The 57,671-nt window shown below is 61.5% G+C and carries 48 protein-coding genes (2 of these 48 cut by a window edge); 31 read left to right on the forward strand and 17 right to left on the reverse strand.

Going from position 1 to position 57,671, the window contains the following annotated elements:
* The 3 genes in view from DNK59_RS15645 to DNK59_RS15655 are tightly spaced (at most 32 nt apart) and all read left to right on the forward strand, a layout consistent with a single transcriptional unit that may run on beyond the window.
* Positions 1–283: the 3' portion of an MFS transporter gene (locus DNK59_RS15645; RefSeq protein WP_110723770.1), read on the forward strand. Its footprint begins 212 nt before the window's first position; the window shows 283 of its 495 coding nt (coding positions 213–495); its start codon lies beyond the left edge, outside the window; its stop codon occupies positions 281–283.
* Positions 284–315: 32 nt separating this feature from the next.
* Complete coding sequence (locus DNK59_RS15650) at positions 316–1,092, forward strand: class II glutamine amidotransferase (RefSeq protein ID WP_092320441.1); 777 nt, start codon at positions 316–318, stop codon at positions 1,090–1,092.
* Positions 1,093–1,102: 10 nt separating this feature from the next.
* Positions 1,103–1,645 (forward strand): DUF2937 family protein, encoded by a 543-nt coding sequence (locus DNK59_RS15655; RefSeq protein WP_110723771.1) that lies wholly within the window; start codon positions 1,103–1,105, stop codon positions 1,643–1,645.
* Positions 1,646–1,749: 104 nt separating this feature from the next.
* On the opposite strand, the gene DNK59_RS15660 is transcribed toward DNK59_RS15655, so the two are convergent.
* Positions 1,750–2,670, reverse strand: a complete 921-nt coding sequence (locus DNK59_RS15660) for a LysR family transcriptional regulator (protein WP_110723772.1) — start codon at positions 2,668–2,670, stop codon at positions 1,750–1,752.
* Positions 2,671–2,807: 137 nt separating this feature from the next.
* Between DNK59_RS15660 and DNK59_RS15665 the strand changes: the two genes are divergently transcribed.
* The 4 genes from DNK59_RS15665 (at position 2,808) to DNK59_RS15680 (ending at position 6,531) form a co-directional block, all read left to right on the forward strand.
* Positions 2,808–4,091, forward strand: coding sequence for an MFS transporter (locus DNK59_RS15665; protein WP_110723773.1), 1,284 nt, complete (start codon positions 2,808–2,810; stop codon positions 4,089–4,091).
* A gap of 72 nt (positions 4,092–4,163) precedes the next feature.
* Positions 4,164–4,916 (forward strand): 5-oxoprolinase subunit PxpA, encoded by a 753-nt coding sequence (locus tag DNK59_RS15670; RefSeq protein ID WP_092320445.1) that lies wholly within the window; start codon positions 4,164–4,166, stop codon positions 4,914–4,916.
* Positions 4,913–5,617: a 5-oxoprolinase subunit PxpB gene (pxpB, locus tag DNK59_RS15675; RefSeq protein ID WP_110723774.1), complete on the forward strand. Its 705-nt coding sequence runs from the start codon at positions 4,913–4,915 to the stop codon at positions 5,615–5,617. Before DNK59_RS15670 ends, pxpB begins: the two co-directional genes overlap by 4 nt.
* Positions 5,614–6,531 carry a biotin-dependent carboxyltransferase family protein gene (locus tag DNK59_RS15680; RefSeq protein ID WP_110723775.1) on the forward strand — a complete coding sequence of 306 codons (918 nt, stop codon included), beginning with the start codon at positions 5,614–5,616 and terminating at the stop codon, positions 6,529–6,531. The genes pxpB and DNK59_RS15680 overlap by 4 nt, the downstream gene beginning before the upstream one ends.
* A 72-nt stretch (positions 6,532–6,603) precedes the next feature.
* On the opposite strand, the gene DNK59_RS15685 is transcribed toward DNK59_RS15680, so the two are convergent.
* A complete protein-coding gene (locus DNK59_RS15685) occupies positions 6,604–7,782 on the reverse strand; it encodes a VWA domain-containing protein (protein WP_092320448.1) in 1,179 nt (392 codons plus the stop codon).
* 12 nt (positions 7,783–7,794) lie between these two features.
* Positions 7,795–8,640, reverse strand: a complete 846-nt coding sequence (locus tag DNK59_RS15690; RefSeq protein WP_047284378.1) for a MoxR family ATPase — start codon at positions 8,638–8,640, stop codon at positions 7,795–7,797.
* 263 nt (positions 8,641–8,903) lie between these two features.
* Between DNK59_RS15690 and cysK the strand changes: the two genes are divergently transcribed.
* The 4 genes from cysK to DNK59_RS15710 all read left to right on the forward strand — a co-directional run bounded on the left by cysK (position 8,904) and on the right by DNK59_RS15710 (position 12,961).
* Positions 8,904–9,878, forward strand: a complete 975-nt coding sequence (gene cysK, locus DNK59_RS15695) for a cysteine synthase A (RefSeq protein ID WP_110723776.1) — start codon at positions 8,904–8,906, stop codon at positions 9,876–9,878.
* A gap of 216 nt (positions 9,879–10,094) precedes the next feature.
* Entirely contained in the window at positions 10,095–11,033 is a 939-nt protein-coding gene (locus tag DNK59_RS15700) for an aspartyl/asparaginyl beta-hydroxylase domain-containing protein (protein ID WP_060838044.1), read from the forward strand.
* Positions 11,034–11,383: 350 nt separating this feature from the next.
* Entirely contained in the window at positions 11,384–12,247 is an 864-nt protein-coding gene (locus tag DNK59_RS15705; protein WP_110723777.1) for a DMT family transporter, read from the forward strand.
* 342 nt (positions 12,248–12,589) lie between these two features.
* Entirely contained in the window at positions 12,590–12,961 is a 372-nt protein-coding gene (locus DNK59_RS15710; protein WP_092320451.1) for a hypothetical protein, read from the forward strand.
* A 71-nt stretch (positions 12,962–13,032) separates the two neighbouring features.
* On the opposite strand, the gene DNK59_RS15715 is transcribed toward DNK59_RS15710, so the two are convergent.
* Both DNK59_RS15715 and DNK59_RS15720 read right to left on the reverse strand, forming a co-directional pair.
* Positions 13,033–13,926, reverse strand: a complete 894-nt coding sequence (locus DNK59_RS15715; RefSeq protein ID WP_092320452.1) for a DMT family transporter — start codon at positions 13,924–13,926, stop codon at positions 13,033–13,035.
* A 71-nt stretch (positions 13,927–13,997) separates the two neighbouring features.
* The gene (locus tag DNK59_RS15720) at positions 13,998–15,719 is read right to left on the reverse strand and encodes a methyl-accepting chemotaxis protein (protein WP_371920290.1); all 1,722 of its coding nucleotides are present in this window, start codon (positions 15,717–15,719) and stop codon (positions 13,998–14,000) included.
* A 320-nt stretch (positions 15,720–16,039) separates the two neighbouring features.
* Between DNK59_RS15720 and aceK the strand changes: the two genes are divergently transcribed.
* The 5 genes from aceK to DNK59_RS15745 all read left to right on the forward strand — a co-directional run bounded on the left by aceK (position 16,040) and on the right by DNK59_RS15745 (position 24,048).
* The gene (gene aceK, locus DNK59_RS15725) at positions 16,040–17,761 is read left to right on the forward strand and encodes a bifunctional isocitrate dehydrogenase kinase/phosphatase (RefSeq protein WP_092320454.1); all 1,722 of its coding nucleotides are present in this window, start codon (positions 16,040–16,042) and stop codon (positions 17,759–17,761) included.
* Positions 17,762–17,857: 96 nt separating this feature from the next.
* Positions 17,858–21,769, forward strand: a complete 3,912-nt coding sequence (gene hrpA, locus DNK59_RS15730) for an ATP-dependent RNA helicase HrpA (RefSeq protein ID WP_110723779.1) — start codon at positions 17,858–17,860, stop codon at positions 21,767–21,769.
* A gap of 235 nt (positions 21,770–22,004) precedes the next feature.
* The gene (locus tag DNK59_RS15735) at positions 22,005–23,126 is read left to right on the forward strand and encodes a beta-ketoacyl-ACP synthase III (RefSeq protein ID WP_092320456.1); all 1,122 of its coding nucleotides are present in this window, start codon (positions 22,005–22,007) and stop codon (positions 23,124–23,126) included.
* An 80-nt stretch (positions 23,127–23,206) separates the two neighbouring features.
* Positions 23,207–23,821: an RNA polymerase sigma factor gene (locus tag DNK59_RS15740; RefSeq protein WP_110723780.1), complete on the forward strand. Its 615-nt coding sequence runs from the start codon at positions 23,207–23,209 to the stop codon at positions 23,819–23,821.
* On the forward strand, positions 23,815–24,048 hold the full coding sequence (locus tag DNK59_RS15745) for an anti-sigma factor (RefSeq protein WP_060838053.1): 234 nt from the start codon (positions 23,815–23,817) through the stop codon (positions 24,046–24,048). The genes DNK59_RS15740 and DNK59_RS15745 overlap by 7 nt, the downstream gene beginning before the upstream one ends.
* A 127-nt stretch (positions 24,049–24,175) precedes the next feature.
* Here the strand turns inward: DNK59_RS15745 and DNK59_RS15750 are convergent, their stop codons facing one another.
* The 3 genes from DNK59_RS15750 to DNK59_RS15760 all read right to left on the reverse strand — a co-directional run bounded on the left by DNK59_RS15750 (position 24,176) and on the right by DNK59_RS15760 (position 27,579).
* Positions 24,176–25,498 (reverse strand): putative porin, encoded by a 1,323-nt coding sequence (locus DNK59_RS15750; RefSeq protein WP_110723781.1) that lies wholly within the window; start codon positions 25,496–25,498, stop codon positions 24,176–24,178.
* A gap of 331 nt (positions 25,499–25,829) precedes the next feature.
* Positions 25,830–26,231, reverse strand: a complete 402-nt coding sequence (locus tag DNK59_RS15755; RefSeq protein WP_177431256.1) for a DUF4440 domain-containing protein — start codon at positions 26,229–26,231, stop codon at positions 25,830–25,832.
* Complete coding sequence (locus tag DNK59_RS15760) at positions 26,212–27,579, reverse strand: MFS transporter (protein WP_110723782.1); 1,368 nt, start codon at positions 27,577–27,579, stop codon at positions 26,212–26,214. Before DNK59_RS15760 ends, DNK59_RS15755 begins: the two co-directional genes overlap by 20 nt.
* Positions 27,580–27,663: 84 nt before the next feature.
* On the opposite strand from DNK59_RS15760, the gene DNK59_RS15765 reads away from it, so the two are divergent.
* Both DNK59_RS15765 and DNK59_RS15770 read left to right on the forward strand, forming a co-directional pair.
* A complete protein-coding gene (locus DNK59_RS15765) occupies positions 27,664–28,569 on the forward strand; it encodes a LysR family transcriptional regulator (protein WP_092320459.1) in 906 nt (301 codons plus the stop codon).
* An 86-nt stretch (positions 28,570–28,655) separates the two neighbouring features.
* Positions 28,656–29,780 carry a GNAT family N-acetyltransferase gene (locus tag DNK59_RS15770; RefSeq protein WP_110723783.1) on the forward strand — a complete coding sequence of 375 codons (1,125 nt, stop codon included), beginning with the start codon at positions 28,656–28,658 and terminating at the stop codon, positions 29,778–29,780.
* Between the two features lie 16 nt (positions 29,781–29,796).
* On the opposite strand, the gene aqpZ is transcribed toward DNK59_RS15770, so the two are convergent.
* The 5 genes from aqpZ to DNK59_RS15795 all read right to left on the reverse strand — a co-directional run bounded on the left by aqpZ (position 29,797) and on the right by DNK59_RS15795 (position 34,936).
* The gene (aqpZ, locus tag DNK59_RS15775) at positions 29,797–30,495 is read right to left on the reverse strand and encodes an aquaporin Z (RefSeq protein WP_110723784.1); all 699 of its coding nucleotides are present in this window, start codon (positions 30,493–30,495) and stop codon (positions 29,797–29,799) included.
* A 192-nt stretch (positions 30,496–30,687) separates the two neighbouring features.
* Positions 30,688–32,520 carry an ABC transporter ATP-binding protein gene (locus DNK59_RS15780; RefSeq protein WP_110723785.1) on the reverse strand — a complete coding sequence of 611 codons (1,833 nt, stop codon included), beginning with the start codon at positions 32,518–32,520 and terminating at the stop codon, positions 30,688–30,690.
* 91 nt (positions 32,521–32,611) lie between these two features.
* A complete protein-coding gene (locus DNK59_RS15785) occupies positions 32,612–33,175 on the reverse strand; it encodes a peptidylprolyl isomerase (RefSeq protein ID WP_016967472.1) in 564 nt (187 codons plus the stop codon).
* A gap of 3 nt (positions 33,176–33,178) precedes the next feature.
* Positions 33,179–33,982: an alpha/beta fold hydrolase gene (locus DNK59_RS15790; RefSeq protein WP_092320463.1), complete on the reverse strand. Its 804-nt coding sequence runs from the start codon at positions 33,980–33,982 to the stop codon at positions 33,179–33,181.
* Between the two features lie 30 nt (positions 33,983–34,012).
* A complete protein-coding gene (locus tag DNK59_RS15795) occupies positions 34,013–34,936 on the reverse strand; it encodes a LysR family transcriptional regulator (RefSeq protein ID WP_092320464.1) in 924 nt (307 codons plus the stop codon).
* 49 nt (positions 34,937–34,985) lie between these two features.
* Between DNK59_RS15795 and DNK59_RS15800 the strand changes: the two genes are divergently transcribed.
* From DNK59_RS15800 to DNK59_RS15810, 3 genes are all read left to right on the forward strand, one after another.
* Positions 34,986–35,300, forward strand: coding sequence for a 3-phosphoglycerate kinase (locus DNK59_RS15800; protein ID WP_110723786.1), 315 nt, complete (start codon positions 34,986–34,988; stop codon positions 35,298–35,300).
* A 157-nt stretch (positions 35,301–35,457) separates the two neighbouring features.
* Positions 35,458–36,057 carry an FMN-dependent NADH-azoreductase gene (locus tag DNK59_RS15805; protein WP_092320466.1) on the forward strand — a complete coding sequence of 200 codons (600 nt, stop codon included), beginning with the start codon at positions 35,458–35,460 and terminating at the stop codon, positions 36,055–36,057.
* Between the two features lie 258 nt (positions 36,058–36,315).
* Positions 36,316–37,161, forward strand: a complete 846-nt coding sequence (locus DNK59_RS15810; protein WP_110723787.1) for a carboxylate/amino acid/amine transporter — start codon at positions 36,316–36,318, stop codon at positions 37,159–37,161.
* 162 nt (positions 37,162–37,323) lie between these two features.
* Here DNK59_RS15810 and DNK59_RS15815 read toward each other — a convergent pair whose 3' ends face one another.
* Positions 37,324–38,622, reverse strand: a complete 1,299-nt coding sequence (locus DNK59_RS15815) for a mechanosensitive ion channel family protein (protein ID WP_110723788.1) — start codon at positions 38,620–38,622, stop codon at positions 37,324–37,326.
* A 193-nt stretch (positions 38,623–38,815) separates the two neighbouring features.
* On the opposite strand from DNK59_RS15815, the gene DNK59_RS15820 reads away from it, so the two are divergent.
* The 9 genes from DNK59_RS15820 to DNK59_RS15840 all read left to right on the forward strand — a co-directional run bounded on the left by DNK59_RS15820 (position 38,816) and on the right by DNK59_RS15840 (position 54,775).
* Positions 38,816–40,156: a DEAD/DEAH box helicase gene (locus DNK59_RS15820; protein ID WP_110723789.1), complete on the forward strand. Its 1,341-nt coding sequence runs from the start codon at positions 38,816–38,818 to the stop codon at positions 40,154–40,156.
* A 407-nt stretch (positions 40,157–40,563) separates the two neighbouring features.
* Positions 40,564–42,306: a ShlB/FhaC/HecB family hemolysin secretion/activation protein gene (locus DNK59_RS15825; RefSeq protein ID WP_110723790.1), complete on the forward strand. Its 1,743-nt coding sequence runs from the start codon at positions 40,564–40,566 to the stop codon at positions 42,304–42,306.
* A gap of 27 nt (positions 42,307–42,333) precedes the next feature.
* Positions 42,334–51,084 (forward strand): hemagglutinin repeat-containing protein, encoded by an 8,751-nt coding sequence (locus DNK59_RS15830; protein WP_256596394.1) that lies wholly within the window; start codon positions 42,334–42,336, stop codon positions 51,082–51,084.
* A complete protein-coding gene (locus DNK59_RS15835) occupies positions 51,085–51,360 on the forward strand; it encodes a hypothetical protein (RefSeq protein ID WP_110723791.1) in 276 nt (91 codons plus the stop codon).
* A gap of 264 nt (positions 51,361–51,624) precedes the next feature.
* Complete coding sequence (locus DNK59_RS31655) at positions 51,625–51,999, forward strand: hypothetical protein (RefSeq protein WP_146249904.1); 375 nt, start codon at positions 51,625–51,627, stop codon at positions 51,997–51,999.
* Positions 52,000–52,496: 497 nt separating this feature from the next.
* Positions 52,497–52,946 (forward strand): hypothetical protein, encoded by a 450-nt coding sequence (locus DNK59_RS31660; RefSeq protein ID WP_146249905.1) that lies wholly within the window; start codon positions 52,497–52,499, stop codon positions 52,944–52,946.
* Between the two features lie 175 nt (positions 52,947–53,121).
* On the forward strand, positions 53,122–53,490 hold the full coding sequence (locus tag DNK59_RS31665) for a hypothetical protein (RefSeq protein WP_146249906.1): 369 nt from the start codon (positions 53,122–53,124) through the stop codon (positions 53,488–53,490).
* Positions 53,487–53,873: a hypothetical protein gene (locus tag DNK59_RS31670; protein ID WP_146249907.1), complete on the forward strand. Its 387-nt coding sequence runs from the start codon at positions 53,487–53,489 to the stop codon at positions 53,871–53,873. Before DNK59_RS31665 ends, DNK59_RS31670 begins: the two co-directional genes overlap by 4 nt.
* Positions 53,874–54,367: 494 nt before the next feature.
* Entirely contained in the window at positions 54,368–54,775 is a 408-nt protein-coding gene (locus DNK59_RS15840; protein ID WP_256596395.1) for a hypothetical protein, read from the forward strand.
* Between the two features lie 160 nt (positions 54,776–54,935).
* Here the strand turns inward: DNK59_RS15840 and DNK59_RS15845 are convergent, their stop codons facing one another.
* Positions 54,936–55,208 carry a hypothetical protein gene (locus DNK59_RS15845; RefSeq protein WP_110723793.1) on the reverse strand — a complete coding sequence of 91 codons (273 nt, stop codon included), beginning with the start codon at positions 55,206–55,208 and terminating at the stop codon, positions 54,936–54,938.
* Positions 55,209–55,651: 443 nt separating this feature from the next.
* Between DNK59_RS15845 and DNK59_RS15850 the strand changes: the two genes are divergently transcribed.
* Entirely contained in the window at positions 55,652–56,233 is a 582-nt protein-coding gene (locus tag DNK59_RS15850; protein ID WP_110723794.1) for a hypothetical protein, read from the forward strand.
* A 142-nt stretch (positions 56,234–56,375) separates the two neighbouring features.
* Here the strand turns inward: DNK59_RS15850 and DNK59_RS15855 are convergent, their stop codons facing one another.
* Complete coding sequence (locus DNK59_RS15855) at positions 56,376–57,323, reverse strand: GyrI-like domain-containing protein (RefSeq protein WP_110723795.1); 948 nt, start codon at positions 57,321–57,323, stop codon at positions 56,376–56,378.
* Positions 57,324–57,441: 118 nt separating this feature from the next.
* Positions 57,442–57,671 carry the final stretch of a thioredoxin family protein gene (locus tag DNK59_RS15860; RefSeq protein ID WP_110723796.1) on the reverse strand. It continues 514 nt past the right edge of the window, so 230 of the gene's 744 nt are visible here — the last part of the coding sequence; its start codon lies off the right edge, out of view — the gene reads right to left on this strand; it ends in the stop codon at positions 57,442–57,444.

Below are 57,671 nucleotides of genomic sequence, written 5' to 3' on the forward strand. Positions count from 1 at the left end.
CCTGGACATCGCCTTCAAGGTGGGCAACAACGCCTGGCGCGCGGTATCCGACCTGTTCATGTACGGCATGATCGCCTTTGGCGTGTACCTGCTGTTCGTGCTGATCCGCTGGCCCATCGAGCGCGCCGCCAGGGAGCGCCGCGAGCGTAACGAAGCGGCGAAAGCCGCGGCCAAGGCCGCCGAAATCGAGGATGACCAGCCCTTTGGCGCTGCCGGCAACGACCGTTATGGTCGGCCTGCCGCGGGCACTCCCCTGAATACGCGGGTCGAGCCGCGTCTGTAACCTGGCCCCGGCATTCAAGCGAGAGTCCGAGCATGTGTGAGTTATTGGGCATGAGCGCCAATGTACCGACCGATATCGTCTTCAGCTTTACCGGGCTGATGCAGCGCGGTGGCCGCACCGGCCCCCACCGCGACGGTTGGGGCATCGCCTTCTACGAAGGCCGTGGCCTGCGCCTGTTCCAGGACCCGGCGGCCAGCTGCGAGTCGGAAGTGGCCAATCTGGTGCAGCGCTACCCGATCAAGAGCGAAGTGGTGATCGGTCACATTCGCCAGGCCAACGTCGGCAAGGTCTGCCTGGCCAATACCCATCCCTTTGTCCGCGAACTCTGGGGCCGCAACTGGTGCTTTGCCCATAACGGCCAGTTGGCGGACTTCCAGCCCCAGGCCAGCTTCTATCGCCCGGTGGGGGACACCGACAGCGAGGCGGCGTTCTGCGACTTGCTCAACCGGGTACGCGAAGCCTTTCCCGAGCCGGTGGAGATCGAGCAACTGCTGCCGATCCTGATCCGGGCCTGCAGCGAATACCGCAGCAAAGGCGTGTTCAACGGGCTGCTCAGTGACGGTGACTGGCTGTTCTGCTTCTGCTCCACCAAGCTGGCGCAGATCACCCGGCGCGCGCCGTTCGGCCCGGCCCGGCTCAAGGATGTCGATGTGATCGTCGACTTCCAGGCCGAAACCACGCCCAACGACGTAGTGACGGTAATCGCCACCGAACCGCTGACCGAAAATGAAACCTGGACCCGCTATCAGCCGGGCCAATGGAGCCTGTGGCGGCGCGGTGAATGCGTCAGCCACGGCCAGACCGAATAAGGACATCTCTATGTTGCTCAGTTATCTGCGGCTGGTGTTGTTCGCCGCCGGCCTGCTGGTCGGTGTGCAAGTGCCGGGTTTCATCAGCGACTACGCCAAACGCGTGGAAGCCCACTTGATTGAGTCGCAGAACAGCTTGCGGGGCTTCCAGGGCACCGCGCAGCAGTTCTTCAAGGGCGACCTGAATGCACTGGTGGCTCACTACCGGGCCAGCGAAGACCCGGTGTTCCGCAGCGATGCCGATAGCCTGAGCGGCTTGCTGCAGCGCCAGCTGGCCCTGGACAAGCAATACCAGGCCATGCAAGGCCCCTGGTACATCCGCCTGCTGCAAGTGGCCCTGGCGGCCGATCCGCAGATCCGCAAGGAAACCTGGGACGGCTACAGCTACCAGATCCTGTTGACCCCGGAAGCGATGATCTGGGGCATGAGCGGCGCCATGCTGCTGTCCTTTGGCCTTGAGTGCCTGTACCGCCTGATCGATTGGGTGGTCCTGGGTGGCCGGCGCTTGCGCCAGAGCCGGCCCATCGAAGAACGCGATCTCAAGGGCCTCTGACCCCTGCAGGAGCCGGCTTGCCGGCGAAGGCGCCCGCAGGTCCTGCGCCTGGCTGCAGATCGCTTTCGCTGGCAAGCCAGCTCCTACGAGGGGGAGGGCGATGTTTACTGGGGGGCGATCAGCACCAGGTAATCCTCGCCGACCTTCTGCCCATAGCGCTGCACCACGCGCTGGCACAGCTGCACGATGTCCTCCACCAATTCCACGCCGACCCGCCACGACACCACCACCTGCAGGTTGGGCGGGCGCTGGTCGATGGCCAGCAGGGTCAGTTCGCCGCGGGCCAGTTCCTCGCGCACCAGCACCGGCGGCAAAGCGCCAATGCCGAAGCCGTCGCGCAGCAGGCGGGTGATGGCCGATACCGAGTTCACGCAATTGAGCCGTGGCGCCAGCACCCCGTTGGCCTGCATCAGGCTCAGCACTTGCTGGTGGGGCAGGGAGTTCTTCGAGTAGGTGATGATCCGCTCCTGGGCGAGTTCCGCAAGGCTGGCGTAGTCACGGTTGTAGATCGAATTGCTGGCGGCGATCCAGCCCACCGGGTGGCTGGCCACTTCCAGGCTGCGGATGCTTTCCTGGCGCAGCAGGTCGGTCTGCAGCACCAGGTCGAGAAAGCCTTTTTGCAGCTGGTCGCACAGATTCAGCGAGGTGTCGGCCACCAGCTCGATTTCCACTTGCGGGTAGTGGTCCATCATTTCCGTCACCAGGGGGCTGAGCCAGGTGTGGATCACCGTGTCCATGACCCCGATGCGAATTCGTCCGACCTTGCTCGACGGCGCCTCGATGGACTGTTTCAGCAGGTGCAGGGTGTCGAGCATCTGCTCGGCGTGCTCCAGCACCTTGAGCCCTTGCGGGGTCAGGCTGACGCCCCGCGAGTCCCGCAGGAACAGCTTGACCCCCAGTTCGCCTTCCAGCACCGCGATGCGGCTGGAGATCGCTGCCTGGGTGGTGAAGAGTTTTTCCGCGGTGAGGCTGAAGCTCTTGAGCCGCGCCACCCAGACGAAGGTTTCGAGAAATTTGAGATTCATGGGATCAACTTTTCTTATGCCTTGGGGCGGTTTTTATTAGTTGGACGCGCCGGGCGTCCGAGTCGAAGAATGCGCCAACCCACGATATGCGTCGTCTGGGCCCAGAACAACACCAATAAATCACCCTGGAGATCGCCATGAGTGCGCCCGAAACCCTGGCCGCCAAGGCCCCGCGCCGCGCCGGTCCGTTTGACTGGTACCGCGACATCAACCAGCAGGAGCGCCGCACCTTCTGGAGTTGCAAGATCGGTTATGGCCTGGATGGCATGGACACCCAGATGCTCAGTTTCGTGATCCCGACCCTGATCGCGTTGTGGGGCATTACTTCCGCCGAGGCCGGCCTGATCCATACCAGTACCTTGCTGGCCTCCGCCCTGGGAGGCTGGATCGCCGGGATTCTGTCCGACCGCATCGGCCGGGTCCGCACCCTGCAATTGACCGTGCTGTGGTTCGCATTCTTTACCTTTCTGTGTGGCCTTGCGCAGAACTACGAACAATTGCTGATTGCCCGGACCCTGATGGGCTTCGGTTTCGGCGGCGAGTGGACCGCCGGGGCGGTCCTGATTGGTGAGGTGATCCGCGCCAAGAACCGTGGCAAGGCGGTGGGCATGGTGCAATCCGGCTGGGCCCTGGGCTGGGGACTGACGGCGCTGCTGTATGCGCTGCTGTTCTCCCTGCTGCCGCCGGAAGATGCCTGGCGTGGCCTGTTTATGCTGGGCATCCTGCCGGCGATCTTCGTGATTTTCGTCCGTCGCCTGGTCAAGGATCCCGAGGTCTACCGGGAAACCCGCGCCCGTGAAGTGCCAAGCAATCCGGCGCGGTTCTACGAGATCTTCGCCCCGGGGATTCTCAGCACCACCCTGCGTGCGTCCTTGCTGGCGGCAGGGGCCCAGGGCGGCTACTACGCCATCACCTTCTGGCTGCCGACCTTCCTCAAGACCGAGCGCGGCCTGAGCGTGTTGAGCACCGGCGGCTACCTGGCCATGGTGATTGCCGGCTCCTATGTGGGTTATGTGATCAGCGCCTACCTGACCGACATTCTCGGGCGCAAGAAGAACTTCGTGCTGTTCGCCGCAGGGTCTTTCACCATCGTCCTGCTTTATACACAGATGCCGGTGAGCAATGCCGTGATGCTCTGGTTGGGCTTTCCCCTGGGTTTCTTCGCCTCGGGGATCTTCAGCGGCATGGGGGCGTTCCTCACCGAGCTGTTTCCCACGCGCATCCGCGGTTCCGGCCAGGGCTTCTGCTACAACAGCGGCCGGGCGCTGGCGGCACTGTTTCCGCTGCTGATCGGCCTGCTCAGCCAGCATGTGCCTCTGAGCCTGGCCATTGGCAGCTTTGCCGCGGTGTCCTACGGCGTGGTGGTGCTGGCGGCCCTGAGCCTGCCGGAAACCCGCGGCAAGGAACTTGAGGCGCGCTAACTGATAATCTGCGCGGGCATTGTGCGACAGCCCTGCAGCTGATCTACAACAAGAACCACAGGAGCACTGACCATGAGCCGCCTGTTATTGAATTGCGACATCGGCGAAAGCTTTGGCAACTGGACCTTGGGCCTGGATGCCGAGGTGATGCCCTTTATCGACTGCGCCAACATTGCCTGCGGCTTCCATGCCGGCGATCCGGGCATCATGCGCAAGACCGTGGCCCTGGCCCTGGCCAATGGCGTGCGAATCGGCGCCCATCCGGCCTATCAGGACCTGGCCGGTTTCGGCCGCCGCTCCATGAGCTATTCGCCCGAGGAAATCCGCGACCTGCTGCACTATCAGATCGGCGCGCTGGACGGCATCTGCCGGGCCCAGGGCGCGCGGGTCAGCTATGTCAAACCCCATGGCGCGATGTACAACGACATGATGGCCAAGCCGGCCCAGTTGCGCGCGGTGATCCAGGCGGTGGCGGCTTACGATCCGCAATTGCCATTGATGCTCATGGCCACCCGCGACAACAGCGCGGCCCGGGCCCTGGGCGACGAATACGGCGTGACCCTGTGGTTCGAGGCCTTTGCCGATCGCGCCTACGACAACGCCGGGCACCTGGTGTCGCGGCAACTGCCGGGGGCGGTGCACCACGACTCGGCCACCATCATCGACCAGGCCCTGACCATCGCCCGGGGCGAGCCCCTGACCGCCAGCGACGGCAGCGCCTTGCTGTTGCAGGCCGACACCCTGTGCGTGCACGGCGACAACGCCAGTTCGGTGGCCGCGGTGCAGCGCATTCGCCAGGCCCTGAACCAGCAGTCCGGCCTATGAAGCCACAGGTTGAAGTAGTCGCCATCGATTGCCTGATGGTGCGGCTGTTCGAGGTGATCGCCGAGGACAACATGCCCTGGATGCTGGCCGCCGCCGAAGGGTTGCGGCAGGCCTTTGGCGAATCTCTGGTCGATCTGGTGCCGTCCTATACCACGCTGATGGTGCACTACGACCTGCTGGCCCTGAGCCCGTCCGAGGCCCGGCAGCGGATCGAGGTCGCCTTGACCGATCTCAAGCCCGGCGCCACCCAGGCCGGGCGCGAGCATGTGCTGCCGGTGTGGTACGACCTCAGTGTCGGGCCGGAACTGGCGCTGTTGTCCCGCCGCAGCGGGTTGTCGGTGGCCGAGGTGATCCAGCGTCACAGCCAGCGTGAATATCAGGTGTTTGCCCTGGGTTTCGCGCCCGGATTCGCCTTCATGGGGCTGGTGGAAGAGGTGCTGGCGGCGCCGCGGCTGAACACCCCGCGCAAGCGCGTGGCGGCGGGCAGTGTGGGGATTGCCGAGCGGCAGACCGCGGCCTATCCAGTGGTATCGCCGGGTGGCTGGAACCTGATCGGGCGCACTCCGAGCCGGCTGTTCGACCGCGAGCGCGACGGCTACAGCCTGATGCAACCGGGGGACCGGGTGCGCTTTGCCGCGGTGGACCGCAGCGAGTTCCTGCGCCTGGGAGGCGATGACACGCCGTTGGAGGAGCCGGCATGAGCCGTTTGACGATCGAGGCCAGCACCCCGCTGTGCCTGCTGCAGGATACCGGGCGTTTTGGCGTGCGCCATTTGGGCGTGACCCAGGGCGGGGCGCTGGATTGGGTGTCGATGTCCTGGGCCAACTGGCTGCTGGGCAATGCCCTGGATGCGCCGGTGGTGGAAATCACCCTGGGCGGCTTTACCCTGCTGGCCGAGGACTATTGCCTGCTGGCCCTGGCCGGTGCTGATCTTGGGGCTTATGTCGATGAACGTCCCTTGAGCCCGGGGCGCAGTTTCATCCTGCAAAAGGGCCAGCGCCTGCGCTTTACCCAGCCCTTCCTTGGTGCCCGGGCCTATCTGGCGGCGCCGGGCGGTTTTGACGCGCCCAAGGTCCTGGGCAGTTGCGCCAGTGTGCAGCGCGAGGCCCTGGGCGGGCTCGACGGTTACGGTCGGGCGCTGAGCGAGGGTGGGGTGCTGGGCTATTCGGGCACCGGCGGGGCGCTCAAGAGTCTGTCGGCTGCGCAGTTGCCGGATTGGCAATCCGTTGCGCCGCTGGAGGTGATCCTCGGCGCGCAGATCGGCCAGTTCAGCGGCCTGAGCCTGTTTGATGCCTTCAACAGCACCTGGACCCTGGACAGCCGTGCCGATCGCATGGGCGCGCGCCTGCTCGGGCCGTCGTTGCAGTATCAGGGCCGGCCGATGATTTCCGAGGGTATTCCCCTGGGGGCGATCCAGGTGCCACCGGATGGTCAGCCGATCATCCTGCTCAATGACCGGCAGACCATTGGTGGCTATCCGCGATTGGGGGCGTTGACGCCCTTGTCCCTGGCACGGCTGGCGCAGTGTCTGCCGGGCAGCGAGGTGCGCCTTGCTCCGGTGGTGCAGGAGACTGCACATCGGCAGCAGGTGGCGTTCCTGCGCAGGTATGGGTGAGTGTCTGAAGGGCTTCGCCAGCAAGCTGGCTCCTACAGCGTCTTGTAGGAGCCGGCTTGCCGGCGAACCGGCTTACTTGGACAGAAAGCGCATGCCTTCTTCCAGGCCGCGCAGGGTCAGCGGGTACATCTGGTCTTCGATCAGCTCGCGAACGATGTTGGTCGAGGCGGTGTAGCCCCAGGTGTCCTTCGGGTAGGGGTTGATCCAGATGAGCTTCTTGTACTTTTCCATGAAGCGCTGCATCCACACATAACCGGCTTCTTCGTTCCAGTGTTCGACGCTGCCGCCGGCCTGGGTGATTTCGTACGGGGCCATGGCGGCATCACCGACGAAGATCACCTTGTAGTCGGCGCCGTACTTGTGCAGCAGGTCCTGGGTCGAGGTGCGTTCCGAGCCGCGGCGCAGGTTGTTCTTCCACACCGACTCATAGATGAAGTTGTGGAAGTAGTAGTACTCCAGGTGCTTGAACTCGGTCTTGCAGGCCGAGAACAGTTCCTCGCAGATCTTCACGTGGGCATCCATGGAGCCGCCGATGTCGAACAGCAACAGCAGCTTGATGTTGTTGCGCCGTTCCGGGCGCATCTGGATGTTCAGCAGGCCAGCGTCGCGGGCGGTGTGGTCGATGGTGCCGTCGATGTCCAGCTCGTCCGCGGCGCCCTGGCGGGCGAACTTGCGCAGCCGGCGCAGGGCCACCTTGATGTTGCGGGTGCCCAGTTCCACCGAATCGTCGAGGTTCTTGTACTCGCGCTGGTCCCAGACTTTCACCGCCTTGCCCTGGCGCTTGCCGGCGTCGCCGACACGGATGCCTTCCGGGTTGAAGCCGCCGGAGCCGAAGGGGCTGGTGCCGCCGGTGCCGATCCATTTGTTGCCGCCGGCGTGGCGTTCCTTCTGTTCTTCCAGGCGCTTCTTGAACTCTTCGATGAGCTTGTCCAGGCCGCCCAGGGACTGGATCTGCGCCCGTTCCTCATCCGTCAGCGAGCGCTCGAACTCCTTGCGCAGCCAATCCTCGGGGATCAGCGCCTGCAAGTGCTCGTCGAGCTTTTCCAGGCCGTTGAAGTAGGCGCCGAAGGCTCGGTCGAACTTGTCGAAATGCCGTTCGTCCTTCACCAGGATCGCCCGGGCGAGGTAGTAGAACTCGTCCATGTCGGCGAAGGTCACGCGCTGCTTGAGCGCGTTGATCAGGTCCAGCAGTTCGCGCACCGACACCGGGACCTTGGCCGCGCGCATTTCATTGAACAGGTTGAGCAGCATGGCATCAGCCTCTTAACGACTACCGCGACGGCTCATGAACGCCAGGCGTTCCAGCAACTGCACATCCTGCTCGTTCTTCACCAGGGCGCCGGCCAGGGGCGGAATGGCCTTGGTCGGGTCGCGCTCGCGCAGCACCGCTTCGCCGATGTTGTCGGCCATCAGCAGCTTGAGCCAGTCCACCAGTTCCGAGGTCGAAGGCTTCTTCTTCAGGCCCGGCACCTTGCGCACGTCGAAGAACACGTCCAGGGCCTCGCTGACCAGGTCCTTCTTGATGTCCGGGTAATGCACGTCGACGATCTTCTGCAGGGTGGCGCGGTCGGGGAAGGCGATGTAGTGGAAGAAGCAGCGACGCAGGAAGGCGTCCGGCAGTTCCTTCTCGTTGTTGGAGGTAATGATGATGATCGGCCGCTGCTTGGCCTTGATGGTTTCGTCGATCTCGTAGACGTAGAACTCCATCTTGTCGAGCTCTTGCAAGAGGTCGTTGGGGAACTCGATGTCGGCCTTGTCGATCTCGTCGATCAGCAGGATCACCCGCTCCTCGGATTCGAAGGCCTCCCAGAGCTTGCCCTTCTTCAGGTAGTTGCGGATGTCGTGGACCTTGTCCACCCCCAGCTGCGAGTCGCGCAGGCGGCTGACCGCGTCGTACTCGTACAGGCCCTGGTGGGCCTTGGTGGTGGACTTGATGTGCCAGGTGATCAGCTTGGCGCCGAAGGATTCGGCCAGTTGCTCGGCGAGCATGGTCTTGCCGGTGCCGGGTTCGCCCTTGACCAGCAGCGGACGCTCCAGGGTGATGGCGGCGTTGACTGCCAGCTTCAGGTCATCGGTGGCGACGTATGCGCTGGTGCCTTCGAACTTCATCTGCAATTCCTCGAACGGTGACGGCGAGCTGCCCGGGGCAGGTCGATTGAATGGGGAGTGATGGCGCGACTATAACGCGCAGTCCGGTCGACTGTGAACGTAGACGCCCCATTCAGTCTCTGAATGGAGCGTCACCGGGTGACTTGGTCAGTCTGTGCCGGTGCCGCTCGCGGGTGGCCTGCAGCTCCTGCGGCGCGACTGGACGCTCAAGGGCGCCAGGCATACCCTTGAGCACTTCTTCACTGCTGCATAAGGACCCAGCCATGAGCCGAATTTTTGCTGACAACGCCCATTCCATCGGTAATACCCCCTTGGTGCAGATCAACCGCATCGCCCCGCGCGGGGTGACCATCCTGGCCAAGATCGAAGGGCGCAACCCGGGCTACTCGGTGAAGTGCCGGATCGGCGCCAACATGATCTGGGACGCCGAAAGCAGCGGCAAGCTCAAGCCGGGCATGACCATCGTCGAGCCCACCTCGGGCAACACTGGGATCGGCCTGGCCTTCGTTGCAGCGGCTCGTGGCTACAAACTGATGTTGACCATGCCGGCGTCCATGAGCATCGAGCGGCGCAAGGTGCTCAAGGCCCTGGGCGCGGAGCTGGTGCTGACCGAGCCGGCCAAGGGCATGAAGGGAGCGATTGAAAAGGCCGCCGAAATCCTGGCCAGCGATCCGTCCAAGTACTTCATGCCACAGCAGTTCGATAACCCGGCCAACCCGGCGATCCACGAGAAAACCACCGGTCCGGAAATCTGGAACGACACCGACGGCGCCGTGGACGTGCTGGTGGCCGGGGTCGGCACCGGCGGCACCATCAGCGGCGTGTCGCGCTACATCAAGAAGACCCAGGGCAAACCGATCCTGTCGGTGGCGGTGGAGCCGGCGACGTCGCCGGTGATCAGCCAGCAGCTCGCCGGTGCCGAGATCAAGCCCAGCCCCCACAAGATCCAGGGCATCGGCGCCGGTTTCGTGCCGAAGAACCTCGACCTGGCCATGGTCGACCGGGTGGAACTGGTGACCGATGAGGAGTCCAAGGCCATGGCCCTGCGCCTGATGCAGGAAGAGGGGATTCTCTGCGGGATTTCCTGCGGTGCGGCCATGGCGGTGGCGGTACGCCTGGCCCAAACCCCGGAAATGCAGGGCAAGACCATCGTGGTGATCCTGCCGGACTCCGGCGAGCGCTATCTGTCGAGCATGCTGTTCAGCGACCTGTTCACCGAGCAGGAAAACCAGCAGTAACGCCCCCCAGGCATTCGCCGGCGAGCCTGCGAATGCTGATCCACATCAGGCAAGGGCCTGGCCGCTTGTGCTACTTAAGCGCCTTTGTTGCACGACCGTTAACACTGAATGTTGAGTCGTGCGGGTTTTTCCAGGGTTCAGGAGTGTTTATCATTGCCGGCTGCCAGGTCGGGTGAACACTCCCCCCACAGGTGCCTATTTCCAAGGAGTCGTTGCATGAGCTTTTCCTTTGCCGCCAAGTTCGCGGTGTTGTCGCTGTTCGTCGGCAGCATCCTTTACGTGCATCTGCGCGGCAAGGCGCGTCTGCCGGTACTGCGCCAGTTCGTCAACCATTCGGCGCTGTTCGCCCCCTATAACGCCCTGATGTACCTGTTCTCCGGGGTGCCTTCCAAGCCTTACCTGGACCGCAGCAAGTTCCCCGAGCTGGATATCCTGCGGGACAACTGGCAAGTGATCCGCGAAGAGGCCATGCACTTGTTCGACGAGGGCTATATCCGGGCGGCGGAGAAGAACAACGATGCCGGCTTCGGCTCCTTCTTCAAGAAAGGCTGGAAGCGCTTCTACCTCAAGTGGTACGACAAGCCACTGCCTTCGGCCGCCGCTCTGTGCCCCAAGACCGTGGAGCTGGTGAGCGCGATTCCCAACGTCAAGGGCGCGATGTTCGCCCTGCTGCCCGGTGGCAGCCACCTCAACCCGCACCGTGATCCCTTTGCCGGTTCCCTGCGCTATCACCTGGGCCTGTCGACCCCCAACTCCGATGCCTGCCGGATTTTCGTCGATGGCGAGGAATACGCCTGGCGCGACGGTGAAGACGTGATGTTCGATGAAACCTATGTGCACTGGGTGAAGAACGAAACCGAAACCACCCGGGTGATCCTGTTCTGCGACATCGAACGGCCGTTGAGCAGCCCGCTGATGACCCGCATCAACCGTTGGGTCAGCGCCCAGTTGGGACGTGCCACCGCGCCGCAGAACCTCGATGACGAGCGCGTCGGCGGGATCAACCAGGCCTATGCCTGGAGCAAGCGTTTCAGCGACAGCTTCAGTGGCGTGGTCAAGCAGTGGAAGCGCCGCAACCCCAAGCTCTACCGCATTCTGCGTCCGGTGCTGGCGGTGCTGGTGCTGGTGCTGCTGTGGAAGTGGCTGTTCGGATAAATCTTGCAACCCATCTCGGGCGCTGGTTATAGTCAGCGCCCTGTGAGTCCTGCTACTCACGTTCTTCCTCTTCGAGAACCATCGGCACATGGCTTTTTCCCCTCTCAACGCGGTAGTGCTTTCAGCGGTCAACGCTGGCGTCGTGCCGTGCGGGAATCAGCAGCCTGTGCAGATCGGTCAATACCCCCCACCTGTCAGTAGCACGCCGGTGTACGCAGTCGTATCACCGCCGGGCGTTGGCTTTTCGGGCTGATCGGCATCGCTGCTGTTCCCTGTGCCCGCCTGAACCAAACACTACTGAACTTCAGCCTCGGCTGAATTGGCTTCTTGCCTGATTACAGGTGGTATTCATGTTGCTCATTTCCAAAAAGTCCGCGCTTGCGGCGGCTTCCACGAGCCTGTTCGTCCTGCTCTGGAGCAGTGGCGCGATCTTCTCCAAATGGGGGCTGGCCCACGCGTCGCCCTTTGCCTTCCTGCTGTTGCGTTTTGTCCTCGCCCTGATCGGCCTGGTGCTGCTCATGCCCCTGCTCAAGCTGCGGCTGCCTCGGGGCCGCCGGGCCATGGGCTTTGCCATGGCCACCGGGCTGGTGCTGCTGGGGGCCTACCAGATCTTCTACATCCTGGCCCTGGACCTGAAGGTCACCCCCGGCGTCATGGCCACCATCATGGGGGTGCAGCCGATCCTGACGGTGGTGCTGATGGAGCGCCAGCGTTCCTGGAGCCGCTTGTTCGGCCTCGGCCTGGGGCTCGCCGGGTTGGTCATGGTGGTGTACCAGGGCATTGGGCTGGCGGGGATTTCTGTTTCCGGCATGCTCTGCGGCCTGTTGGCTCTGGTGAGCATGACGGCCGGTTCGATCATGCAGAAGCGCATCACCGACAACCCCTTGGGCACCCTGCCGGTGCAATACCTGGCGGGGCTGTTGCTGTGCGCCCTGTTCGTGCCGTTCCAGCCGTTTCACTTCGAGCACAGCGTCGGTTTCGTGATTCCGCTGCTGTGGATGGGGCTGGTGGTGTCGGTGTTGGCCACGTTGCTGCTGTACCGGTTGATTGCTCAGGGCAACCTGGTGAATGTCACCAGCCTGTTCTATCTGGTGCCGGCGGTGACCGCATTGATGGACTTCGTGTTTTTCGGCAACCGTCTGGCCTGGCTGAGCCTGATGGGCATGGGCCTGATCATTGTCGGCCTGGTCTTCGTGTTCCGTAAGAGCGCCTGACAGTTGCGGGCAACGATCTCCTCGGTGGTTGCCCTGACCCGCGGCCGAGCGCAATGCTCGGTCGCTTTTGCGCATTATTGATTCAATTAATGATCGACTATAAGTACGAATAGTGGCTAGATGCCACTATCGTCGTGGAGTTCTTTGCCGGTCAATAAAGGTCTGATTTCAAACCTTGCATGTGCACGTAATGAGCGACTGAAGCGAACCCTCAAGGTTCTTTTGATAACCAGATGCTTGGACTTTTTTGTTGGTATTCCAAATTCGTCCATCAGACAAACCTTAAAAACTAAAGCCGGTGCCTAGACTGACGACACAGTCCTTAAACAAAGGAGAGTCAGTATGAACGTAACGTTCGCTTCAACCGCTTTCGGTTTGCTTTTGGGACTGTCGAGCAGTTGCTTCGCCGCTGCTCCCGTGGCGCAAGGAGTCATCCGCTTTACCGGCAGTATTGTCGAGTCCAATTGCGCGTCCAGCGCTGCCAGCACCGGCTTGAGTCTGCGCCAGTGCCCTCAGGGTTCACGGGGAGGGGCGATTGATGTGACCCGCGTCGGGGCCAGTGTCAGCGCGGTGGATCGTTCGGCGGTCAAGCTCAAGCTCCTGGCCGACAGTGGCTCCCAGGGCCGTTACTACGATCAGCAGTACGCGTTCGTCGATCAGTCCGGCAAGGCGGTAACCTCCGGCACCTACCTGATTACCCTGAGCGTTCCATAAGGCCGCCGCCAGCGTTGCGACTCGGAGCTCCGGCACACCGAGTCGCAGGCTGATCAGAACCAGGCGCTGCTTCAGGTCACCGATTTTACCGAGGGCCGCAGCACCAGCCACAGCGCCACGCCAATCAGCGCACCGCCATACAGGTGCGCCATGGACAGTGGCTCATCCAGCAGCAAGGCTCCCCACAACACGCCGAACGGCGGAATCATGAAGGTCACGGTCATCGACCGCACCGGGCCGATGGCGCTGAGCAGGCGGAAATACAGCACATAGGCAAAAGCCGTGCAGCCCAGCCCCAACCCCAGCAACGACAGCCACACGCTCCAGCCACCCCAGCTGGCGGGCGGCTGGCTGATGGCGTTGTAGGCGAACAGCGGCAACAGCAACAGGCTGGCGCCGAGCATGCTGCCCAGGGCCGAGAGGCGGCTGTCCAGGCCGCCAGCCTGATCCAGCCAGCGCCGGGCGAGGAACCCGGCAAAGCCGTAGCAGGTGGTGGCCATCAGGCAGGACAGGGCACCCAGCAGCAGGTCATGGTCGAAGGCCACGGGCCCGGCGCGGGTCAGGATGCCGACGCCGAATAGGCCCAGGCAGACGCCGGCGATCTTGCTCAGGCTCAGCCGCTCATGAAAGAACAGCCCGCCGATCAACACCCCCATCAAGGGCGTGGTGGCATTGAAGATCGCCGAGTAGCCGGCGGGCAGCACCTGGGCGGCCACCGAATACATGGTTGCCGGTATGCCGGAGTTGATGACCCCGAGCAGCAGCACGGTCTTGAGCTTGCCGCGAAAATTCCAGTCGACCCGCATCAGCGCCAGCATGACCAAGAGCCCGAGCGCGGCGATCGACACGCGTAAGAACGCCGTGGGCACGCTGCCCAGCACCGGGGCGATGATGCGCATGAACAAGAAGCTCGCGCCCCAGATGGCGGCCAGGGACAACAGGCGCAAGAGGTCGACAAGTCTCACGGCAATTTCCTTTATCGAAGGGCGGCGATCTTGCCCAGAGCCTGAGAGCATGGCAAACCCTATCGCACCCGCTACAGGATAAATCGTGTCACCAATCCATTAAGGTCCACTGCCAGGCGCGACAATTCCTGACTGGCGGCGGAGGTCTGGGTGGCGCCCGCAGCTGTCTGGGTCGACAGATCGCGGATGTTCACCAGGCTGCGGTCCACATCCCGGGCCACCAGGGCCTGTTGCTCCGCGGCACTGGCGATCACCAGGTTGCGCTGGCTGATCTGTGAAATCGCCCCGGTGATCTTCTCCAACGCGCTGCCGGCGCCGTTGGCTTGCTGCAGGGTTTGCCCGGCCTGTTCGGCGCTGCTTTGCAGGGCGCTGACGGTGGCGTCGGTACCGTGCTGGATGCGGCTGATCATCTGTTCGATTTCTTCGGTGGAGTCCTGGGTACGTTGGGCCAAGGAGCGCACTTCGTCGGCCACCACGGCGAAACCACGGCCGGCCTCGCCAGCTCGGGCTGCCTCGATCGCGGCATTCAGCGCCAGCAGGTTGGTCTGGCCGGCAATGGCCCGAATCACCTCCAGCACCTTGCTGATGTCCTGGGCCTGGGACGCCAACCCCTGGGCCTGCTCCGAGGCACCCAGCACTTCGCTGACCAGTTGCTGGATCGAGGCAATGGTCTGGCTGACCTGTTGATGGCCGTGACGGCTGTCCTGGTCCGAGGCTTGGGAGGCTTCGGCGCTGGAGACCGCGTTGCCGGCCACCTCATCCACCGCCGCGCTCATTTGCGTGACGGCGGTGGCGGCCTGCTCGATTTCATCGTTCTGCAACTGCAGGCCGCGGGTGCTCTGTTCCATCACCGAGCTCATTTCCTCGGCGGCCGAGGCCAACTGCTGGGATGATTCGGCGATGCCGCGGATGGTCGAGCGCAGGTTGTCCTGCATGCCGGCCAGGGCCGTCAGCAGTTGCGCCGGTTCGTCACGGCCCTGGCCGTTGACGCTCTGGCTCAGATCGCCGGCGGCAATGGTCCGGGCCACTGCCAGGGCCTGGGCCAGTGGTGCGGTGATGCTGCGGGTCAGCAACCAGGCCAGTAGCAGGGTGCAAGCCAGGGCGACGACGATGATGGTGCCGACGATCCACAGCGAACGTTGATAGAGCGCGGCGGCATCCTCGGCGGCGCCGTCGGCGCCTTGCTGGTTGAACTGGATCAGTTCCTCCAGGGCCGTGTCCAGTTGGTTGCCCAGGGGCGCCAGTTCGACATTGAGCCGGGTGTAGGCCTGTTCTTTGAGACCGGCGTCGATCTGCTGGATGATCTGTTGCATCAGGCTCGTGTACTGGCCAATCAAGTGTTTCAACCGCTCCAGCATGGCCGCTTCCTGCTCGCTGGTCAGCAGGGCCTTGTGTCGTTCCAGACGCTGGGCCAGTTCCTTGCGTTCGTCTTCGATCACGCGCTTGCTTCTTTCCCGGCTCGCAGCTTGGTCATTGACCAGCAGTCGCAGTGTTTCCAGGCGGATGGTGGCGATATTGGCGGCGCTGTCATGGATGTTCTCGATGCTGGGCATCCATGAGGCCTCGATGACTTTTGCACTTTCGCGCAGGGTTGCCATCTGCCCCAGGCAGAACAGCCCGACTGTCACCAGCAAGGCGGCCAGGACCGCAAAACTCAGGCTGGCTCGCAAGCCGATTCGAATATTCCTGATCGACATCATGTGCTCCTTGAATACATTAGAAAAACATTCGTCCCTCGCTGATTTAGCGCTGTTGTTAGGGGAGGGTGGGCGCTTTATATGGCAAAGTGCCATCACATTGAAAGGCCCTGAATAGAGCCGTTTTGCTGGTGATCGTGGGATTGTTAAGGCACTGGGAGGCGTTTTGGTGGTACAGGTTTGTGCCTGGCATCAGGCCTTCACGCCGCGTGCTGGAAGGCCTGCGGGTGAATCGATAAAGCCCAGGCTTGGCCGACTTCAGGGTTTTTTATTGACCGATTGGTCGATTTAAAAAAATTGCCGGCAATCGTCAGCAAAGATTTCCCGGCCCGGCGGACCGGGCGAAAAATGCGCTTCTCCTCGGGTCGTTTCACTGGCTAAGCTCTGGCATCGCAAATTCCCGCAGAGGTCTACCTATGCCGCAGTCATGGCCCGCCGCCGATATCGCTCGAATGATCCTCGACGGCTTCGACGACTACCGCGAGCACTTCCGCCAGATCACCGATGGTGCCCGGCAACGCTTCGAGCAGGCGCAATGGCAGGAAGCGCAGAAGGCCTCGGCGGCGCGAATCAATCTGTATGAGGAGAAGGTCGGGCAAACCGTGACTCGCCTGCATCAGGCCTTCAGTGACGATTCATTGATGGAGGTGGCGCAGTGGCCGCTGGTGAAAAGCGCCTATATCAGCCTGATCGACCTGCGTTTCGACGATGAGCTGTCCGAGACTTGGTACAACTCGATCTTCTGCGGCCTGTTCAGTCATGACCTGATCAGCGATGGCTGCATGTTCATCCACACCACCCGGCCCAGCCTGCGTCGGGCCCGGGCCGCGCAAACCCGCAGCTACCGGCCCCAGGGCAACCTGTCGGCGATGCTCGAACAGGTGTTCGCCGACTACCGTTTCAGCGAGGACTATGCCGATCTGGCCGGCGACCTGCGGCGCCTGGAGGCGCAACTGCGGGAGAACCTGCCGGACTGGGTGTGCAAGGACCCGGAGCTGACCCTGGAGCTGTTTTCCTCGGTGCTCTACCGCAACAAGGGCGCCTACCTGGTGGGGCGCATCTTCACCCATGAAGAGCAGTGGCCGCTGGTGGTCCCTCTGCTGCACCGCGAGGGCCGGGGCATCCAGATCGACGCACTGATCACCGACGAGGCGGATGTCTCGATCATCTTTTCCTTCACCCGCTCGTACTTCATGGTGGACGTGCCGGTGCCGGCGGAATTCATCGGCTTCCTCAAGCGCATCCTGCCGGGCAAGCACATCGCCGAGCTGTACACCTCCATCGGTTTCTACAAGCACGGCAAGTCGGAGTTCTACCGCGCCCTGATCAACCACCTGGCCAGCACCGATGACCGTTTCATCATGGCCCCCGGGGTACGCGGCATGGTCATGAGCGTGTTCACCCTGCCGGGCTTCAACACCGTGTTCAAGATCATCAAGGACCGTTTCTCGCCGTCGAAGAACGTCGACCGGGCCACGGTGATCGAGAAGTACCGCCTGGTAAAAAGCGTCGATCGGGTCGGGCGCATGGCCGATACCCAGGAGTTCGCCGATTTCCGCTTTCCCCTGAGCAAGTTCGACCCGGCGTGCCTTGAGGAACTGCTGGAAGTGGCGCCGTCCACGGTGGCCGTGGAAGACCAGACCGTGCTGATTCGCCACTGCTGGACCGAGCGCCGCATGACCCCGCTCAACCTCTATCTGGAACACGCCAACCCGGACCAGGTGCGCGAAGCGCTGGAGGATTACGGCCTGGCGATCAAGCAACTGGCGGCGGCCAACATCTTCCCCGGCGACATGCTGCTGAAGAACTTCGGCGTGACCCGCCACGGCCGGGTGGTGTTCTACGACTACGACGAAATCTGCTTTCTCACCGAAGCCAACTTCCGCCACATTCCAGCGCCCCGCACCCCGGAAGACGAGATGGCGTCCGAACCCTGGTATTCCATTGGCCCCCACGACGTGTTCCCCGAAGAGTTCCCGCCGTTCCTGTTCGCCGATGCCGGCCAGCGCAAGCTGTTCGACCAGTTGCACGGCGAGCTGTACAACGCCGACTACTGGAAGGGCCTGCAAGACGCCATCCGCGCCGGCAAGATCATCGATGTCTTCCCGTACCGGCGCAAAGGCCTGGAAGACGAGTAGAGGCAGCGGCTAGCGGCAAGTGACAAGCTGCAAGCTAAAAAACGGAAGCTGCGTTAATCTTGCGGCTTTTCGCTTGAAGCTTGCCGCTGCTTTCCTATGACTTCCGAATCGCCTGCTATCGATCAACTGCTGAAAAACCTCGATCACGCCATGCTCGCCGACCGCCACCGCTTGCGTCGGCAGTTGCTTGAACTGCGCAAGAAGCCCGACGAGGCCAAGCTCGCCCAGTGGCTGGAGCGGATGCAGGCGTCGTGCAACCTGGTGACGGCGCGGCGTGCCAGCGTGCCGCTGATTCGCTATGACGACAGCCTGCCGATCGCCGCCAAGCGCGATGAGATCAAGGACGCGCTGCTCAAGCATCAGGTGCTGATCATCGCCGGCGAGACTGGCTCGGGGAAAACCACCCAGCTGCCGAAGATCTGCCTGGAGATCGGTCGCGGCCAGCACGGCCTGATCGGCCACACCCAGCCCCGGCGGATCGCTGCCCGCAGCGTTGCCAGTCGGGTCGCCGAAGAGCTGGCCACGCCCCTGGGTTCGTTGGTGGGCTACCAGGTGCGCTTCGAGGATCAGAGCGACTCCAGCACCCTGATCAAGCTGATGACCGACGGCATCCTGCTGGCGGAAACCCAGAACGATCGTTTTCTCGAACGCTACGACACGATCATCGTCGACGAGGCCCACGAGCGCAGCCTGAACATCGACTTCCTCCTCGGCTATCTCAAGACCCTGCTGCCACGGCGCCCGGACCTGAAGGTCATCATCACCTCGGCGACCATCGACCTGGAGCGCTTCTCCAAGCATTTCGACAACGCGCCGATCGTCGAAGTCTCCGGGCGCACCTTCCCGGTGGAAACCTGGTATCGCCCCCTGACCCTGGAGCAGGACGAAGAGGGCAACCGGGTCGAGGACGACCTCACGGTGGACCAGGCGATCCTTGCCACCCTGGATGAAATCGCCGCCTACGAGCGCAGTGAACGCCGCAGCCCCGGAGACGTGCTGGTGTTCCTGCCGGGCGAGCGGGAGATCCGCGACGCCGCGGAAATGCTGCGCAAGGCCCAGCTCAAGCACACCGAGATCCTGCCGCTGTACGCGCGCCTGTCGCCGGCGGAACAGCAGCGGATCTTCCAGTCCCATCCGGGCCGGCGCGTGGTGCTGGCGACCAACGTCGCGGAAACCTCGCTGACCGTGCCGGGCATCCGCTATGTGATCGACAGCGGCACCGCGCGCATCAGTCGCTACAGCTACCGGGCCAAGGTCCAGCGCCTGCCCATCGAGGCGGTGTCCCAGGCCAGCGCCAACCAGCGTAAAGGCCGCTGCGGCCGGGTCGAACCGGGGATCTGCGTGCGCCTGTACAGCGAGGAGGATTTCCTCGGCCGGCCGGAGTTCACCGATCCGGAGATCCTGCGCACCAACCTGGCGGCGGTGATCCTGCAGATGCTCCATCTGCGCCTGGGTGAAATCACCGCGTTCCCGTTTATCGAACCGCCGGATGGCAAGGCCATCAGCGACGGTTTCAACTTGCTGCAAGAACTCTCGGCCGTGGACCGCAACGGCCAGCTGACGCCCCTGGGCCGACAACTGGCGCGCCTGCCGGTGGACCCGCGCATGGGCCGCATGCTGCTGGAAGCGGCCAAGCTCGGCAGCCTCCAGGAAGTACTGATCGTTGCCAGTGCGATGTCGATCCAGGACCCCCGCGAGCGTCCGCCAGAGCGCCAGCAGGCTGCCGATCAGGCCCACGCGCAATGGAAGGACGTGGACTCGGACTTCGCCGGGCTGGTCAACCTGTGGCGCGGCTTCGAAGAACAGCGCCAGGCCCTGACCGCCAGCCCGTTGCGCAACTGGTGCCGCAAGAACTTCCTGAATTACCTGCGCCTGCGCGAGTGGCGCGACTCGCACCGGCAACTGAGCCTGATCTGTCGCGACCTGCAACTGAGCCTGAACAAGGAACCGGCGGACTACCCGAAACTGCACAAGGCGGTGTTGGTGGGGCTGCTCAGCCAGATCGGCCAGAAGACTGAGGACGGCGACTACCTCGGGGCTCGTCAGCGGCGTTTCTGGGTCCATCCGTCCTCGGGCCTGGGCAAGAAGCGCCCGCAATGGCTGATGACCGCCGAGCTGGTGGAAACCACCAAGCTCTATGCGCGCATGGTGGCCAAGATCGAGCCAGACTGGATCGAGCCCCTGGCTGGCCATCTGGTGAAGAAGAACCACTTCGAGCCCCATTGGGAGAAGAAGCGCGGCCAGGTGGTGGCCTACGAGCAGATCACCCTGTTCGGCTTGATCGTGGTCGGGCGTCGGCCGGTGCACTACGGCCCGGTGGACCCGGTGGTGTCCCGCGAGTTGTTTATCCGCGAGGCCCTGGTGCGCGGCGAGATCCAGTCCAAGGCCAAGTGCCTGAGCGCCAACACCCAGTTGCTGGAGCAGCTCGATGCCCTGGAAGCCAAGGCCCGGCGCCGCGACATCCTGGCGGACGAGGAAACCCTGTTCGCCTTCTACGACGAGCGCCTGCCGGCGGAGATCCACCAGACCGCGACCTTCGACAGCTGGTACCGGGTGCACAGCCAGAAGAACCCGCAGTTGTTGATCATGCGCGAGGAAGACGTGCTGGCCCGCGAGGCCAGCGAAGTCACCGCCAAGCAGTACCCGGACACCCTGCATATCGGCGATCTGGAACTGGCCCTGAGTTATCACTTCGAGCCCAACCATCCCCGCGACGGCGTGACCCTGCGGGTGCCGGCGCCGCTGCTGCCGGCGTTGCCGGCTGAACGCCTGGAATGGCTGGTGCCGGGGCTGATCGAGGCCAAGTGCATTGCCCTGGTGCGCAACCTGCCCAAGGCCCTGCGCAAGAACTTCGTACCGGTGCCGGACTTCGTCAAGGCGGCCCTGCAGCGCATGGTCTTCGCCGAAGGTTCGTTGCCCCAGGCCCTGGGCCGCGAGTTGCTGCGCATGACCGGTGCGCGGGTCAGCGACGAAGCCTGGAGCGAAGCCGCGCAACAGGTGGAAAGCCACCTGCGGATGAACCTGGAAATCGTCGACGCCCAGGGCAAGTTCCTCGGCGAAGGTCGTGACCTGGCCGAACTGACCGCGCGTTTCGCCGAAGCCAGCCAGGCTGCCCTGGCGGTGCCGCAGACCGCCAAGAGCCAGCAGCCGGTGGAAGCCCGTGTGTTTGCCGCGGTCGCGGAAAAGACCCAGCAGAAGATCGCCGGCCTGTCGATGACGGTGTACCCGGCCCTGGTGGAAGAGGCCGGGACGGTCAAGGAAGGGCGCTTCTCCACCGCCGCCGAAGCCGAGTTCCAGCATCGCCGGGCCCTGCAGCGCCTGCTGCTGCAGCAACTGGCCGAGCCGGCCAAGTTCCTGCGCGGCAAGTTGCCGGGGCTGACCGAGCTGGGCCTGCTGTACCGCGAGCTGGGCCGGGTCGATGCGCTGGTGGAGGACATTCTCCTGGCCAGCCTTGACAGCTGCATCCTCGACGGCGAGGCCAGCCTGCCCCGGGACGGCGCCGGGCTGGCCTCCCTGGCCGAGCGCAAGCGCGGCGCCTGGACCGAGCATGCCGAGCGCCTGGCGCGCCTGACCCTGGAGATTCTCAAGCTCTGGCACGGCCTGCAAAAACGCTTCAAGGGCAAGATCGACCTGGCCCAGGCCGTGGCTCTCAATGACATCAAGTCGCAGTTGGCGAACCTGGTGTACCCGGGCTTTGTCCGGGAAACCCCGGCCCTGTGGCTCAAGGAACTGCCGCGCTACCTCAAGGCGGTGGAGCTGCGTTTCGAGAAGCTCGGCAGTCAGGTGCAGAAGGATCGGGTCTGGAGCACCGAGCTGGCCGGTCTGTGGAGCCAGTACCAGACCCGCGCCCAGAAACATGCCCAGGAAGGCAAGCGCGATCCGCAGTTGGAGCTGTACCGCTGGTGGCTGGAGGAGTACCGGGTGTCCCTGTTCGCCCAGCAACTGGGGACCAAGGTGCCGATTTCCGACAAGCGCCTGAACAAGCAATGGAGCCTGGTCGACGCCTGAGCCAGGCCCCCCCGTGCAGGGTCGGCTCCGTCGATCCTGCAATTGCGGCGAAAGATCGGTGGTTATGGCAAACTCCGCCGTCATAAATGCCGGCCCCGGTTATCTGCACCCCAGCCAGCCCGGGCGGATCGGAATAAAGCGATGCCAGGAACGCCTCCTTCAGCGGGAGTCGTCCCTTTACGGTTTGGCACGACGGTGCCAATACCTTCTGCCTCAACACATTAGAGGAACGACCGTGCATAACGTCGTCATCAGCGGCACCGGCCTGTTTACCCCGGCCAACAGCATCTCCAACGAAGAGCTGGTGGAGTCTTTCAACACCTACGTCCAGCAGTTCAACAGCGACAACGCGGCAGCCATCGAGCGCGGCGAAGTGCAGGCCCTGACTGAATCCAACGCCGCTTTCATCGAAAAAGCCTCCGGGATCAAGAGCCGCTTCGTCATGGACAAGGCCGGCATCCTCGACCCGCAACGCATGGTTCCGAACCTGCCGGAGCGTTCCAACGACGAGTGGTCGGTGCTCTGCCAGATGGCCGTGGCCGCCGCCGAGCAAGCCTTGCAACGGGCCGGCAAGACCGCCGCCGACATCGACGGGGTGATCGTCGCCTGCTCCAACCTGCAGCGCGCCTACCCGGCCATCGCCATCGAAGTCCAGGCTGCACTGGGCATCCAGGGCTTCGGTTTCGACATGAACGTGGCCTGCTCCTCGGCAACCTTCGGCATCCAGGCCGCTTGCAACAGCGTGCAGCTGGGTCAGGCCCGGGCGATCCTGATGGTCAACCCGGAAGTCTGCACCGGGCACCTGAACTTCCGTGACCGCGACAGCCACTTCATCTTCGGCGACGCCGCCACCGCGGTGATCATCGAGCGCGCCGACCTGGCCACCTCCAAGCACCAGTTCGAGATCGTCAGCACCAAGCTGCTGACCCAGTTCTCCAACAACATCCGCAACAACTTCGGCTTCCTCAACCGCGCGGCAGAAGAGGGCGTCGGTGCCCGCGACAAGCTGTTCGTCCAGGAAGGCCGCAAGGTGTTCCGCGACGTGTGCCCGATGGTGGCCGAGCTGATCGCCACCCACTTGGCGGAAAACCAGCTCAATGTCGGCGACGTCAAGCGCTTCTGGCTGCACCAGGCCAACCTCAGCATGAACCACCTGATCGTCAAGAAGCTCCTGGGCCGCGAAGCCTCGGTGGAAGAGGCACCGGTGATTCTCGATACCTACGCCAACACCAGTTCGGCCGGCTCGGTGATTGCCTTCCACAAGTACCAGGATGACCTGGCCAGCGGTTCGCTGGCGGTGCTCAGCTCCTTTGGCGCCGGTTATTCGATCGGCAGCGTCCTGCTGCGCAAGCGTTGATCTAGGCTGATGCGGGTGTGGCGCCGGGCGCTATTGGCGCGTCACACCCTTTCAAACCTGCATGATTGAACGAGGCACGAATGGCTGCTGCTGATGACGCGCAACTGCTAGAGCGCCTTTTGGCGGGTGAGCAAAAGGCTTACAAGGAACTGGTCAGTACCTACCAGAGCGCCATGCGCGCGGTGGCTTACGCGATTGTCGGCAATCGCCATGCCGACGAAGTGGTGCAGGATGCCTGGCTGTCGGTGGTGCGCAATCTGGCGGGCTTTCAGGGGCGCTCCAGCCTCAAGACCTGGCTGCTGACCATCACCGCCAATGCGGCCAAGGGCCGCTACAAGCAAAATCGCCGGGAAGTGTTGCTCGATGACCTGCCCGCGCCCCATGGCACGGTCGGCGACGAGCGTTTCTCTTCCACGGATGGCCACTGGCTGGTGGCGCCTTTCGCCTGGCATGAAGACACCCCCGAAGCCTTGCTGACCGAAGCCGAGCTGCGCGACTGCCTGGAACACACCCTGCTCAGCCTCTCGGAACTGCAAAGCAGCGTCCTGCTGCTGCGCGAGCGCCAGGGCCTGGAACTGGAAGAAATCTGTAATCTTCTGGGGCTCACGCTCTCCAATGTCCGGGTGCTGTTGCATCGGGCACGTCTGAAGGTCTTCGCCACCGTGGAGCATTTTGAGGAAACCGGCCAATGCTGACCTGTAAGGAACAAGTGGCGCGATCCAGTGATTATCTCGACGGCCAGTTGAGCTTTCGCGAGCGCCTGATGGTGCGCCATCACCTGTTGTTCTGCCCCAATTGCCGGCGTTTCATTCGGCAGATGCGCCTGCTCCAGGCCACCTTGCGGGTGCTGCCGGAGCCGCCCCTGGAGGGCTTGGATGCCTTGGCCGAGCGTCTGGCGACGCAACGCAGCAAGGACGTCTGAGAGGGCAAAACACAGGCCGACGCGGCGACGACGAACGGATGATGGGGGGCGTTGCCCCGCGCCGGACTGTTGAAACCCGGCAGACGCTGCTCGCGCGAGCAGCGTCTGCGGTGTACGAGCTGGTCGCTTAGAACTTGGCTTCGGCGTCCAGTTGCAGGGTGTTGGTATTGGCGTCGCGCTGGGTGCGGCTGGAGTAGTCGGCCTTGGTCAGGAAGTAGGTCGCGCCCAGGGCGAAGTTCTTGTCGATGTCGTAACCGACCTTGAACTTGTGGCCACGGGAACCGGTGGTGCCGTTGGCGAAGTCGGAGTCGGTAAAGGCACCGACCACGGCATTGCGCTGCACGTCGCGGTAGTTGTAGTCGAGGTTGAAGCCGAACACTTTCGACTTGGCGCCCAGCAGCCAGGCGGTGTCCTGATCGTTCACCGCATCGTTGTTCTTCACGTACTGGCCGTAGAACGACAGCGGCATCGGCAGGCCGCCGATGTCGATCTGGCTGAAGCCTTCGTACAGGCGGAACTGGTTGTCCGCCGAGTTGCCGTTGACTGCCAAGGCGCAAGGGGTGGAGGTGCCGGTGCAACGGCTGTCCTTGTCGTTCTGGTAGGCATAGACGCTGCCGCCGACGGTCAGCTTCAGATTGTCGGTGATGGCGAAGCGGCTACCCAGTTGGCCGGCGGTCAGGCGCAGGTCGTGACGGAACTGCACGCCTTCACCGTCGACGTTGTCCTTGAGGCTGTAGTTGCCCAGGCTGCCGAACAGCTCGGCGCTACCGCCCAGCGGGTATTTGTAGGTGACGGCCAGGCCTTCAGGGTTGATGTCACTGTCCCAGATCACGTCGCCCATGCTGACCCAGGGTTGCAGCATCTTGCCGCCGATCACGTGCAGGTTCTTCACGGCGTCCGGGTGGTAGTCGATGTAGCCCAGGTCCAGCCAGATCTGTTTCTTGTTGAAGTAGTTGTCCATGTCCTGGTTGGTGGAGCGGGCATCGTCGCCGCCGCCGGTGGCGATGCGGATGCCGGTGTCCACCTGCGGGTTGATCTCGCTGTAGGCGCCCAGGCGCGCACGGATGCGCTGACGATCCTTGTCGCGGCCGCCGTTGTTGGCTTCGCCGTCGATCTTGACGGTTTCCTGGCGGATTCGAACGTCGCCCTTGAACTGCGTCTTGGCCGCCCAGGCCAGCTTCTGGTCGAAGGCGCTGAGCTCGTTGGCTTTCTTGGCGGCTGCGGCCACTTGTTCGTTGGTTTCTTGCTGCGCTTGCTGAGCGATTTGCTGGGCCTTCTGATCCTTGGCCAGTTCGGCTTGCAGCTCCATGTACTGCGCCTGGGAAATCGAGCCGTTGGCCTTGAGCATGTCGAGCAGTTTGGCGTCGACCGCAGCACTGGCGGGAACGCTCATGGCCAGTAACAGGCCACCACACAGGGCCGCCGCGGTTTTCGTGGAAGCAAGACGCATAGCAATCTCCGAAGGTAAGAGTGGATGGCTCAACCATCCAGGACACAACCGACCTGTGCAGATCGGAAAACAGTGGTCGGGTAGAACCCGGCGCTCTAAAAACAGGCGCCAGTATCACGATGGTTTATGACAGCGGGGTGGCAAAGTAATGGCGTGTCGATGACGATTGCTGACTGCAACTCCCCCTGTGCGGGGGCGTTGTCGGTGTCGGAGAAGGGGGGAGGTCGAGGGGCGATCAGCCGCCGTTCAGCGGGCGGGTATCGCGCAGCAAGAGGTCAGAGAACCGGGGCGGATGGCTTGGCCCGAGCTCGGGGCTCGGGCCTGGTGGGGGTCAGGGGCAGGTGGTTTCGTGCAGGTACAGCCACTGCGCCGTGTTGTTCTGGACACGGATGATCGCCAGGGACAGGCGTGTGGTTTCGAGCGAGTCCAGGCGCTGGATTTCCTTGTAGCGGATCGCCGCGCACTGGCCTTCCTGCCACACGCAATGCAAATCGCTGAGCCTGATTTCCAGCCCCGGGCGCTTGCCCAGGCCCGTGTGAAACAGCTGTTGCACCTGCTCGCGGCCGATCAGGGCGCCGCCGGTGGTGACCATCTGGAAGTCTTCGGCCAGCAACGCCAGCAAGGGGGCGAGACAGGCCGCGCCGTCCCTCTGCCGGTTGCTGAAGACGCTGTGAATCAGTTGGTGAATCTGGTGCACGCTGTGTTGCGCTTGTTCAATGATCGAGTTGGGCATGGTTGGCCTTCATGGTGGGGAGTTGGTTCAGGGTCAGCAGCGGCAGCAGACCGGCTGCGGCGGCCAGCAACAGGCTCAGGTGGTAGGCGCCGCTGGCGTCGGAGTAAGCCAGCAGCAGGTTGTAGAGCATCAGCAACCAGGCGGCGCCAAGGCTGAAGGCCATCTGCCGGTTGATGTTCCAGATCACGCTGGCCTGGTGCGTATCGGCGCCGTCGAAGTCCAGCAGGGCGGTGGTTTGTGCGGTGTTGGCGCCGGCACCGCCGCCCAGGCCCATCAGCAGGTAGGCCGCCATCAGCAACGGCAGGTCGGCTGCCGAGTCGACCCAGCACAGGCAGGCGATGCCGGCGCTGTGCAGCACCAGGGCCATGGCGAACAGCCGCGCGGCGCCCAGGCGGTTGTAGCCGCGCCCGCCCGCCAGCATCGCCAGCAGCGCGCCGGCGGCGTACAGCAGCATGAACATGCCGCTGTGCCGGGCGCTCAGGTGCAGGTGCTCCTGGAGGAAGAACAGACTCAGCAGATTGACCCCGGTGAAGATCCCCGGAATGGCGTGATAGATCGCCACCGACAGGCCCAGGCGCGGGTTTTTCAGCAGCCGCAGTTCGACAATGGGCCGGGCGCAGGACTTGCAGTGACGCCGATAGCACTCGGCCAATAGCAGCCCGACGAGCAGGCTCGGTGCCGCCTGATACGCCGGGTAGCCGCTGCCGTACAGCGACATGCCCAGCAGCAGGCCAGCCAGGCTCGCGCTCACCAGCAGCAGGCCGCGCAGGTCCGGGCGATCCACGGGCGCTGCGCGTTCAGGGGCGATCCAGCACCAGGACAGCAGCGCCGCCAGCAGCGACAGCGGCAGGCTGGCGAAGAACACCCAGCGCCAGGAGCCGTGATCGACAATCGCCCCGCCCAGCGTCGGCGACAGCGCCGGCGCCAGCAGGGCCACGGCCATCACCAGGGTGGAGATCTGCGAGCGTTGCCCGCCCTGGAACAGGTTGAAGGTCAGCGCCTGCCCCAGGGGAATCAGCAGGCCGCCGGCCATGCCCTGGACCAGCCGCCAGAACACCAGCGACATGAAGCTGTCGGCCAGCCCGCACATCAGCCCCGCGCCGCTGAACAGCAGCATCGAGGCGCAGAGCACCTGGCGGTTGCCGAAGCGCCCGGCCAGCCAGGTGCTGACGGCGATCACCAGGGTCAGGCCAAGGATGTAGGCGTTGGCCACCCAGGCCACGGCGGCGCTGGACACCTGCAAGTTGCTGGCAATGCTGGGCAGGGCCACCGCCGACATGAAGATGTTGACGCAATCGATAAAGAACCCGAGGAGAAATACCACCGCCACTTTGTATCTGTAAGTCATGCCGTCTCCCTTTTTGCGCGCAGCTTAGGGAGCTTGGGGGTGGAGTGTCGAGGCGCCTATACTTGACACATTGTTTAATGAGATTTGACAGTGAGCGATCATTTTCACGGCCAGCTGCACCGGGTGCAGACCTTCCTCGCGGTGGTCGACTTCGGTTCCTACACCCGCGCCGCGCAGTACCTGGGGATCAGCAAGGCCATGGCCAGCCTGCATGTGAAGGCCCTGGAGCGGGCGCTGGCGAGCACCTTGCTGGTGCGCACCACGCGGCAGGTGACCCTGACCGAAACCGGCCAGGACCTTTACCACGAATTCAAGGGGATTGTCGCCAATATCGACACAGCCTTCGACAACGTGCTGCATGGGCGCAACCGGGTCAGCGGCAAGCTGCGCATCAGTTCCACGGCGGAGTATGCCGAGACGTTCGTGTTGCCGATCCTGCCGCTGTTCACCGCGCGCTACCCCGAAGTGCGCCTGAGCTATCACTTCAATTCATCGCTGAATGATTTGGTGGCGGAAAAGCTCGACCTGGTGATCCGCCTCGGCCACCTGGCGGATTCGGGCTTCAAGGGACGCCAGCTGGCGGACTACGCCATTGCCCTGGTGGCCAGTCCGGCGCTGCTTGATGGCCGGGAGTTGCGGCGGATCGAGGACCTGAGCGCGCTGCCGTGGATCGGCAACAGCAACCTGGCCGGGCCGCCCGGTTGGACTTTCAACCATCCGCGCCGTGGCGAGGTGGAGGTGAAGGTCAGCCCCGGGCACGAATCCAACTCGGCGACGGCGATTCGCGCCCTGGCCCTGGCGGGCCTGGGGCTGGCGGTGCTGCCGGAGTGGATGGTCCTCGATGACCTGGGCAGCGGCCGCCTGGTGCGGGTTTTGCCCGAATACCGGTTGGCTGCCCAGCCGGTGCACGTGCTGTTTCCCAACAGCGCGCACCTGCCGCGCAAATCCCGGGTGTTCATCGATTTTCTCGCCGAGCACCTGGGGCGTTGAGAACGTGCCCAGGTGCCAGCGGTTTCGGTGAGCCCGGGGATGGGGGATACTCGCCGGGTTGTCCGATCTGAACTCCGGGGACCCCGATGCCGCTGCAATCCTTGAACAGTCTGTCTGCCGTCGATCCCGCGCAATGGGATGGCTTGCTCAAGGACGGGCAACCCTTCGTGCGCCATGCCTTTCTCAGTGCCCTGGAAGACAGCGGCAGCCTTGGCCCGCGCTCGGGCTGGCAGGCCGAGCACCTGTTGCATGTAGAGGACGGCCGCCTGCTGGCGGCCCTGCCCAGCTATCGCAAATGGCACTCCTACGGCGAGTACGTGTTCGATCACGGTTGGGCCGATGCCTGCGCCCGCGCCGGCATCGACTATTACCCCAAGCTGCTGACGGCGGTGCCGTTCAGCCCGGTCAGTGGCGCGCGGGTGCTGGCGGCGACCCAGGCGGATGCGTTCGAGCTGTTGAAAAGCCTGCCCGGCTACCTGGAGATCGAAGGGCTTTCCAGCGCCCATATCAACTTCACCGACGACTTCAGCGACGCCGCCCTGGAACAGCAACCGGGCTGGTTGCAGCGCCTGGGCTGCCAATTTCACTGGCAGAACCGTGGCTACCGTGACTTTCAGGATTTTCTCGACGCCCTGAGCTCGCGCAAGCGCAAGCAGATGCGCAAGGAGCGTGAGCAGGTGGCGGGGCAGGGCTTTGATTTCCAGTGGTTCGAAGGCCATGAACTGGACGAGGCGCAGTGGGATTTCGTCTATGCCTGCTACGCCAATACCTATGCGGTGCGGCGCCAGTCGCCGTACCTGACCCGGGCCTTCTTCAGCCTGCTGGCCGAGCGCATGCCCGAGGCGATCCGCGTGGTCCTGGCCAAGCAGGGCGGGCGCCCGGTGGCCATGGCCTTCAGCCTGGTGGGCGGCGACAGCTTCTACGGCCGCTACTGGGGCTGCCTGGCAGAGTTCGACCGCCTGCATTTCGAGACCTGTTTCTACCAGGGCATGGAGTACGCGATTGCCCAGGGACTGCAACGTTTCGACGCCGGAGCCCAGGGCGAGCACAAGCTGATCCGCGGCTTTGAACCGGTGCTGACCCGCTCCTGGCATTACCTGCGCCACCCCGGGCTGAACGCCGCGGTGAAGGATTTCCTGCAACAGGAACGGGCCGGAATTCGCGCTTATGCCGAAGAAGCGAGGGACGCCTTGCCCTATCGGCAGGCGTGACCCTCGCCGTCTTCGCTCAGCTGTCTTCCTCGCCCAGCCAGCGGTAGACCACGCCGCCGATCACCGCGCCGAGGATCGGCGCCAGCCAGAACAGCCACAGCTGCTGCAAGGCCCAGCCGCCGACGATCAGTGCCGGGCCGGTGCTGCGGGCCGGGTTGACCGAGGTGTTGGTGACCGGGATCGAGATCAGGTGGATCAGGGTCAGGGCCAGGCCGATGGCGATCGGCGCCAGGCCCGCCGGGGCGCGCTTGTCGGTGGCGCCGAGGATGATCACCACGAACATCAAGGTCATCACCAGCTCGCAGACAAACCCCGCGGCCATGGAATAGCCGCCGGGGGAGTGGGCGCCATAGCCGTTGGAAGCCAGCCCCGAAGCCAGTTCGAAACCGGGCTTGCCGCTGGCGATGAAGTACAGCAGCGCCGCGGCAATCACCCCGCCGAGCACCTGGGCGACGACATAGGCCGGCAATTCCCTGGCCGGGAAGCGCCCACCCACCACCAGCCCGACGGACACCGCGGGGTTCAAGTGGCAACCGGAGATATGGCCGATGGCGAAGGCCATGGTCAGCACCGTCAGGCCGAAGGCCAGGGCGACGCCGAGCAGGCCGATGCCGACATTGGGAAAGGCCGCCGCGAGCACGGCGCTGCCGCACCCGCCCAGGACCAGCCAGAAAGTACCGAGCATTTCGGTAACGGAACGTTTGAACAAAGACATGGGTGAGTCCTTGATAGGTCAACCTATCAACGCGATACAACAGTGATGCATCCCGCAGGTTAACTACAGGTTCCGCTCCGGAACCTAGGGTCAGTACAGCAGGCTTTCGGCGCAATTCCAGTCCGCCCAAAAAAACGCCAGAGCCCCCTGAAATAGCGGGCTCTGGCGCTTGGTGGAGCCGCTGCAGAGGCATCAGTCGATGCCGACGAAACCTCCGGTCTGGTGCTGCCACAGGCGCGCATACAGACCGCGATGGGCCAGCAGTTCGGCGTGGGTGCCGGTCTCGGCGATGCGTCCCTGTTCCAGGACCACCAGGCGGTCCATGCGGGCGATGGTGGAGAGGCGGTGGGCGATGGCGATCACGGTCTTGCCCTGCATCAGGGTCTCCAGGCTTTCCTGGATCGCCGCTTCGACTTCCGAGTCCAGGGCCGAGGTGGCCTCGTCCATGATCAGGATCGGCGCGTCCTTGAGCAGGACCCGGGCGATGGCGATGCGCTGGCGCTGGCCGCCGGACAGCTTGACCCCGCGTTCACCGACATGGGCATCGAAACCGGTACGGCCCTGGGCATCGGACAACAGCGGGATGAACTCATCGGCGCGGGCCTTGCGCACCGCCTCCCAGAGTTCCTCTTCCGTGGCGTCGGGGCGACCGTAGAGCAGGTTGTCGCGGATCGAGCGGTGCAGCAGCGAGGTGTCCTGGGTGATCATGCCGATGCGTTCGCGCAGGCTTTCCTGGGTCACTTCGGCGATGTTCTGGCCGTCGATGAAGATCTGCCCGCCCTGCAGGTCGTACAGGCGCAGCAGCAGGTTGACCAGGGTCGACTTGCCGGCCCCGGAAGGACCGATCAGGCCGATCTTCTCCCCGGGACGGATGTCCAGGTTGAGGTCGCTGATCACCTTGTTGGCCTTGCCGTAATGGAACTGCACATGCTCGAAGCGCACGCCGCCATTGGCTACGGCCAGCTTGGGCGCCTGCTCGCGGTCGGTGAGCTGCAGCGGCTGGGCGATGGTCTGCAGACCGTCCTCGACCATGCCGATGTTTTCGAAGATGCCGTTGATCACCCACATGATCCAGCCGGACATGTTGACGATGCGGATTACCAGGCCGGTGGCCAGGGCGATGGCCCCGGCGCTGATCAGCGACTGGCTCCACAGCCACAGGGCCAGGCCCGTGGTGCTGACGATCAGCAGGCCGTTGAGGCTGGTGATGGTCACGTCCATGGCGGTGACCACGCGCCCGGCCAACTGGCTTTTCTCGGTCTGCTCGGCGATCGCCTCGCGGGCGTAGCTCTGCTCGAAGCGGGTGTGGGCGAAGAGCTTGAGGGTGGTGATGTTGGTGTAGCCGTCGACGATCCGCCCCATGAGTTTGGAGCGGGCGTCGGAGGCATCCACCGAGCGCTTCTGGATGCGCGGCACGAAGTAGCGCATGGCGCCGATGAAGCCTGTGATCCACAGCAGCAGCGGGATCATCAGGCGCCAGTCGGCGTCGGCGAACAGCACCAGGGAGCCGATGGCGTAGATGGTCACGTGCCACAGGGCATCGATCACCTGCACCGAGGAGTCCTGCAGCGAGTAGCCGGTCTGCATGATGCGCTGGGCAATGCGCCCGGCGAAGTCGTTCTGGAAGAAGTTCAGGCTCTGGCGCAGCACGTAGCTGTGGTTCTGCCAGCGGATCAGGCTGGTCATGCCGGGGTTGATGGTCTGGTGCATCAACAGGTCGTGCAGGCCCACCATCAGCGGCCGGAACAGCAGGGCCACCACCGCCATCCAGGCCAGTTCCAGGCCGTGGTCGCTGAACACCTGGGCGCTGGGCGTGCCCTGGGCCAGGTCGATGATGGTGCTCAGGTAGCTGAACAGCGACACCTCGATCAGGGCCACGAACAGGCCCACCACCAGCAGGGCGACGAAGCTCGGCCAGACTTGCTTGATGTAGTGGAAGTAGAACGGCAGGACCCGATTGGGCGGGGTGGCGCTGGGGGCGTCGCGGAAGATATCGATCAGTTGTTCAAAACGACGAAAGAGCATGGGGGTCTTGAAGCCCGGGGTGCGGGCTCTCCTGTTCTGAAAGCGGACGGGGCGCCGGTTGCGGCGCCGCCGTCGGGACAGGCTGGCGGATTCAGTCGATGCGCTTGGCCGACTTGATCAGCACCGGGTCCACAGGCACGTTTTGCATGCCTTGCTTGGTGGTGGTCTGGGAATTGACGATCTGGTCCACCACGTCCATGCCGCTCACCACCTTGGCGAATACGGCGTAGCCGGCATCGCGGCCCGGATCGAGGAAGGCGTTGTCGGCGACGTTGATGAAGAACTGGCTGGTGGCCGAGTTGGGGTTGGAGGTGCGGGCCATGGACAGGGTGCCGCGCACGTTATGCAGGCCGTTGGAGGCTTCGTTCTTGATCGGGTCGCGGGTGTCTTTCTGCACCATCTGCGCGGTGAAGCCACCGCCCTGGACCATGAAGCCCGGGATCACCCGGTGGAAGATGGTGTTGGTGTAGAAGCCGCTGTCGACGTAGTCGAGGAAGTTCTTGCTGGAGATCGGTGCCTTGACCGGGTCCAGTTCGACTTCGATCTTGCCGAAGCTGGTGTCCAGCAGGACGTGGGGCGCCTTGGCCGGTTGGGCGGCCATCAGGTTGGCCGCGAACAGCACGGAGCCGGCGACGAGGGCGATTTTTTTCAGCATGGTTCAGTGATCCTGGGTGGTGGTGTCGACTGTGGTTGTGAAGTCCAGCAGGGTTTGGTTGAAGCGCTGCGGCTGGTCCAGCGGCGTGGCGTGACGGGAATCCTCGATCACCACCAGCCGTGCATCCGGCAGCAGTTTGACATAAGCCTCCTTGACCGCCACCGGGGTGTAGTCGTGGTCGGCGCTGACGACCAGGGTTGGACAGGTGATGCGGCCCAGACGTTCCTGCACCCCCCAGCCGACGATGGCGTCGAAGCTGGCGAGATAAGCACGTTTGTCGTTTTTTGCCCAGCGCTCGGCCATTTTCCGCCGCAACTCGCCTTGCTCCGGCTTGGGAAACAGCCGCTGGCCCAGGGCCCGGCCGATGGTGGCCAGGCTCAGCACCCGGGCCAGGCTCCAGCGCTTGAACCACTGCCAGTAGTCGTTTGTGCTGCGCACCTTGACTTCGGGGGCGCTGTTGACGATGCACAGGCTCTTGAGCAGTTGCGGCTGATCCACACCCAGCTGGAAGCCGATCATGCCGCCCATGGACAGCCCGACATAGTGCGCGGGGCCCAGGTTCAGGTGTTCGATCAGCGCCACGATATCGGCGGTGAAGCCCGGGATGCTGTAGCGCTCCCGGGGTTTGTCGGAGCGTCCGTGGCCGCGCAGGTCGGGGACGATCAGGCGGTAGCGGCTTGAAAGCTCGGGGATCTGCTTTTCCCAGTCCTGGGCGCTGGAGCCCAGGCCGTGAACCAGCAGCAGGGGATCACCCCGGCCGTATTCCTCGTAGTGCAGGGTGCAACCTTCATGCTCGAAATACGCCATGGCAGAACTCCTGTTCTGGTGGTGGGGATGTCAGGCTTGTTCGGGTGCGGCAAAGGCCGCATCCAGGGGCGCGGTGTCGAAGGTGCGCAGCAGTTCCACGAGAATCTGCGTGGCCGGGCCCAGGGGTTTGTCCTTGTTGGAATAGAGGAAGAAGGTCGGGTGGCGACTGCCGCCCTGGTCCAGGGGCAGGACCTTGAGCAGGCCTTCGCGCAGCTCCCGTTCGATCAGGTGCCGGGGCAGCCAGGCAAAACCCAGGCCGCTGCCAACGAAGGTCGCGGCGGTGGCCAGGCTGCCCACGGTCCAGCGCTGCTCGGCGCCGAGCCAGCCGACATCCCGCGGTTGCTGGCGGCCGGAGTCGCGGATCACCACTTGCAGCTGGCTTTCCAGGTCCTGGAAATGCAGTTCCCGTTGCAGGCGATGCAGGGCGTGTTCCGGGTGGGCCACGGCGACGAACTCCACCGCGCTCAGCTCGGTGCCCAGGTAGCCGGAAATGTTGAAACTGCTGATGGCCAGGTCGGCCACGCCTTCGAGCAGTACCTCTTCGACCCCGGACAGCACTTCCTCGCGCAGGCGCACGCGGCAGCCGCGGCTTTGCGGCATGAAGGCGGTCAGGGCGCGCACCAGCCGCGCATTGGGGTAGGCGGCGTCCACCACCAGCCGTACTTCGGCTTCCCAGCCCTGTTCCATGTGGTGGGCCAGGTCTTCCAGCTGGCTGGCCTGCTTGACCAGTTGCCGGGAACGGCGCAGCAGCACGCCGCCGGCCTCGGTGAGCACCGCCTTGCGCCCGTCGATGCGCAACAGCGGCACGCCGAGCTGGTCCTGCATGCGCGCCACGGTGTAGCTGACCGAGGATTGCGAGCGGTGCAGGGCTTCGGCGGCCTGGGCGAAGCCGCCGTGATCGACCACCGCCTGCAGGGTGCGCCATTGATCCAGGGTCACGCGGGGCGCTTTCATGAGGGACTCCTCTTGTCCTAAGCTGGCGCTCCTTATTGGAGACTGCCGAATGAGAAAATTCTGTTGTGTGTTGCTGGCGCTGTTGCCCCTCGGCGCCTGGGCCTATCCCATCGATGTCGAGAAGCAGCTCAATGGCCTGAGCATCGACTACACCACCTTTGCTACCGATGAAGACATCGGCTCCATCCAGCTGAACAACTTCGGCAAGCGCGATGCGCTGTGCTCGGTGGTGTTTCGCAATGGCCCCGAGTCGCCGCGCACCCGCAAGGTGGAAGTCGCTGCGGGGCAGAGCAAGAACGTCACCGCCAAGTTCAACCGCAATATCATCAAGCTGCGCCTGGAACTGAACTGCCAGGCCAAGTGATCGAAGCGGGCCGGTCCAGGGAATTGCGCGCGGGCCGGCTGTGCTTATAAACGAATTTATTGATTGGTTATAGCAGTTATTTGCGCTTTTTCATCGATATCACTCTGTTTAATCTGCCCCCCATCGACTTACGCATACCCCGATGGAGGCTTCAGCCATGTCCCGCGTCCTGATCATTGAAAGCAGCGCCCGCCAGCAGGATTCCGTATCCCGGCAACTGACCCAGACCTTTATCCAGCAATGGCAGGCCGCTCACCCCGGCGACTCGATCACGGTCCGCGACCTGGCCCGCAACCCGGTGCCGCACCTGGACGCCAACCTGCTGGGCGGCTGGATGAAACCCGCCGAGCAGCGCAGCGCCGCCGAGCAGGACTCCCTGCAGCGCTCCAACGAATTGACCGAAGAGCTGCTGGCCGCCGACGTGCTGGTGCTGGCCGCGCCGATGTACAACTTCGCCATTCCCAGCACCCTGAAGGCCTGGCTCGACCATGTGCTGCGCGCCGGGGTGACCTTCAAGTACACCGATACCGGGCCCCAGGGCCTGCTCACCGGCAAGCGCGCCTACGTGCTCACTGCCCGGGGCGGTATCTACGCCGGCAGCAGCGCCGATCACCAGGAACCCTACCTGCGTCAGGTGATGGGCTTTATCGGTATCCACGACGTCGAGTTCATCCACGCCGAAGGCCTGAACATGGGCGGCGACTTCCATGAAAAGGGCCTGAACCAGGCCAACGCCAAGCTGGCTCAGGTGGCCTGAGCCAGGGTGCCTGGGTCGAGGTGCCGCTCAGCGAAGGGCTTTGTGGCGCCGTTAATCTGCAGATAATCCCCCGGTGTTGAAGTAGCGCCTGCGGATCCCCTTCAAGCCGGTTCGCGCATCGAACCTCCCTTTGCACTGGTTGCTCCTTCAGTGCCGACGCCCGATTGCACGCTTAGCGAGATCGGGCTTTTTTTTGCCCGGGATTTCATCTGCGCGGGCAAAACCGCTATCGTCGCCGCCATTCAAGACGAGGCGAACATGGGCTATCTACTTTTTGTCACCCTGATCCAGGCGTTTTCCTTCAGCCTGATCGGCGAATACCTGGCCGGGCATGTCGACAGTTACTTCGCGGTGCTGGTGCGGGTGCTGCTGGCGGGGCTGGTGTTTCTCCCGCTGACTCGCTGGCGCCGGGTGGAGCCGGCCTTCATGCGCGGCATGCTGTTGATCGGTGCGCTGCAGTTCGGCATCACCTACGTGTGCCTGTACCTGAGCTTTCGCGTGCTGACGGTGCCAGAGGTGCTGTTGTTCACCATCCTCACGCCGCTGCACGTGACTCTGATCGAAGACGCCCTGAACCGGCGCTTCAACCCCTGGGGCCTGCTGGCGGCACTGGTGGCGGTGGCGGGCGCGGTGGTGATCCGCTATGACAGCGTCAATCCGGATTTCTTCATCGGCTTCTTGCTGCTGCAACTGGCCAACTTCACCTACGCCGCCGGGCAAGTGCTGTACAAGCACCTGGTGGCGCGCTACCCCAGCGACCTGCCGCACTACCGGCGCTTCGGCTACTTCTACTTGGGCGCCTTGCTGGTGGTGCTGCCGGCGTTCCTGCTGTTCGGCAAGGCCCATTACCTGCCGGACGCGCCGCTGCAATGGGCGGTGCTGCTGTTTCTCGGCCTGGTGTCCACGGCATTGGGCATGTACTGGTGGAACAAGGGCGCGTGCCTGGTGAACGGTGCCACCCTGGCGGTGATGAACAACCTGCATGTGCCGGTGGGGCTGTTGATCAACCTGCTGATCTGGAACCAGCACGAAGACCTGGGACGCTTGTTGCTGGGCGGCTTGGTGATCCTCGCGGCGGTGTGGATCAGCCGACGGGGCGGCTGACCTGTGCAGGCCAGCTGAGATCGTTGTGGCGAGGGAGCTTGCTCCCGCTCGGCCACCGTGGTGGCCGCAAGCGCTGCTTGCGCGATCGACCTGAAGCCATGCCCTGGCCGCCTTGGGCGGGCGCTGCCTGCCAGCGGGAGCAAGCTCCCTCGCCACACTTGCTTACAGTGCGTGTTTCTCCAATTGCGGCACATGGCTGGCGCCCGCTATCGCCGGCAGCAAACCGGCTCGCAGGTCGGTGCCGCTGGGCTGCTGGTAGAGGTTCAGGCCGAACTCCGGCATCACCGCCAGCAGGTAATCGAAGATATCCCCCTGGATGCGCTCGTAATCGACCCAGGCGGTGGTGCGGGTAAAGCAGTAGATCTCCAGGGGAATGCCCTGGGCCGTGGTCTGCATCTGGCGCACCATGCAGGTCATGTTCGGCTGGATCTCCGGGTGGCTCTTGAGGTACGCCAGGGCATAGGCGCGGAAGGTGCCGATATTGGTCATGCGCCGACGGTTGGCCGACAGCGCGGCGACATTGCCCTGGGCTTCGTTCCAAGTCTTGAGCTCGGCCTGCTTGCGCCCGATGTAGTCGGTGAGCAGGCGCACCTTGCTCAGCCGCACTTCTTCGTCGTCATGCAGAAAGCGCACGCCGCTGGCGTCGATGTACAGGCTGCGCTTGATCCGCCGGCCGCCGGACTGCTGCATGCCGCGCCAGTTCTTGAACGACTCGCTCATCAGACGCCAGGTGGGGATGGAGACGATGGTCTTGTCGAAGTTCTGCACCTTGACCGTGTGCAGGGTGATGTCCACCACATCGCCGTCGGCGCCGACCTGGGGCATCTCGATCCAGTCGCCGACCCGCAGCATGTCGTTGCTGGTCAACTGCACGCTGGCGACGAAGGACAGTAGGGTGTCCTTGTAGACCAACAGGATCACCGCCGACATGGCACCCAGGCCGGACAGCAGCAACAGCGGCGAACGGTCGATCAGGGTGGCGACGATGATGATCGCGCCAAACACGTAGAGCACCATCTTCGCCAGTTGCACATAGCCCTTGATCGAACGGGTGCGGGCGTGTTCGGTGCGGGCGTAGATGTCCAGCAGGGCATTGAGCAGGGCACTCAGGGCCAGCAGCTGGAACAGGATGGTGAAGGCCATGGCCAGGTTGCCAAGGAACAGCAGGCTGGTCTTGCTCAGCTCCGGCACCAGGTGCAGGCCGAACTGGATCACCAGGGACGGGGTCATCTGCGCCAGGCGGTGGAACACCTTGTTGCGGCGCAGGTCATTGAGCCAGTGCAAGGACGGCTGGCGGCCCAGCAACCTGATGGCGTGCAGCACCAGGTAGCGAGCCACCCGTCCGAGCACCAGGGCGACCACCAGCAACAGGGTCAGGCCGATGCCAGCGTGCAGGAGAGGGTGTTGATCGAGGGCTCCCCAGAGGTCCTGGGTATTGAGCCAGAGCTGTTTGAAATCCATGGGCTAAAACGATTCTTCTATGGGACACGAGGGGAGGATTAGAGCATTTAACCCTGGAAAAGTTACGGTTAAGGACAAATCGGCTCACAAAAAACCAACTCTTTGCCACCGTTTGCACAAAGAAACTCGGCCTGCGCGCTCGAAACCGTTACCCTATGCAGCTGTTTTTTTGCATATCTTCGAGGTAGCACCCGTGTTTTCCCAATTCGCCCTGCACGAACGCCTGCTCAAAGCCGTGGCCGAGCTTAAATTTGTCGAGCCGACGCCGGTGCAAGCTGCGGCTATTCCGCTCGCGCTGCAAGGGCGTGACCTGCGGGTGACGGCACAGACCGGCAGCGGCAAGACTGCGGCCTTCGTCCTGCCGATCCTTAATCGCCTGATCGGCCCGGCGAAGATCCGCGTCAGCATCAAGACCCTGATCCTGTTGCCGACCCGGGAACTGGCCCAGCAGACCCTCAAGGAAGTCGAGCGCTTCTCCCAGTTCACCTTCATCAAGTCCGGCCTGATCACCGGCGGTGAAGACTTCAAGGTCCAGGCCGCCATGCTGCGCAAGGTGCCGGACATCCTCATCGGCACCCCGGGCCGCATGCTGGAGCACCTCAATGCCGGCAACCTGGACCTGAAGGAAGTCGAAGTACTGGTGCTCGACGAAGCCGACCGCATGCTCGACATGGGCTTTGCCGAAGATGTGCAGCGCCTGGTGGACGAATGCCCGAACCGCCAGCAGACCATGCTGTTCTCCGCCACCACCGGCGGCTCCGGCCTGCGCGAGATGGTCGCCAAGGTCCTCAACAACCCTGAGCACCTGCAACTCAACAGCGTCAGCCAGCTCAACGAAACCACCCGTCAGCAGATCATCACCGCCGACCACAACCAGCACAAAGAGCAGATCGTCAACTGGTTGCTGGCCAACGAGACTTACCAGAAGGCCATCGTCTTCACCAACACCCGGGCCATGGCCGACCGTATCTATGGCCGCCTGGTGGCCCAGGACTACAAGGCATTCGTACTGCACGGCGAAAAGGACCAGAAGGACCGCAAGCTGGCCATCGACCGCTTGAAGCAGGGCGGGGTGAAGATCCTGGTGGCCACCGACGTTGCCGCCCGTGGCCTGGACGTCGATGGCCTGGACCTGGTGATCAACTTCGACATGCCCCGCAGCGGCGACGAATACGTGCACCGCATCGGCCGTACCGGCCGCGCCGGCAACGATGGCCTGGCCATCTCGCTGATCTGCCACGGCGACTGGAACCTGATGTCGAGCATCGAGCGCTACCTCAAGCAGAGCTTCGAGCGCCGCATCATCAAGGAAGTCAAAGGCACTTATAGCGGCCCGAAAAAGGTCAAGGCCTCCGGCAAGGCCGTTGGCGTGAAGAAGAAAAAGACCGACGCCAAGGGTGACAAGAAAAAGGCCGTGGCCAAGTCGCCGACCAAGCGCAAGACCGCCAACCGCCCGAAAAGCGACAGCCTGGTCAGCCAGGACGGCCTGGCACCGCTCAAGCGCCGCAAGCCACAGGCGCCGGCGGCTGAGTAAGCCAGCGGCCAGCAGTAAACGAAAACCCGGACCTGGTCCGGGTTTTTTTTGGCTGGCTTTCAGAGGGGCTCCGGGCCTCGATGGCTTCAACTGGCCTTGGGCTTCCCGAGCCATTTCGGCACCCCGGGCAATCTGGGCCATGCGCCGAGTTTTGGCTAGGCAGCCCAAGTTCGAAGAGACGCTTCTGGCGGATTAACAGGTTGTTGCCAAGAAACCTTTCCTGAAGATTCAGAAGTGTCTGATGTGTCAGTGGCAGGGTAAATCTAGTCGCGGCACCCGCTGCAGGGCCCGGATTCCGGGGGTTGTGTAGTTTGTCGGAGGCGTTCAACGCTTATTTGACGCCAGGTTGATGGCACATTAACATCCCCGCCCTTCCTTGACCTTGCTGCCCTTTCGAAGGATCGAATATGTCTGTCTCCACCCTCGGGATGAGGTTGTGCTGCGCGCTGTCCTGCCTGCTGCTGACTGGCCCCTTGCACACAGCGCTCGCCGCCCCCTTGCCTGCATCGACGTTCAGCCCCGGCGACCAGGAGCTGATCCGCGATCGGCAGAACCGCCTGCTGGAAGAACAGCAGCGACGTCTCGAAGAGCTCAAGGACCTGCCCGGCAAGAGCGCCACGCCCGTAGCGCCCAGCGCACCGGCCGACAGCCGCTGCTTCCCGATCAAGGATATCCAGCTCAAGGGTGCCGACTCGCTGTCCGCCAGCGAGCGTGACAGCCTGCTCAAGCCCTACATCGGCCAGTGCCTGGGTGTGCCCCAGCTCAACGAGCTGCTCAAGGTCATCACCAACCGCTACCTCGAAAAGGGCCTGGTCACCAGCCGCGCCTACCTGCCGCAGCAGGAACTATCCAGCGGCCACCTGCAGGTGTTGGTGGTGGAAGGCAAGCTCGAAGGCCTCAAGGCCGCCGACGGCAGCAAGCTCAGCGCCCGTGAACTGAACATGGCCTTTCCCGGCAGCAGCGGTGAGCTGCTCAACCTGCGGCAGATCGAGCAGATGGTCGACCAGCTCAACCGCCTGCCGTCGAACCAGGCGCAAATGGAACTGGCCCCGGGCCAGGCCGTGGGCGGCAGCGAAGTGCTGGTCAAGAACAACCCGCAAAAGCCCTGGCGCGTCGGTCTGTCGCGCAGCAACGAGGGCCAGAAGAGCACCGGCGAGCAACAGTGGGGCAGCTCTTTCGAGTGGGACAGTCCCCTGGGCCTGGCCGACCAGTTGGTGCTGCGCGGTGGCCACGACGCCATCAGCGACCACCAGAAAACCTCGCGCAACGCCATGCTCTATTACAACCTGCCGTTTGGCTGGTGGAACCTCAGCTACAGCTACAGCCAGAGCGAATACCGCTCCCTGGCCCAGGGGCAGGGCTTCAACTTCAAGCAGACCGGCGACAGCCAGAACCACCAACTGCGCGTGGAGCGAGTGATCCACCGCGACGCCGTGAGCAAGACCTCGCTCAACAGCGGCCTGAGCTACCTGCGCACCAACAACTACATCGAAGACAGCAAGCTCGCCAACAGCAGCAACCGCCTCAGCGAAGCCCAGTTCGGCATCAACCACGGCCGACGCATCGGCGGCGCGTTCGTCAACTTCGACCTGGGGCTGCAGGACGGCATCGGCGCCTTCGATGCCCAGCGCGAAAAACAGCGTGACAAATATGGCAATCGTCAGGCCAACGCGCGCTATCGCAAATACACCGCCACCGCCAGCTACCTGCAGCCGTTCAAGCTGTGGGACGAGTCCCTGGTGTTCAGCAGCCTGGTCACCGGCCAGCGCAGCGAGGATGTGCTGTTCAGCTCGCAACGCATGAGCTTGGGCAGCCAGTCCTCGATCCGTGGCTACAAGGACCAGAGCCTCAATGGCGACAGCGGCTACTACTGGCGCAACGACCTGCGCTGGAGTCGCCCGGTGACCTGGAACTGGCTGCGCCCGGCGTTCGCCGAGTACGGCACCGGGCTCGGCTATGACGTCGGCGCGATTCGCAACGACCGCTACAACGCCGAGCAGCATGGCCGCGTCTCCAGCGACTCCATCGAGTTCTTCGCCCGCGGCAAGCACCTCGCCGCCAGCCTGACTTTCGCCCACTCCCTCGAGCGGCCAGATGCCCTGAGTGAGCGGGAAGCACCGATCTACTTCCGTTTGGACCTGTTCCTCTAATTCCGCTTTTTGCCTGAGATTCTTGACATGGACGTTCGTCAGTTTGCCTTCCTGGCCCGCCAGCCTTCGGCTGCCCTGCAATCACGCGACACCTTCTGGGGCCTGTCGAAACGTGGGTTGGCGTTCATCCTCGCCAACATGATGTTCTGGCAGCCGGTGGTGGCGATGGCCGACGGCATCGTGGTCAACGGCAGCGGCACAACACTGGGGCAGGCGGGCAATGGCGTGCCCATCGTCAACATCGCCACGCCCAACGGCAGCGGCCTGTCCCATAACCAGTTCAGCGACTACAACGTCGGCCAGCAGGGCGTAATTCTCAACAACGCCACGCAAAACCTGCAGAACACCCAGTTGGGTGGCTACATCATCGGCAACAGCAACCTGGGTGGCCGCGCGGCCAATGTGATCCTCAACGAGGTCAATGGCGGCAGCCCCAGCCAGCTCAAGGGCTACACCGAAGTCGCCGGGCAATCGGCCCATGTGATCGTCGCCAACCCCTATGGCGTGACCTGCAGCGGCTGCGGCTTCATCAACACCCCCAAGGCCACCCTGACCACCGGCAAACCGGTGATCGAGAACGGCCAGATCCAGCGTTACCAGGTGGACCAGGGCAGCGTCGCCATCGAAGGCGCGGGGCTCAACGCCAGTAATATCGACCGGTTCGAAATCATCACCCGCAGCGCCAAGATCAACGCCGAGATTCAGGCCAAGCACTTGGCGGTGATCGCCGGGGCCAACGACGTCGATGCCAAGACCTTGAACGCCACGGCCCGCGCCGCCAACCCCGCGGATGCGCCGCAACTGGCGATCGACTCGTCAGCTTTGGGCGGCATGTACGCCGGGGCGATCAAGCTGGTGGGTACTGAGGCCGGGGTCGGGGTGAAGCTGGCGGGGGACATGGCCACCAGCGGTGGTGACCTGCAAATCGACGCCAACGGCAAGCTGACCCTGGCTCGTGCTCAAGCCCAGGGCGACGTGCAACTCAAGGCGCAAGCAGTGCAACTGACCGAGTCGGTGTATGCGGAGCGGAACGCCAAAGTGGTTGCCGCCGAAACACTCACGGTGGACAAAAACCTGACGGCGGGCGGCGACCTGCACCTCGAAGGCCAGCAGGTGGTCAGTCGCGGTCAGCTCAATGCGGGGCTCCAGCGGCAAGACGACACGGAGATCATCAATCCCGCCAGCCATTTGCAGCTTCAGGGCGGCAGTCTGACCAACACCGGCAGTATCAACGCCCGGGGCAGTCTCACGACTGATCTGGAGCACCTGGATAACCAGGGCGCGGAACTGGTGGCAGCGGGGGATCTGCACCTCAAGGCCGGTCGTGTCGATAACCGTGGCGGTCAGTTGATTGGCCAGCAAGCCCTGAAGGTTGAAGGCGATAGTCTGGATAACCGTGGCGGGACCCTGGCCGCCGAGCAGTCACTCAAGGTGGCGCTCGACAGCCTGGACAACCGCGATCAGGGGCTGATCCTCAGCAAAAGCGCAGACTTGACCCTCAATGCCGCCAGCCTCGATAACCGCCAGGGCACCCTGCAAGCCAACCAGGGCGAGCTCAAGGCCAAGGTCAAGCAGGTCCTCGACAACGGCGGCGGCAAGATCCTCACGGGTGCCGGCAAACTGAGCCTGGAAGCCGATGAACTGCGCAACCAGCAAGGACGACTGAACGCCCAGACTGGCAAGCTTGAAGTCAAGAGCGCGACCTTCGACAACACTCAGGGGCAGGTCCGCGGGGCGGCAGTCGAGATCGGCAGCAGCTCCCGTCTGATCAATGATCAGGGGCATGTACTGTCCACCGCAGGCGATTTGCAACTCAAGGGCGGCGAGGTCCGCAACAACGAGGGCGAGATCGCCAGCCAGAAGCACCTGCAACTCTCCGTCGACAGCCTGCAGAACCAGAAGGGCAGCCTCAGCGCCGAAACCATCGGGCTGGCACTTGCCGGCAAGCTGGACAACGACGCGGGGCTGATCGAGTCCCGGGAAAGCCTCACGGTGGACGCCGGTTCAGTGAGCAACGCCAAGGGCCGTTTGCGGGCCTTGGGCGAGCAGGGCGAGAGCCGCTTCAGTATTGGTGGTCGTTTCGATAACGACCAGGGCCTAGTGGAGATCGGCAATCAGCGCTTGCTGCTGAGCAGTGCGGGCCTGAGCAACCAGCAAGGATTGGTGCGCCACCTTGGGCAGCAAGGCTTTGCGTTGTCCCTGGCGGACACCGGCAATGCCGGCGGCAGTTTCATCACCAACAGCCGGCTGGATCTGGACCTGGCGGACTGGAGCAACACCAGTCAGATCCAGGCACAAAAAATCGGCTTGAAGGTCGGGACCTTTACCCAGACCCGCAGTGGCAAGCTGGTTTCGGTCGAGGGTGTCGAGGCGAGCGGCAATCATTGGATCAACGATGGCGGCCTGGAAACCGATGGCGACCTGAAGCTGATTCTCAGTGGTTCCTACCAGGGCAACGGCCTGCTCAAGAGCCAGGGGCGCATGACTTTCGCTGCCGCCCGCGCCGACCTTGGCCAAGAGGCCGAGGTGCGTAGCGGTGCTGCCGCCGATTTCACCCTCGGCAGTCACCTGCAGAACCTCGGTACGCTCACGGCCGCCGGTGACCTGCAACTCAAGGTCGACAGCCTGACCAACCAAGGCACCCTGGGGGCGGGCAATGCCTTGCATATTGAAACCCCGACCCTGGTCAACCAGAGCGGGCTGATCTTCAGCGGCGCTGACATGCAGCTGGAAACCAGCAGCCTGACCAACGACAAGGGTGACATCTACAGCCTTGGGCGCCTGGACGTGAATGCCCCGGGACAACAACCGGCCAGCCTGATCGAAAACATTTCCGGCACTATTGAAAGCGCCCATGGCATGCAGTTGCTGGCCAATCGCCTGGTCAACCGCAAGGAGAAGTTCGCCTTTCTTCCGGCCCTGACCTCCGGGCGTATCACCTTGCACTTCACTGACAACTGCAAGGGCAAGCACTGTGCAGCCTCCTACTCGGTGACCGAGGTCTACGGCACGAAAATCACCGAGGACTCCCAGCGCGGCAACCTGATTTCCGGCGCCGAGCTGACCTTCAAGGGCGACAGCTTCGAAAACCAGTTCAGTACCGTTTCTGCCGCTGGCGACATCAGCTTGCAAAGCAACAGCCTGAAGAACATCGGTGCCGGTGGCGGCGAGATCCGCAATTACGCTTACTCGATCTACACCAAGGACGACGGCGCCTACTACACCTTCATCAACAACATGGGGCGCTACAACGCCTACAACGACCCCAACTCTGCCAGTTACAACCCTACGGCGATGCCGCTGGGAGCGATTGCCCTCGGCAGCCAGATCGGCTTCAGCAAGGTCGAGACCTCCGGCAGTGGCGAAGTTGCCGCGGCAGTCATCCAGGGCGCCGGCAAGGTGGATATCACCGGCACCCAACTGCTGGAGAACAGCCTGATTCGTCCGGGTGAAACCGTAGCCGCCAGTGCCAGCCGGGTCGGCCTGACCGCCGTGGACAGCAGCACCCAGGCCCTGCCGCAGTTGAACCTGCAAGCCGCTCCGGACCTGCAGCAACAAGCGGTCAACCCTCTGGCCTTGCCTGGTTTCAGCTTGCCGCAAGGTGACAGCGGCCTGTTCAAGGTCAGCCGCAACCCGCAACACAAATACCTGATTGAAACCAACCCGGCGTTCGCCAACCTCAAGCAGTTCATCAGTTCCGATTACCTGCTCAGCCGCATCGGTTTCAACAGCGACCAGACCCAGCGCCGCCTGGGCGACGGGCTCTACGAACAACGGCTGATCCGCGAAGCGGTGATTGCCCGCACCGGCCAGCGTTTCATCGCCGGGCTGGACAGCGACGAAGCGATGTTCCGCTACCTGATGGACAACGCGATCGCCAGCAAGACCGCCCTTGACCTGTCACCGGGTGTCGCCCTGACCTCAGCCCAGGTTGCGGCCCTGACCCACGACATCGTCTGGATGCAGGAGCAGCAGATCAACGGCGAGAAGGTCCTGGTACCGGTGCTGTACATGGCCCAGGCCAACAACCGCCTGGCGCCCAATGGCGCGCTGATCCAGGGGCGCGACGTGAACCTGATCTCCGGCGGCACCCTGGCCAACCAGGGCACCCTGCGCGCCAGTGCGCAACTGCAGACCAGCGCCCAGAACATCGACAACAGCGGTCTGATGGAGGCCAACGAACGCCTGTCGCTGCTGGCCACCCAAAGCATCCGCAATGCCCAGGGCGGGATTCTCAAAGGCCGGGACGTCAGCCTGGTAGCGACCCAGGGCGACGTCATCAACGAGCGTTCGAAAGTCAGCCAGGACACCCGTTATGGCGGTGGGATCCAGCATAACGACTACCTCAACAGCGCGGCTCGGGTCGAGGCGGGCAACCGCCTGACTATCGACGCCGGACGGGATATCCGTAACAGCGGCAGCGTGCTCCAGGCTGGAGGGGATGCGAGTCTCAAGGCGGGACGTGATCTGGCGCTGGTGGCCACTGAGCAAGTGAACAGCAGCAGCGGACGCCACAAGAAGACCAGCTGGAGCCAGAGCCAGACCACCCAGTACGGCAGTGAAGTGCAGGTCGGTGGCAATCTTTCCGCCACGGCCGGCCAGGATCTGCAGATGGTGGCCAGCAAGGTCGAGGCCCAGGGCAGCCTGGCACTGGCAGCGGCGCGTGATGTCTCCATCGAGGCTGCGGCCAATGAGAGCCTCCGCGCGTCGAAGAGCAAGAAGGTCACCAGCAGTAACGATCAGGTACGTCAGCAGGCATCCTCGGTGACCGCTGGCGGCGATCTGTCGATCAAGGCGGGCCAGGACCTGACCTTGGTGGCCAGCCAGGTGAAGGGCGAGCAAAACGTCGCGCTGGATGCCACTCGCGACCTTAGCCTGCTGTCCGCCAAGGACGAGAGCGCCTCTTTCTACTCGAAGAAGAGCAAAGGTTCCTTCGGACGTAGCAGCAGCAAGCAGCAGGAGAGCTATGACAGCACCAACATCGCCTCCGTGGTCGAGGCCGGGAAAGACCTGACCCTCAACACCAGCAAGAAAGCCGATGGCGGCATGAGCATCAACGGTGGCCGCGATGTCACGGTGATCGGCAGCCAGCTCAAGGCCGGTGCAGACCTGATGGTCGGCGCCACCGGTGATGTGGCGATCCTATCCGGCGTTGAGGAGCACGGCTCCTACAGCAAGAAAACCAAATCCGGTTTCCTTGGCCTGTCCAAAAGCGGCAAGAGCCAGTTGCAAACCACCGCGACCCAGGTCGGCAGCGAGCTGAGCGCTGGCAACGATGTGGTGGTGGCTGCGGGCAACGATATCCGCTTGCGGGCCAGTGAAGCCACGGCCGGCAACGATGTGGAACTGCGTGCCGGGCTGGTCAAGGACACGGGTGATATCAACCTGGTTTCGGCCAACGACAGCGCCTATAGCCGCAGCGAGCAGTACAAGAAAAAGGTCGGGCTGTCCTCCTCCGGGGCCAGCGTCTCCTTTGCCTCGGCCAAGGAGTCCGGACGCCAGGCGCAAAGCAGCACCAGCGTGGGTAGCCAGGTGCTGGCCGAGCGCGATGCGAGCCTGAAAGCCGAGCGCGACATCAACGTGGTGGGCAGCGGCATTAGCGCCGGGCGCAATGTCAGCCTCGACGCCGGGCGGGACGTCAATGTCGTTGCGGCACAGAACAGCTCGGCGGAGCAGGACTGGAAAAAGAGCAAGCAAGTCGGCGTGGGCGTCAGCAGCGACGACAACGGTGTGAGCTTCTTCGCCGGGGCCGAGCGCAACAAGGAAAAGAACCGCGTCGAAACCCAGACCGCCGCCGCCAGCCAGATCAGCGCCGGTGCAGACCTGTCGGTCAACGCCAAGCGCGACATCAATCAAATTGGTTCCGACCTCAAGGCCGAGCACGACATCAACCTGGTGGCCGGCCGCGACATCAAGATCGACGCCGCCCGGGAAGTGCGGGTGACCGAGCAGCAGCGCGAAAGCGAGCGCAATGGCCTGGGCATCACCCTCAACCACAACTATGGCAAGACCAAGGACGCGGTGAACGGCGCCGGCGACGGCGAAAACAACACCAGCAAAGCCTCCAGCACCCTCAAGGCCGTCGACGCGGTCAGCCAGTTCCTCGCCGGGCCGACCGTCGACGTCAAACTCGGCAACAGCAAGCAAAGCAGCAGCCAGGAGATCATCGAGCAGAGCAACCGCTCTTCAACCCTGCAGGCCGGCAACGACCTGAACCTCACGGCCAACAACGACGTGACCGTCAAGGGCAGCCAGCTGGGTGCCGGGCGCGACATCAACATCAAAGGGCGCGACGTCACCCTGGATGTGGCCAAAGGCAGCATCAGCGAGGAAACCCGCAACACCGAGATGTGGGGCGGCATTCACGGCGGCACCAGTGGCGGCTTCAAGATCGGCGTCGGCGGCAGTTTCGGCACCGCCAACACCGAGAGCAGCCAAGGTTCCTCCACCGTCACCCAATTGGATGCCGGGCGCGACATCAACCTCAAGGCCAGCAACGACCTGAACCTGATCGGCACCCAGGCCCAGGCCGGACGCAACATCGACCTGGATGCCGGCAACGACCTGAACATCCGCGCCGCGCAGAACGACCACAGCAGCGAGAACAACCGCAACAGTGGTGGTGGGGAAGCGGGCTTCACCTTTGGTTCAGAAGGCGTGGGCGTCTACGTCAGCGTCAGCATGGGCAAAGGCAATCTGGAGCGTGAAGGCGAGCGCCAGCAAGAGGCCTATCTCTATGCCGGGGACCGTCTGGGCTTCACCAGTGGCAAGGACACCAACATTGCGGGTGCCAACCTGCGTGGTGATGAAGTGATCGGACGTGTCGGCGGGGACCTGAACGTCGCTTCGGTCGCCGATACCGGCAAGGTCAAGGGCAAGGAATTCGACATCAGCGTCACCGCCACCTTTGGTCCTGCACCAGGGCTCAGTGGCTCGGTCGGTTATGGCCAGACCACCGGCAAGACCGACTGGGTTGAAGAGCAAACCCGCATCACTGGCAAGAACAAGGTCGATATCCGCACCGAAAACCACACCCAAATTGACGGTGCGCTGATCGCCGCCGACAACGGCAACCTCAAGCTGGATACCGGCACCCTGGGCTTCAGCGATATCGCCGGCAAGGACAAGGAACACGGTTATTACCTGAACGTGGGCGGCACCTACAGCTCTGGTAGTGGCACCACACAAGACAGCAGCCAGGTGGGTAAAGGCAAGGAAGGTGAAACCGGCTGGAGCGTCAGCGGCTGGGACTACCAGAAGGACCGCGAGCAGATCGTGCGCGCCACCGTCGGGGCAGGCGAGATCGTGGTGCGCAAGGATGCCGAGACCGGGGCCGATTCAACGGCCGGGCTGAACCGGGATGTGAACAAGGCGTATGAGATCACCAAGGATGAGGAGTCGCGTACGGATTTGTATGCGAGTAGTTCTTCCCTTGGAGCGGTGGCGAGCCCGAAGAAGACGTATGAGCAGTGGAAGAAGAATGTTGAGTTGTATGGGGAGAACAGTCGAGACGCGCTGTTAAAGCTCGACGAGCTTATGGCCAGTATGGTCGTGCTAATGACAGCGGGAAGCGATATCGAGTTTGCATCCAAGCATGTGAATAATGTGCTGATGATCCGTGAAAACGCTCGAAAACTCGTCAGTAAGGATGAGAACAAGCGTGCGGAGGGTATGGATTATCTGATCCGGGCGAAAGTCGGCGAAGCGAATGGAGAGCGTGCGCAACTTCTTATCGCTCGAATGAAGGATATCGCCCGCGAGAGCCCGGAAAAGTCACTTGAGCTGGCAGAAATGTTGGCCAGTTTGAAGAACCCTTCAAATGGATCGCTAAATCTCGCTGCTGCTCCTGCCGCAGGAGTGATGGCAGCCTTAGCGTTTGCGCTGGTTTACTCAGTAGCGACGCCCCAGGTTCAAGAAAATATGCGTGACGCAGTTGGCTCGGTAGCGTCGCCCGAGACTCGAGAAAATATGCGTAACACAGCCAACTCGGTTGTTGAGAGCGCTAAAAAAGCAGGTGGTGCTGTAAAGGAAGAGGTGCTGAAGCAGATAAAAATTTCGATCGGCCTTTGGGAGTTTATAACCCTCACTGCGTTTCCAATTCACCTGCTTGATGATGAAAACCGAAAGCTGGTCAATCCGATTGTTGATACATCAGGATGGAATCCTGCCAGTGGAGGCTACGCTGAGGGTGGCGGAGTTATTACAACGCCACATACCGGCGGTACTCAACTGGATGGAGTGCAGAAGGATGGTGCCTATGTGACTCCGGAGCACAAGCTAAGTCCGGGTATTGTGTATAGTGAAAAGGTATCGGAAAAAGGAACTGTGACCATTGCACAGAACCTCCCTGATAGTAGATTGCCTCTACAAAAAGAAATTGATATTGCTAATATTCTTGCCGAAGAGCGAGGGGTGAGTGTTCTGTTGAGAGGCTCTAATACACCAAGTGGTGACGCGACTATTCGTTTGCCAGATGGCACAAGGCTTCGTGCAGAGTTTAAAACTTTTGAAACTCCAGATGCTCCGGTGTCAGAGTTGACGGATAATCGTATAAAGAGAATATTTGAGCGAAATATTAGTACCGGGAGTTCGCAGCTTAATGGTTTTCCAAGTGCGGTGGTTATTGATGCGCGTGCATTGAGTTTGTCATCTGAGCAGGTTGCTGGCTATATAGATAGAGCTTTAAATAACGTGGTGCCGAAGCGTCCTGAGTTGGAGCAGGTTTTTGCAATCACACAACATGGGGTTATTCAAATGCCGATTGTGAGAGGGAAGTAAATGGGGACGTATTATTATTTGTGCTGCAAAACTTGCCGAATTTCATTGAACTTAGGAAAGAAGCTGGCGAAGGAGGGAGGGCGATTAGTTGTTCAGGGGGTTTACTCTGACAAGGAAAGAGCTTGGCTTAATGATAAGCGTGCGTGGGATATTATTCAGGCCTTTTTTCAGCAGCATGAAGGGCATGATTTACTATTCGTTAATGATGACGACTTTTCGCAGATCCAGTTGTATGACTATGTTGAAGGGGACGACTTTTTGGAGGGGGAAACTTGATTGGTGGATTTTTCTGTAATAACAATTTTTGTTATGACTGCTGCGTAAAGGTCTAAAGGAAGTGACGTACTGGATACAATAGGAGATATCTGTAGCCTAAATAGAGAGGAGGGGGCTGTTTGGTATTCTAAATTTACTTTAGTTTCTGATGCGGGAGTAGTAGGTGTTTGTGGGAAAATAGTGGGGCGGCTGTCTGAATATAGTGGGGAGAGGGCGGAGAGGAGCTTCTAGGCGGCTTTCCTAACTATTGGCTAGGGATGGGGAATGTTGTTGTTGTTGTTGTTGTTGTTGTTGTTGTTGTTGTTGTTGTTGTTGGCCGAGATTGCTTGTTTGCTTTCGGAAGTTGAGTTGTGGACTAGTGAGATAAGAATATTTGGTTATGAGAATGGTGGTCGAGTAGAGGTTTGGGAAAATGATATTTTATGCTGTCTGGATTTGAGGCGCTTATTTTTATCTCTGCTAGGGGGTGTTGTAGGTCTTGCCGCTTACTTTGATTGTAGCTTGGTGCTGTTTGGTAGTGGTGAGGTTGTTGAGCCTGAATTGCCCTTAGTTTTGGAAAAGGTAAAGGATTCTAAATTTTTTGCTTTTTGTGTGGATCCAGCTAGTTTTTGCGGGGCTCTAGTTTTGGGGGGTAGATAGTCATGGCTTATCGGATTTAGTGTTGTTTTTTTATGTGCTAGATAGTCTTCAGCGGTGGTGTGTTTGGGCTTGTATTTACTCATGTGATGGTTGTTTTTTGAGTTTTTTGGCGGATTAGTTGGGTCTGTGCCCGGCGTTAAGTTTTATCGGTTGTAGTTGCGGAGCACAAGCTGATTTCAGGGGTAAGGTTTAACCCATCTATAAATTCTGAGGTGTGTGTCGACAAATTGCTCGGTTGAAAGTTTTTTAATATCATAGTTCTAAGTGGCTTAAGTGGATTGAGAGTTTGGTTAGTAATGCAATACATAAAACAATCAAAGTGATGGTGTTGTTTTTTTTGTCGGAAAGTAAGGGGTGGAGTAAGTTAAAGTATGGTTTGGTTATCGAAGGGGAAGAGGGTGTTGTTACTGGTATGCGTAATTTTGATAGGTTTGATGTTCAGAAGATGGCCCGAAGCCAAGGCTGGGAAAGTTTTCCTTTTTAAGTGAGGAAGTGGTGTGAGAGTTGAACTTGAATCCGAGGCGGGGGTGCTAAGATTTCTTGTAAAAAGTACAGGGGCTAAGAATTGTTTTTTTGATTTTGATGTTGTCTGTGATTGGAATAAGAAATTTTCAGGTTGTCTGCCGGATAGACTTTTTTGTAGTTTGAACTTTGACGATATAAAAAGACTCGTGGAGTATTTTTATAGGCATAAAATGTCAGTGCTCGCTGATAAGGTTGATGGGGCGTTGGTTTTTATGCCGTTGGAAAATGATTTTCAAATAAGGTTTATGGGGGGAGAAGCTGATAGCCTGGAGGAGGGGTATTTTCGGATCGGATTTTTATTTAATTTTGGAGGGAAGGATGAAGATTCTTCAAATGTGTATTTTGGATTTGAAGCTAGTATTGAGTTTTCAGCAGTAGATGATTTTTGTAGCTCTTTGATGGGGTTGATCCCTGATAAGTAGAGTAGTAGAAGCGGCGTGTTTGACTAAACACTGGCGGAGTTATTACAACGCCGCATACCGGCGGTACTCAACTGGATTGGGTGCAGAAGGATGGCGCCTATGTGACTCCGGAGCACAAGCTGAATCCGGGGGTGATGTATAGTGAGTCAGATAGTTCAAAGAGTACCTCTAAAAAATGGGCTCTGCTTCTTTTGATGCTGCGAATGGTATAGGAACAATCTATTCTCCTAAGGTTAGTTTGAGTAATGGTGAGATAATATTTAACGACTTTTCTGTAGGTGCTTCAAAGGGATATTTTGCTTATGGGCCAGATGGGCCAGATGGGCCAGATGGTGCAGCTGAGTTGGTTGGTCCGTTGAAAAAGATGCTCAACTATGCTCAATCTCAAGGGGCGGAGAGAATTACTTTAAAAGGTCGCTATGCAACTGAGGAAGGAGCGATGTTGGGTACGGGTAGTGTGGATAATGTTAAGCAAAATTTTTCCTTCAGTTTTCCCGCTACCCGAGAAGGGTTAAGAGGATTCTTAAAAGGACTTGAGAAGTGAAGATTCGTCGTACCCTTGAACAAAGAATGAGGCAGCTAGATGCATCGGGTCGAGGGCGTTTTTATGAGGTTGCAGATGAAAGGCAGATGCTTTGTTCTGTAAAACTTGAGAGTGGCGTTTTAGATATATGTGTAGATGGGTTTTTGGTTTCGCAAAAAGATGAGGTTCGCAAGGTTTTTTTTGAGGAGATTGTTGCTGTAAAAAGTCATTTGAATGCAAGTTTTTTCTCTGGTGAAATAGAGGATTTTGATTTTTATCTTCCTATAGATATTGAATGTGAGTCTTTTGGTTTTTCTCTTTTCGTGCCATTTTTGAGTTATTCCAATGTTTTGAATATTTTAACGGGGCTGAGGGATGATTGGCTTAAACAGGCCTCATCCTAAATTTACTCGTGGTTTCAGCAAGACTCTAATTGTGGAGGTAAAAGGGTATCCCCAAATTTCGCAGATTCAAGTTAATTCTGGTGGGGGTCGGCATGAAGGAGCTTATTAGAAAGTTTCTACTACAACGGAGGGAGCTATAAAGATAGTTGATACTTCAACGTATAAGCCGAATCCTGGGGAAAAGGAAAAGCTTGTTTCTGGAGGTTGGTTTGATGTTGTCAAAGTTAAAATGGATAATTCAAGCTTTGGCTATTCCAGCATCTGAGTAGGTGCGTTTATTTCCAACTTTTGTTAATGTTGCAGATGAGCTTGCATTAATTTGGGAGGGTGTCTTAGAAGGTCTTGAGGTTTTTAGAGAGATGGTGTCAGCAGGCGCGCTATTGGCAATAAAAATCTAGATGAGAATATTTTATCTATTAGTGGTGAGTCTAATTCGCAGATTTGGACTAAAAATTCTTTGTACGACTCTGTCCACTGGGAGGAAATAAGAGGGCTTGCTGCTGGGGTGGCTAAAAAAATTAACTGGCCTATTAGCTCGCCTGGATCTGCCGAGGGTATCTATATCGGATCATAAAAGTAAAGTTGCTCTCAAGGGTGTAACTAATTTTGAGGGTGGAATGAAAGTTATTAAGCTGATGCCTGACTATCAGTGTTTTCCATTGTGGAGTTTGTCGCCAGACTCTATTGGGAATGTTGATCCCGAGGAGTTACCGATTTCACAAGAGCTCAAAGCTGATCTAATATCATGGGCACTTAAGTATGATGATACCTTAGATGAAGAATATCCTCCTGACTCTGGATTTTCTAGCGAGGAGGATGAGGCGGGGTTTAATAAAGAAGGAGAACATCTGTTTGAGCGGCTAAAGGCAGAGTTGAAAGGCTATGTTGTGGTTTTGAAGTGATTGAAGATGTGCGGAATAAGTGCACGAAACTTAGGTGTGGTAGTGCGTTTTGGTTGTAGTTGCCACTCTATCGTCAAAGAGAGTAATTAAGCCTTTGATCGATCGATATCGCCATCAATGGCGAGAGAGAAAGGGCGACTTTCAAGCCGCCCTTTTTTGCTTACTGAAGCACTTGCTCCTGCATTCGCCTTGTCGTCACATCCATCAAATCACACCCATCTCGCAGCAAAATGCTGCACACCAGCGCCAGTTCTTGTAGCACCACTGCGCCTTTGGGCTCCTCATCAGAAATGGCGAAGTTTTCCAGCAGTTGAGTTGCGGCTCGGATGCGATGCGCGGCTGCATCGTGCAGTACATCAATGGGAGCCTGGGTATCGATCAGCAGTGAGGGAATGTTGCAGTCGTGGCCGGTAATCGACATGTATCTGTTCATGGTTAGTTCTCTGGTGATGGGGTGATGCTGTCCCTACCGTCGCCAAACGAAAGGTGGCAGCTGTACGCAGGTTGGCGAACCGGCACCAGATAAGCCGGCAGACCCAAAAGGATCTCCCACGCACAGCCGCCATGAAGCGATTGTGCGGGAGCAAAAGTACCTGCAAGCAGAGGCTTTTGCATCAATTCTGGTGTCAGGTCGCCAAACCCGGTCGTCCTTTCAACGACCCCTCGACTATATCCAGCGCTCCCCCTGTCCTTAAAGCCCCATTCCTACTGGATCGTCTGCTTCTGCCGTAAGGCAATTCCTAATTTGCCGAGAGGATCTTTTCGACCCGGTCCGCCGCGATTTTCCTGGCTTACAATGCCGCCGCTTATGGCCATGCCACCGGTGGTTTTCAGGTGGCAGTGCGTTGTTGAAAACCCTCTCAAGGAAGATCCGTTATGCGTTTGTTGTCTCTGCTGTTTACCCTCGCTTTGCTCGCCGGTTGTGCTTCCACGCCGGACTATTACATCTCGCCCAAACCGGTGCAGATTCCCGCTACCGCCACTTACTGGATCGACACCTTCAACCTGCAGTTGGTCGGCGAGAGCGAGCGCTTTCTGCCCGAGGACAAGTTGCGGCAGCAACTGGGCATGGAGTTGATCCGGCAATTGGGCAATGCCAATCGCTATGCCGCCAGTAAGGACAGCGCAGACTACTTGCTGGATGTGAATGCGGTGTACAAGCGCCGTTTGAGTGATTCCAAGGGCGGGCTGGTGTCGATGGTCGTCGATGACAATACGATCCTGGCCAGTGTCGATTTTGGTTACAAGGTCCAGGTCAAGCGCGACGGCGCCGAGGTGTTGCATTTCACCCAGGAGCGCAATGGTTTGCAGCCGGCCGGGGCCATGGGCCAGTTGCGCAATATGAAGACCATGCTGGGGGTGATCACCAATAGCGGTAATTCGGATGTGGAGAACTTCTACGTTCGCGCTCTGCCGAAGTTCATCGTTCGTGATATCACGGCCATTCCTTCGCGCTGAGTGGGTGTGTGGCGGGATGCTAGGAGCGAGCTTGCTTGCGATGAGCCCGAGGGGCGCTGCGTTCTTTCAGTTGCGGCGCGTTATCGTTGGCGTTCTTCGCGAGCAAGCTCGCTCCTACATGGGGGTTAACGTGCTTTTTGGGTTATAGCTTTTTCACCGGAATACAAATCTCACACTCCAGCTCCCCGGTCTTGATGTCGTAGAAGGCATTCGCCGGATAGCGTTCGAACGCCGGGCGCGGGTCGAACTGCATGCCGCTCTTGGGCAGCCAGTCGCGGCACAGTTCGATCCAGGCATTGCCGATGTCGGGGCCAAGGCCGCGGTAGGCCGCTACGGCGTACAGGCCGCCGGGCAGGGTGGTGATCACGGCGGGAGGGCTGGCCTTGAAGTCTTCCGGCACTTCGACGCAGGCGTCGTAGCGGCATTTGTCAGCCGGGGTGAGGTCCGGGTCGTCGTGGCCGATGCCGTAGCGCACGCGGTTGAACAATTGGTGTTGGAGCATCCATGGCATGGCGGTTTCGCGCCAGAAAACCCCAATGCCCGGGCCGTAGGCGCCGAAGTAGCGCAGGTAGGCCACGCGGGTGGCGGGCAGTTGCTGCAGGGTGACGTTCATCGCTGTTTCCTTCAGGTGAATGAAGGCGTCAGGATCGTCGAAGGCGGGAATGTGGGTCTGATCAGGATTGCTCAATTCACGCAGGCGGCGTTCGCGGATGTCGTCGAGGCGGCGGTGCCAGCGTTTGGGTTCGGTGTCGCGCCAGGTACTGGGGGATACCGAGAAGTGTTGCTTGAAGGCTCGGGAGAAGGCTTCGCCGGAGCCGAAGCCGACTTCCAGGGCGATTTCCAGGATCGAGGCTGCGGGGCGGCAGGCCATGAGGTAGGCGCCGCAGGCCAGGCGCCGGCGACGCAGGTAGGCGCCCAGGGGCTCGCCGACCCAGGCGCTGAACAGGCGGTGGAAGTGGTAGGGCGAGAAATGCGCCACCCGCGCCAGGTCCGCCAGCTCCAGGGGCTGGTCCAGGTGTTGGTCGATGTACTCCAGCACCCGGTTCATGCGCAGGGTGTATTCGCGGAGGCTGTGGTAGGCGGCGCTCATGTCTTCAGATTAGTTGGCTGTGAGGGTCGTCGTAGTCTGCCGCAGATTTGTGCCATTTGTGTGTGCGATTCGCCGGCAAGCCAGCTCCTACGGGAGGTTTCTGCCGGCGAACAGGCTGTCAGTCGTCACAGCAGCAACTGCTGCCCTTGTTCCGGGGCGTTTCCTGGTAACGGTCGTGGTGTCGAACCCAGTCCATGATCTGTTCTTCGTTGCGCCCCTTGGGCGTCAGGTCGAGGAAGTTGTAAGTCCCCAGCAGCAGGTCCAGCCCACGGGCATAGGTGGAATAGGTGTGGAAAATTTCACCGTGCGGGTTGCGATAGAACACGCTCAGGCCGGGTAGCTCACGCT

The sequence above is a fragment of the Pseudomonas sp. TKO26 genome, assembly GCF_003225665.1.
In the GTDB taxonomy this organism is placed as follows: domain Bacteria; phylum Pseudomonadota; class Gammaproteobacteria; order Pseudomonadales; family Pseudomonadaceae; genus Aquipseudomonas; species Aquipseudomonas saponiphila.

Excerpts from the sequence above, each read along its gene's own strand:
- DNK59_RS15650 (WP_092320441.1), top strand. The coding sequence starts at position 316 with ATGTGTGAGTTATTGGGCATGAGCGCCAATGTACCGACCGATATCGTC.
- DNK59_RS15655 (WP_110723771.1), top strand. The coding sequence starts at position 1,103 with ATGTTGCTCAGTTATCTGCGGCTGGTGTTGTTCGCCGCCGGCCTGCTG.
- DNK59_RS15660 (WP_110723772.1), bottom strand. The coding sequence starts at position 2,670 with ATGAATCTCAAATTTCTCGAAACCTTCGTCTGGGTGGCGCGGCTCAAG.
- DNK59_RS15665 (WP_110723773.1), top strand. The coding sequence starts at position 2,808 with ATGAGTGCGCCCGAAACCCTGGCCGCCAAGGCCCCGCGCCGCGCCGGT.
- DNK59_RS15670 (WP_092320445.1), top strand. The coding sequence starts at position 4,164 with ATGAGCCGCCTGTTATTGAATTGCGACATCGGCGAAAGCTTTGGCAAC.
- pxpB (WP_110723774.1), top strand. The coding sequence starts at position 4,913 with ATGAAGCCACAGGTTGAAGTAGTCGCCATCGATTGCCTGATGGTGCGG.
- DNK59_RS15680 (WP_110723775.1), top strand. The coding sequence starts at position 5,614 with ATGAGCCGTTTGACGATCGAGGCCAGCACCCCGCTGTGCCTGCTGCAG.
- DNK59_RS15685 (WP_092320448.1), bottom strand. The coding sequence starts at position 7,782 with ATGCTGCTCAACCTGTTCAATGAAATGCGCGCGGCCAAGGTCCCGGTG.
- DNK59_RS15690 (WP_047284378.1), bottom strand. The coding sequence starts at position 8,640 with ATGAAGTTCGAAGGCACCAGCGCATACGTCGCCACCGATGACCTGAAG.
- cysK (WP_110723776.1), top strand. The coding sequence starts at position 8,904 with ATGAGCCGAATTTTTGCTGACAACGCCCATTCCATCGGTAATACCCCC.
- DNK59_RS15700 (WP_060838044.1), top strand. The coding sequence starts at position 10,095 with ATGAGCTTTTCCTTTGCCGCCAAGTTCGCGGTGTTGTCGCTGTTCGTC.
- DNK59_RS15705 (WP_110723777.1), top strand. The coding sequence starts at position 11,384 with ATGTTGCTCATTTCCAAAAAGTCCGCGCTTGCGGCGGCTTCCACGAGC.
- DNK59_RS15710 (WP_092320451.1), top strand. The coding sequence starts at position 12,590 with ATGAACGTAACGTTCGCTTCAACCGCTTTCGGTTTGCTTTTGGGACTG.
- DNK59_RS15720 (WP_371920290.1), bottom strand. The coding sequence starts at position 15,719 with ATGGCACTTTGCCATATAAAGCGCCCACCCTCCCCTAACAACAGCGCT.
- aceK (WP_092320454.1), top strand. The coding sequence starts at position 16,040 with ATGCCGCAGTCATGGCCCGCCGCCGATATCGCTCGAATGATCCTCGAC.
- hrpA (WP_110723779.1), top strand. The coding sequence starts at position 17,858 with ATGACTTCCGAATCGCCTGCTATCGATCAACTGCTGAAAAACCTCGAT.
- DNK59_RS15740 (WP_110723780.1), top strand. The coding sequence starts at position 23,207 with ATGGCTGCTGCTGATGACGCGCAACTGCTAGAGCGCCTTTTGGCGGGT.
- DNK59_RS15745 (WP_060838053.1), top strand. The coding sequence starts at position 23,815 with ATGCTGACCTGTAAGGAACAAGTGGCGCGATCCAGTGATTATCTCGAC.
- DNK59_RS15750 (WP_110723781.1), bottom strand. The coding sequence starts at position 25,498 with ATGCGTCTTGCTTCCACGAAAACCGCGGCGGCCCTGTGTGGTGGCCTG.
- DNK59_RS15755 (WP_177431256.1), bottom strand. The coding sequence starts at position 26,231 with ATGCCCAACTCGATCATTGAACAAGCGCAACACAGCGTGCACCAGATT.
- DNK59_RS15760 (WP_110723782.1), bottom strand. The coding sequence starts at position 27,579 with ATGACTTACAGATACAAAGTGGCGGTGGTATTTCTCCTCGGGTTCTTT.
- DNK59_RS15770 (WP_110723783.1), top strand. The coding sequence starts at position 28,656 with ATGCCGCTGCAATCCTTGAACAGTCTGTCTGCCGTCGATCCCGCGCAA.
- aqpZ (WP_110723784.1), bottom strand. The coding sequence starts at position 30,495 with ATGTCTTTGTTCAAACGTTCCGTTACCGAAATGCTCGGTACTTTCTGG.
- DNK59_RS15780 (WP_110723785.1), bottom strand. The coding sequence starts at position 32,520 with ATGCTCTTTCGTCGTTTTGAACAACTGATCGATATCTTCCGCGACGCC.
- DNK59_RS15785 (WP_016967472.1), bottom strand. The coding sequence starts at position 33,175 with ATGCTGAAAAAAATCGCCCTCGTCGCCGGCTCCGTGCTGTTCGCGGCC.
- DNK59_RS15790 (WP_092320463.1), bottom strand. The coding sequence starts at position 33,982 with ATGGCGTATTTCGAGCATGAAGGTTGCACCCTGCACTACGAGGAATAC.
- DNK59_RS15795 (WP_092320464.1), bottom strand. The coding sequence starts at position 34,936 with ATGAAAGCGCCCCGCGTGACCCTGGATCAATGGCGCACCCTGCAGGCG.
- DNK59_RS15800 (WP_110723786.1), top strand. The coding sequence starts at position 34,986 with ATGAGAAAATTCTGTTGTGTGTTGCTGGCGCTGTTGCCCCTCGGCGCC.
- DNK59_RS15805 (WP_092320466.1), top strand. The coding sequence starts at position 35,458 with ATGTCCCGCGTCCTGATCATTGAAAGCAGCGCCCGCCAGCAGGATTCC.
- DNK59_RS15810 (WP_110723787.1), top strand. The coding sequence starts at position 36,316 with ATGGGCTATCTACTTTTTGTCACCCTGATCCAGGCGTTTTCCTTCAGC.
- DNK59_RS15815 (WP_110723788.1), bottom strand. The coding sequence starts at position 38,622 with ATGGATTTCAAACAGCTCTGGCTCAATACCCAGGACCTCTGGGGAGCC.
- DNK59_RS15825 (WP_110723790.1), top strand. The coding sequence starts at position 40,564 with ATGTCTGTCTCCACCCTCGGGATGAGGTTGTGCTGCGCGCTGTCCTGC.
- DNK59_RS15830 (WP_256596394.1), top strand. The coding sequence starts at position 42,334 with ATGGACGTTCGTCAGTTTGCCTTCCTGGCCCGCCAGCCTTCGGCTGCC.
- DNK59_RS15835 (WP_110723791.1), top strand. The coding sequence starts at position 51,085 with ATGGGGACGTATTATTATTTGTGCTGCAAAACTTGCCGAATTTCATTG.
- DNK59_RS31655 (WP_146249904.1), top strand. The coding sequence starts at position 51,625 with ATGTTGTTGTTGTTGTTGTTGTTGTTGTTGTTGTTGTTGTTGTTGTTG.
- DNK59_RS31665 (WP_146249906.1), top strand. The coding sequence starts at position 53,122 with ATGGGCTCTGCTTCTTTTGATGCTGCGAATGGTATAGGAACAATCTAT.
- DNK59_RS15845 (WP_110723793.1), bottom strand. The coding sequence starts at position 55,208 with ATGAACAGATACATGTCGATTACCGGCCACGACTGCAACATTCCCTCA.
- DNK59_RS15850 (WP_110723794.1), top strand. The coding sequence starts at position 55,652 with ATGCGTTTGTTGTCTCTGCTGTTTACCCTCGCTTTGCTCGCCGGTTGT.
- DNK59_RS15855 (WP_110723795.1), bottom strand. The coding sequence starts at position 57,323 with ATGAGCGCCGCCTACCACAGCCTCCGCGAATACACCCTGCGCATGAAC.